Source organism: Shewanella sp. A32 (assembly GCF_029167175.1).
Lineage (GTDB): Bacteria > Pseudomonadota > Gammaproteobacteria > Enterobacterales > Shewanellaceae > Shewanella > Shewanella yunxiaonensis.
In genome coordinates, this window is the sequence record NZ_JARFTS010000010.1 from 57,672 (window position 1) to 115,342 (window position 57,671).

The following is a 57,671-nucleotide window of genomic DNA, read 5'->3' on the forward strand; positions in this document are numbered from 1 at the left end:
AAGTGGTCGCCTTGAAGTGATGCTGTTTACTGAGGCATTTGACAAATACAACCATCTGCTGGAAAAAGACCGTATTCTTATCTGTGAAGGTGAAGTGAGCTTTGATGATTTTTCTGGCGGCAATCGTATGACCGCCCGGCAAATTATCGATATGGGGGAAGCCCGTAATCATTTCGCTTCCGCAATTGAGCTCTCACTGACACAAGAAATGTTGTCCGAAGAACGCCTAACGCAACTTTATGACACGGTATCGCCGTGGCGCAACGGTAGCGTGCCGTTAGTCATCAACTACACTATGAGTGATGCCAAAGGCCGATTGCGACTGGCAGATGACTGGCGGATTAATCCCACCGACGAATTGATGCTGGCATTGGAAACCATGTTTGGTACTGACAAGGTAAGGATCCTGTTTTAGATGAAACTCTCGGAGTCTGCGGTGATTGATGAACTGCAGCGTTTAATGGCAACGCTGCCACAATTGCCAAACGCTATTTGGTTGGGCTACAGCGGCGGCGCAGATTCCGAATATTTAGCGTATATCCTCGGGTTATTCGCGAAAAAATTTCCCGAATGGCGCTCTCGCATCCATCTGTTACACATTCACCATGGGTTAAGTCAGCATGCTGATAGCTGGGCGCAGCACTGCTGTCGCTCGGCGCAAGCTGCGGCTCTTCCTTGTCAGGTGTTACCGGTACAGCTACAGCTCGGCCCGCGTGTCAGTGTTGAAGCGGAAGCTCGCCGCGCGCGTTATCAGGTGATTGCTGAGCAGATGGCCCCGGGCGATGTGTTGTTAACTGCACATCATCAGGATGATCAACTGGAGACCGTGCTGTTGGCGCTGAAGCGTGGACAGGGACCTAAAGGGTTATCGGCTATGGGCAACTGTCAGCGTTTTATGGGCAACTGCTGGCAGTTAAGGCCGTTATTAAACTTCAGTCGGGCGCAGATTTTGGCGCGGGTAACGGCACTGTCATTGAATTATGTCCATGACGAAAGTAATGACAATATCCGTTATGACCGTAATTTTTTACGGCGAGATATTGTGCCGAAGTTAAAAATGCGCTGGCCAGAATTACCGGCCACCATTAGTCGCAGCGCTGCATTGTGTGCCGAACAGCAACAGTTGCTGGATGAGATCACGCAGGAAAAATTACAACCGCTGCTAGATTCTTGCCGCTTCACCGGAGCGCCGTTATTAGCATTAGCGGGTTTACGCCAGTTTCCTGACCGTTGGCAACGGCAATTGCTGCGAGCGTTTATTGAGCAGCAGTCATTACCCTTGCCGTCGATGGTGCAGTTGGATGAAGCACTGTTACAGCTATTACAAAGTGATGATGATGCCAAAGTGCATTTAAAATTTGGTGAGCTGGAGTTGCGTCGCGCCTATGGTCATATTTATGCGATGACGGCATTGCCCGCATTACCTGCATCACAGCCGCTCACCGCTTCTGAGCAACTGGCATTGCAGCAGGGGACTTTGCAACTGCCACTGTCTGCACCGCTGCGGCAGCTAAATTGCAGCCTCACCGATACCGGACCTAGACTGGCGCTTTACGCATTGGTATTACCCTTATCACTGAGTTATGCGCTGCCAGGCAGCCTGCGTTGTCATCCACATTACCGGGACAAAGCGCGGGAGCTGAAAAAAATATGGCAGGAAGCGCAGGTGCCATACTGGTTACGCCCACGGATCCCGGCGTTGACTTCCGCTGATGGCACCTTGCTGGCGATGGCCGGATTGTTCGTCGACAAACAGCTACTGGCAGCCGAGCAGCAGCCGGGCATCGCGCTTTCTCTCAGTTAGTCACGGCTCACTTCTGATGGCGTTATGGCATATCTGGTAACTGCGGGAATACCACTACGCATGCCAGTTGCTTTTGGCGGCCATAACGCATGACTTGTAACAGCTCACCGTCACTGATTGGCACATAAGTGGACCCGATGGCATCGCGAGCCTTCTCCACATTGGGGTCGTGGAAAAAGAAAAACTGGCTATTACAGCCACTGAGCACAATCCAATGCGGGCCTTTTTCACCACTGAAACGATAGCTGCTCACCATCAGTAGCACGGCTGCCCCCTGCGCTAAAAATTTGCGTAACTCAGCAGGTGAGGGCGCGCGCGCCTGCGCACTGACGCCTCGAGCTTGCAACTGTTGGCAGAAATCCTCATGGACCAGTTGGATCACCGCTTTTTTATTGCGATCTCTTACCCCATCGATGAACGGCACGGATTCTGAGCGACTGAAGAGTTTGACGCCAAAGCCACGCCGCAGGGCTGAGAGTGCCAAGCCATGCGCAGAACAGCCACCATGGCCACTGGTCATAAAGATCGTGGTGGCTTCACGCCACAGTCGCAGTTCTTCAATCCGGCTGGGGACTGCATCAGATTTTAATGCAGCCAAGGCCATTAGCAGACTGGCAGGTCCGCAGCTGAAAGCTGTGGTCTGAGCATATAATGGCATCGGTAATATTGTGCTGGGCCCTGGTGGATCTAGCCGTTTATGCATACGTACGCCATCGGCTAGGTCATCATAGTAATGTACCAGTGCTTTCAACACTTTATAGCCTAATTTTTCGTACAGTCGGCGCGCTCCGATATTGTCATTGCGCACCTCCAGGCGTAACGTAATATAGCCTCTGTGAATAGCTTCCTGTTCACACCGGGACATCAATTGTTTTGCGAGTCCCTGTCCACGCCACTTGGCGTCAATAGCTAGAGAATACAACCTTGCCAGGTTGGTTCCTCGGTGAAACAACAACAGGGCATAACCTGCGAGCTGTCCTTCGTCCATGGCTACAAATAGCCGGGCGTGGGTTGATTGAATAAAGCGTTTCATTTGGCGGTGACTAATGCGGTCACCGCTGAAGGCGGAGAGTTCCAGTTGATCGAGCGCTGAAAGTTCGGCCTGTGTAGCGGCACGTATTTCCATGATGTTCAGGTAGAAGACAAACTTCTGATATTTAATCCCCAACTAATTTGGGAGGCAACAATTATTTATGGCACAACTGCTTATCGTAACTGACGACGCCAGTGATTGGCGACCGTATCTGCCCAGTGACAGTATGGTGACAGTAAACGACTATCTTAATATGGGGGCGTTTACTGACAACAACAGTGTGCAGGTACTAAATTTGTGCCGCAGTTACGACTATCTCACTACTGGGTATTACTGTTCTCTGATGGCCGAAGCTCGAGGACATCGGGTGATCCCCTCTGTGATGACGATTAACGATCTGTCACAGGACCGATTTTTCAGTTTGCCTCAATCGGGACTGGACCGACTCTCGCCGGAACAGACTCGTCTGCGATTTAAACTGTATTTTGGACAGAGTGAGCGCGAGGAACTGGAACGGATTGGACACAAAATTTTTGAACGCTTTAACGTACCTGTGCTGGATGTCGAATTAGTTAAAGGGGGCGATAAATGGCAAGTCAGTCATATCGCCCCCTTTCCATTTCAACAACTAACCGATTCAGAACAGGATCTGTTTGCTAATTACCTGGAAGCTTTTTCCCGTAAAGTATGGCGTGCACCTAAACGCAAAAAATCTTATCGGTACGAGATGGCCATGTTGGTGGATGAAAATGAAAAGATGCCACCTTCCAACAACGGTGCCATTAAACGCTTTATCAAAGCGGCAAATCGTATCGGTATGGATATGCAGTTATTGGGACGCCGAGATATGAGTCGTTTGAGCGAGTTTGACGGCTTGTTTATTCGGGCGACCACTAACATCAGCAATTTCACCTACCGTTTTGCCAAAAATGCCGAGCAAATGGGACTGGTGGTCATGGATGACCCGGAATCCATCATGAAGTGTACCAACAAGGTATTTTTGACAGAACTGTTGCTGAACCACAAGATTTCAGTACCTAAGAGCTTGATCCTTAACGAATCGGATCCAAATTGGGAAGAAACTTTGTTGGAGGAGATAGGGTTGCCAGCGGTACTTAAGGTTCCGGATGGTGCATTTTCTCTGGGGGTGGTTAAGGTTAAGGATATTGATAGCTTACGCGCAGAAGCCAAGCGTATTTTTCAACACAGTACCTTGATCCTGGCGCAGGAATATTTGCCTACACCTTTCGACTGGCGTATCGGTATTCTCAATCGTCAGCCGATATATGCTTGCCGTTATTACATGAGTCGTGGCCACTGGCAGATTTACGAACACCACAAAAACGGTAAGTTCACCAGTGGTAGTTATGATGCGCAGGATCTTAAAACAGTGCCGTCACAGGTAGTGGATGCGGCACTGAAATCGGCGAATCTCATTGGCTCTGGGTTCTACGGCGTGGATTTGAAAGAAGTTGATGGTCAACCATATGTGATTGAAATAAATGACAATCCAAGTATTGATCATGGGATTGAAGATCTGTTCTATGGCGACCTGTTGTACGATCGCATCATGACTGAATTCTTACGACGAATACAGTTGCGAGGATTGTAACCTGCATAAAAAGGCGCCATTTGGCGCCTTTTTAGCGAAGACAGTTATCAATCTGCGATAGCGTAACCATTGCGGCCGGCACTCTTGGCCCGATAGAGCGCCGCGTCAGCTTTATTGAACAACTGGTCCTGATTCAATAACGGTTGCCAGTTGCCGATACCCATGCTGCAACCCACGTTATGTTGGTTGAAAATAGCCTCTGTTTGCATGTGTTGTAGTACTCGGCCGGCAATGCTGACGGCCGCAGAGGCGTCACCTTCTACCAGAACCGCAAATTCATCCCCGCCTAGGCGGAAGGGTTGATCACAGCGACGGATACAACGGTGCACAATTTCCCCAAAGCGCACCAGTGCCTGATCACCATAATGATGGCCTTTGTTATCATTGAGCTGTTTAAAGTTATCCAGATCCATTAACAGCAAGCTGACCTGATTATGATTACGCTGCGCACGTGCAAGCACTGTGCGAAATGCCTGACCAAAGAAATGGCGATTGCCGAGTCCGGTTAAGGCGTCGAACATCGCCTGTGATGCCATTTTCTGATACCGGGCGGCATTGAATAGCGGTTGGGGTAACAGCGCTTCGACTTGCTGAAGCAGCAGCGAATCTCCCAGGCTCAACGGCATGGGCAAGCAGTATTCAAGTTGAGCGATGTCATCACCTAACTGGATCTCATGGGTCAGTTTTATGCCTTTCATCCGGCCCCATCGCAGTTCGATATCACCACATTTGCAATAGATGCCATATAGCGGCAAGTCTCGTTGCAAATGTTTGCCGTAACAGGCAAACACTGTCCGTGGGTCAAGACTACTGTGAAGTTTCTGCAACAGTTGCAGTGGCTCAAATGGTTCAGAAACATGGCGAGAATCATCACGCCAATGTTCCGCAGAACCACTGAATCCGCTGAGTCCGCGGATATTACTGATATAGTCCAAATGGAATACTCCACTACTGCCGGTATCGTTATTCTGGCATTAGCAAAATATGTGCCTATTTTAAACGTCTTGTAACCATCGGATTTTAATAAAAGGGGCTTTTGGCAAGCTGTGCAATGTCGAAAATTTGACACTAAAACTGCAGCTGCCAATCGCGGCGTAAACGCGACTGACAGAAAAACATCATCTAGTGTTTCTCGAAACGAAACGGCAATTAGCGGGCAATATTGAAAAAGGCTTTGATCTCGTCCATCTGGGTCATGGCATCATTGAACCCCAGTTCAATCAGGGTTCCGGTATAGGCTTTTTCGAACAGCAAATATGACACGATACTGGACTCTGACTGACTGTTAATGCCGATAAGTCCCAGGAGTCGCCTGATGGCAAACGGTATCTCCATGTAAAAACGTTTGGCAATTTCACTCAGGTCTTCACTGGGCTTAATGACTAATGTATCAATGTTTCTCAGACTCAGCAGTTCACGACTGGTGGGTGGGATCAATGATAGCGTACCGTTAACGCGGGTCAGACGTTCCAGATCGCTATTTAACGTATCAGAAAATATGGTATCCAGCAGATGACCTGCAACCGTAGCGGTTTTTGGATGATATTCCAGATCTTTCGGTTGTTGTTTATGCGGGCTTTCCAGGTTAATTACCATAATCCGACTGGCCCCCAGGTGAATGGGGCAGGAAAGCGGTGCCAACTGATGCACAGAACCATCGCCGTAGTACCATTTTCCTAAACGAATAGAGGGAAATACTAACGGTATTGCGGAACTGGCCATCAGATGTTCAGTGTTAAGCCTTGTGCGTACGCCGCTTCGGCGAGCTCTGCGCCAATCATCTAATTCGCTCTTGGCCTGAAAAAAACTGACGGATTGGGAGTTGTTGTAACACGAGGTGTCAATGCTGATAGCCGTTAAATGACCATTTTCAATATTACGGTCTATCCGCTCAAAATTAATCAGCTCGTTCAGTAAATCTCGTAATGGGGCATTATCCAACAGACTGCCGGCATCGGTGTTGGCCAGATCTGTTTGCATTCCCTTTAAGAACATCGCGCTGAGATGTTGCAACACGCCGGGAATGGAGGATTTATAAATCCGACTGGTATCCAGATGGCGCCAGATCCATTCGAGTTTTTTTACTCCCAGGTGGAAACAAGAGGCATGGGTTGCCATCGCGGTACCATTGATGGCACCGGCGGAGGTGCCACAAATGACATCAAAAGGGATACCGTGATTACGTGGATACAGTTGTGCCAGCGCTTTAAGCACGCCAACTTGATAGGCGGCTCTGGCACCGCCACCCCCTAACATCAATGCACAGCTTTCCTTGACTGCCATTCCCCTTCACCTAAATGACTGCAACGCGTTTTTAAGAGTTATCAGTGTAACTATAGCGCGGAAGCTTTTGAAGATGTGGACGGATCACATAAAAAAGCCAACCTTTTTAGTTGGTTGGCCTTATGTTTTAGGCATTTAATTGCTTCAAAAATGCCGTTATCTGGGCTCGTATCCCGGGAGCGTCCAATTGCAGTTCTTCAACGATCTCCTGCGGACTGCCATGTTTGATAAATTCATCAGGCAAGCCCAACTGTAACACCGGTTTACGCAGCTGCTTTTTCGCGAGGAATTCCAGCACACCGCTACCGGCACCACCGATAATGGCATTTTCTTCGAGAGTAACCAGCACTTCGTGAGTTTCAGCCAACTGTGTAAGCAAGGCTTCATCTAACGGTTTCACGAAGCGCATATCCGCAACCGTAGCATCCATTTCTTCTGCCACTTCCAGCGCAGCAGCCAACGGTGTCCCAAAGCTAATAATAGCTAGCTGCTGCCCCTGACGCTTAAGCACGCCTTTACCAATGGGCAGCGCTGTCATCTGTTCTTCCTGATGGGCACCGGTGGCACTGCCACGAGGATATCGCACCGCTGCCGGTCCATCTTGATAACAGTATCCGGTATACAGCATTTGCCGGCATTCGTTTTCATCGGAAGGTGCCATGATCACCATATTGGGAACACAACGCAGGAAGCTCATGTCAAAAGCACCCTGATGGGTTGGACCATCTGCACCGACAATGCCACCGCGATCAATAGCGAACAACACCGGCAGTTTCTGCAGGGCCACATCGTGAATAACCTGATCGTAGGCGCGCTGTAGGAAAGTGGAGTAAATTGCAACAACAGGTTTGTAGCCTTCAGCGGCAAATCCGGCACCTAAGGTTACGGCATGTTGTTCGGCAATCGCCGCATCAAAATACTGTTCCGGGAATTTCTGAGAAAACTCCACCATCCCAGAACCTTCACGCATGGCTGGAGTAATGCCAACCACTTTGTCGTCTTTTGCGGCAATATCACACAGCCATTTGCCGAACACTTCAGAGAAGGTGGGTAAGCCAGGTTTGGTGGCTGGTTTGCGGAATTGGCTCGGATCGAACTTAGGCACGGCATGCCAGCCAATAGGATCTTTTTCCGCTGGCTCATAGCCTTTGCCTTTTTTGGTCATAATGTGCAGCAGTTGCGGCCCGCCCAGATTGCGCATGTTACGCAGGGTTTCCACTAGTGCATTCACATCGTGACCATCAATAGGGCCGATATAATTAAAACCGAGCTCTTCAAACAAGGTGCCCGGAACCATCATACCCTTAAGATGTTCCTCCGTCCGGCGAGCCATCTCCTTGATAACCGGCATTCCCTGCAGCACTTTTTTACTGCCTTCACGAATACTGGAATAGAAGCGGCCTGACATCAGTTGGGCAAAGTGTTTATTCAGTGCACCTACGTTTTCGGAGATAGACATCTCGTTATCGTTAAGTACCACTAACATATCTTTGTGCAGATCGCCGGCGTGATTCATGGCTTCAAACACCATCCCACCAGTCATGGCTCCGTCACCGATAACCGCGACAACGCGGCGGCCTGCCTGTTCTTTATCTGCAGCAATTGCCATTGCCAGCGCCGCCGAGATTGAGGTACTGGAGTGACCGACACTGAAGGTGTCATAGTCACTTTCGCCGCGCCATGGGAATGGATGCAGTCCACCTTTTTGGCGAATGGTGTGCATCTGATCGCGACGTCCAGTGAGGATTTTATGCGGATATGCCTGATGGCCGACGTCCCACACCAATCGGTCAAACGGCGTGTTATACACATAATGAAGTGCTACGGTAAGTTCCACTGTGCCTAATCCAGAAGCAAAATGGCCGCTGGATTGCCCTACGGATTGCAGCAAAAAAGCCCTGAGTTCGTCGGCAAGTTGCGGCAATAATGCCTGTGGCAACTGGCGCAACTCTTCGGGTGTATTGGCTTGGGCCAATACCGGAAATTGAGTGATATCCAGACTCATAAGGAGCTACTTTTGTCTCTTTTATACTCGCCGCTCAATAATATAGCGAGCGAATTCAGCAATTAGTCGGCTATTGTAGGGCAAATTCCCCAAGGCTGATAGTGCCTCTTTTAGTAGCGCTTCAGCCGTTGCTTTTGCCCCAGCTAATCCCAATAATTTAGGGTATGTACTCTTGTTGGAACGGGTATCGGAACCTTGTGGTTTGCCCAGTTCTTCGGTACTGGATGTGATATCCAGAATGTCATCTTGGACTTGAAATGCCAGTCCGATGGCATCAGCATAGGCCAATAGTTGCTGACGCTGTTGTGCATCTACGTTGGCAGCAATAACAGCTAATTGCACTGCACAGCGAATTAAGGCACCTGTTTTTAGACGGTGTAAGCGGGTCAGCTCACTCAGCGGGATTTCTTTATCTGTCGCCGCCAAATCCAGTGCTTGCCCGCCACACATGCCGAGATAGCCTGAGGCGTTGGCCAATGCCTTAATCATGAGGAGTTGCTGCTGGGCGCTGAAATCGCCAGTTTCTTGGCTGATCAGTTCGAACGCCAATGTCTGCAACGCATCCCCGGCGAGAATGGCTGTTGCCTCGTCAAATGCGACATGAACTGTTGGCTGGCCGCGCCGCAATTCATCATTGTCCATGGCGGGCAAATCATCGTGAATCAACGAATAGGCGTGGATACATTCAATGGCTGCGGCGCAATTATCTAAGCGCTCGGCAGCAACACCTAACATCTCTCCCACGGAATAGACCAAAAACGGGCGAACTCGTTTACCACCCAACAAGACACCGTAACGCATCGCTTCTTGTAATCGTGGTTCACTGACCGGCAGCGCGTCAAAAATTGCAGTAAGATGCTGATTAATACGTTGTTGGCAGCGATTGATGGCATCAGTTAACAATTACTCTTCCTCGACATCAAATGGACTCAGTGGCGCTTGTGCATCATCGGATAATAAGATGGCAACCTTTTGCTGCGCTTGCTCTAACTTATTTTGGCTACTGCGGACCAGATTAATTCCACGTTCAAATTGCTTGAGCGCATCATCCAGCGACACTTCACCCTGTTCGAGCTCAGTCACTATCTGTTCAAGTTGATTCAGGGATTCTTCAAAACTGAGATTCTCAGGTTTTTTAGCCACGTTGTTTTCCTTGGATTAACACTGCGGACAGAGTATACCAGCGATCCTCTTGCGGAATCGAGGCAGGGTCTGCAAAGGGGTCAGGTTAGGACTGGCGGCAGTTTTATCGGTTGACACGTTATAGCAGCGCTGGCGTAGGGTCAAATGCCAGCGCTGGTAATTTGCTCAAAAGCACGCTTTGCGACAAAAATATTTTCGCCCCGGAATAAAATCCCTCTAAACTTGCCTAAGTTTGGTCCGATAAACAGAAATAGAAGCCGTTGAAAAGCGTGACATTCCCTTTCCGTGGCTGTGTTTGGACAAGCGACAGCCAGTTTTCCGGATTTTGCATCATGATATCCTGCTGGTCGATGGGTGAGCGGATGGGACGACAGTACAGACTCGAGGAGCAACAGTGGATTTAGCAACCCTGATAGGCATTATTGGCGCATTTGGTGTGATGTTCTGGGCCATGGTCAGCGCTGGCGGTATTTCCGTTTACATTGACGTTCCTTCGGTATTAATTGTGTTCGTTGGCTCTATCTTTGTGGTGATGATGAAGTTCAATCTCAAGCAATATCTCGGTGCGATGAAGATTGCCGCCAAAGCCTTTATCTTCAAATTGGATAATCCAGAAGATCTAATTGAACAGTCGGTCACTATGGCAGATGCTGCCCGTAAAGGCGGTTTCCTGGCATTAGAAGAAGCCCAGATCTCTAATACCTTTATGCAGAAAGCTGTCGACATGCTGGTGGATGGGCATGATGGCGATGTTGTGCGAGAAGCGCTGGAAAAGGACATTGCACTGACCGAAGAGCGGCATAAATCCGGCATCGCTATCTTTAAGGCGTTTGGGGATGTTGGCCCGGCGATGGGGATGATTGGTACCTTAGTGGGGTTGGTGGCGATGTTGTCTAACATGGATGACCCTAAGTCAATCGGTCCCGCAATGGCTGTAGCCTTGCTGACCACCTTGTATGGTTCGCTGATGGCGAACCTGCTGGCACTGCCGATAGCTGACAAACTGGCGTTGCGTATGAGCGAAGAAATGCTTAATCGCAACCTGATTATGGATGCGGTATTGGCCATTCAGGATGGTCAGAACCCTCGCGTCATCGAGAGCTTCCTGAAAAACTATCTGGCTGAGAAGAAACGTAAGATAGAAACCACGAGCGGGGAATAGCGTCATGGCGAAGCAAAAGTGTCCTGACTGTCCACCCGCAGCACCGCCTTGGCTGGCAACCTTTTCTGATCTGATGTCATTGCTGATGTGCTTCTTTGTGCTGTTGCTGTCTTTTTCCGAGATGGACGTGCTTAAATTTAAGCAAATCGCTGGTTCAATGAAATATGCCTTTGGTGTCCAGAACAAAGTTGAAGTCAAGGATATTCCCAAGGGCACGTCGGTGATTGCGCTGGAGTTCCGCCCCGGGCGTCCGGATCCGTCACCGATAGAAGTGATTAACCAGCAAACTAATGAAATGACGCAGCCGACGTTGACCTTCCAGGCGGGTGACGATGAAAGCGCCGGTGGTATTCAGAAGCAGCGCGGTGACCAGCGTGGTGGTGAGTCAACGGCAACGGCACAGGAACAAGCCGAGGCCAAACGTACTCAAGAGTATGAAGCCACGCAAAAGCAGGTTAACGATCAAGCGAAAAAAATGGCAGAAAAGCTCAACAAGGAAATCGTTGATGGTGCCATCGAAATTGAGTCTTTGGGACAACAGATCATCATTCGCATCCGGGAAAAAGGCTCTTTTGCCTCCGGTTCAGGTTTTTTGCAGCCACAATTTAAACCGGTGATCCGGGCGATTGGTGAGTTACTGAAAGATGTGCCTGGCATAGTGACGGTATCCGGTAATACCGATGATATCCAGATCAGCAACGAGCTCTATCAGTCGAACTGGGATCTGTCAGCGCAAAGAGCCTTAGCGGTCGCGCACGAACTTATTCGGGTGAAAGGGTTTGATCCTGAACGCATGAAAGTGGAGGGCCTCGCTGATACCAATCCACTGGTGCCGAATGACAGTGCTGAACATCGTGCCCGTAATCGTCGGGTAGAGATTGCAATTGAACAAGGCAAAGCCAAGTTATCGGATGAACTTCAGGTCACGCCCAATCAAGCCCAATAGCAGTAACAACCAACCGGCACTTGGGCCGGTTGGTTGTTACTGGAAGACTTTTCCCGCGATGCTGGGACTGTTCCTGTCACTTTGCTATAATCCCGCGATTGCGTTTTTGACCTCGTTTTATGCTGCGGAAAATCCATGAAGTTTATCGTTAAGCTGTACCCCGAAATCATGATGAAGAGCAAGCCAGTACGTTTGCGCTTCACTAAAATGCTGGAATCTAATATCCGGAATGTACTGAAAAAAGTTGATGAAGGTGTCACTGTGGTAAGACAGTGGGACCGCATCATGGTCGGGGTACCACAGGACAAACCAGAACTGCTGGACAGTGTTGGCGAACGCCTGACTTGTATCCCAGGGATCGCGACTGTTGCGCGTGTAAATGAATACACCTTCGAAACAGTACACGATATCTATCTGCATACCTTGAAAGCCTTTGGCGATGACCTGGCAGGTAAGACCTTCTGTGTCCGGGTTAAGCGTAGCGGACATCATGATTTCACCTCTATTGACGTGGAAAAATATGTTGGCGGTGGACTGAATCAGCATACAGAAGCTGCCGGTGTAAAACTCAAGAACCCGGAGATCACTGTTAATCTGGAGATTAACAACGATAAGCTGTATCTGGTGGAGAAAAAAGTATCGGGTCTTGGTGGCTTCCCGATGGCGACTCAGGAAGATGTGTTGTCATTGATCTCTGGTGGTTTCGATTCCGGGGTGTCCAGCTTCCAGTTTATTAAGAAAGGGGCTCGTACCCATTACTGCTTTTTCAATCTCGGTGGTGCGCAGCATGAAATCGGCGTGAAGCAGGTGGCGCATCATTTGTGGCAAACCTATGGTGAATCCCATAGAGTTAAATTTGTCACCATTCCTTTTGAACCGGTAGTGGCAGAAATTTTGGAACGTATTGATAACGGCCTGATGGGGGTTATCTTGAAACGTTGCATGATGCGTGCGGCGAGTCGGGTGGCTGAACGCATGGGAATTCAAGCGTTAGTGACAGGCGAAAGTCTGGGGCAGGTGTCCAGTCAGACCCTGACTAACCTCAATGTGATTGACCGTTGTACCGATACCTTGATCCTGCGGCCACTTATTACCATGGATAAGCAAGATATCATCAATGAAAGCCGCAAAATTGGCACTGAAGACTTTGCTAAATCGATGCCAGAATATTGTGGTGTTATTTCTCAGCGGCCAACGGTAAAAGCAGTATTGGCAAAAGTAGAAGCTGAAGAACTTAAATTTTCTCCGGACATGCTGGATAAAGTCCTGGAAGCTGCGGAAGTGATTGATATCCGGGAGATACCAAAAACAATGGATACCAAAGTAACCGAAACAGAAACTGTCTCCAGCGTCGGCGCTGAGCAGGTGGTGCTGGATATCCGCGCCCCTGAAGAGGAAGAACGTCATCCATTGGCGGTGGCGGGCGCTGAGGTGCTTCATATTCCATTCTTTAAGTTATCCAGTGCATTTGCGGAGCTCGATAGCAGCAAGACTTACCTGCTTTATTGTGACCGCGGGGTAATGAGTAAACTGCAAGCCTTGTATTTATTGGAACAGGGCTATGACAATGTGAAGGTTTATCGACCTTAATTCGCTGTTCTGCAAACTGGCCGCATCAAGTGATGCGGCTTTTTTGTCGGCAATTCGGGGCCATAAAGTTGCTGAACTGTGCAGTTTCGGTGAATCCAGATAAAAATACTGGCACTCTCACATGATTAAATGTAACAATCTGGATTAGAAAAACTAATTAAAAATTTGGAATGGATGCTCATGTCAAAGCGACTTCCCCCGCTCAATGCCGTTAAAGCGTTTGAAGCTGCTGCTCGTCATCTCAGTTTTACCCGCGCAGCTGAGGAACTGTTTGTGACACAAGCGGCGGTTAGCCATCAGATTAAAGCATTGGAAGATTTTCTGGGGCTGAAATTGTTCCGCCGTAAGAATCGTTCGTTGTTGCTGACGGAAGAGGGACAGAGTTATTTTCTCGAAATCAAAGACATTTTTGGGCAATTAGCTGATGCCACCGACCGATTATTAGCGCGCAGTGCTATTGGCTCATTAACGGTCAGTATGCCGCCCAGTTTCGCGATTCAGTGGCTGGTACCCCGCTTGGCAAAATTCAGCGAGAAAAATCCGGATATTGATGTACGTATCAAGGCCGTTGACAGCGCCACTGATTCATTAGCCGATGATGTTGATGTCGCTATCTATTACGGTCAGGGTAATTGGCCGGGATTGCGCTCAGATAAATTGCGTAACGAAGTGTTGATCCCTGTGTGTTCGCCATTGTTACTCAAAGGTCCTAAGCCGTTAGAGAAACCCTCAGATCTGAAATTTCATACATTACTGCATGATATGAGTCGCCATGATTGGCAGGCTTGGTTCCGGCAATGTGGCGTCACGGACGTTAATGTAAATCAAGGGCCTATTTTCAGTCATTCTTCTCTGGTGTTGCAGGCCGCAGCTCATGGTCAGGGCGTGGCGCTGGGTTACAGCGTGCTAGCAAGACCGGACATCCTGGCCGGGCGGTTGGTATGTCCTTTCCAAGAAGTGTTGGTCAGCAAAGATGCTTACTATCTGGTGTGTCAGCAAAAACATGCTGAGCTTGGAAAAATAGTGGCGTTCCGGGAGTGGATGCTGGATATGTTTGCCGAGGAGTCCCGCAGTGAATTGTTACCCGGATAATTGGCGGGTAGATAAGGGCAATGCTGACAGCAACACTGTGGTGCTATTCGCCCATGGTGCTGGGACAGATATGGACAGCGAATTTATGGCGGCTATTGCTCAAGGTCTTGCCGCAAATGGCCCAGATGTTGTCCGGTTTAATTTCCCCTATATGGCAAAGTGCCGTCTTGATGGCAAACGGCGCCCACCAGATCGCGCACCGGCGTTACTGGAGAATTTCCGACAACAATTGCGATTAGTCACAGAACTATTTGCACCTGACCAGATAATACTGATGGGTAAGTCTATGGGCGGACGTATGGCAATCATGTTGGCCTCAGAAGATTTGCTGGCCGAGGTGCGCGGTGTAATCTGCTTGGGTTATCCATTTTTGCCTAAAGGTAAATTGTTGCCGCGATTGGAGCCACTGCAGCAATGTCGGCTACCATTAATGATTTTTCAGGGAGAACGCGATAGTTTTGGTGGTAAAGTCCAAATACCACAATGGCATTTGCCAACTTCGTTAAATCTCAATTTTGTTGATGATGGCGACCACAGCTTTGTTCCGCGAAAAGCTGCTGCTACCTCATTAGCAATGAATTATGCCAAAGTGATCGATGGATCACTGTCGTTTATCAGGAGTTTGTTATGAAAAAAGGCCTGTTTATGTTGGCCTCCAGCAGTGGTTTTTTAGCTGTGGCACTCGGGGCGTTTGCGGCTCATGGTCTGAAAGCGGTGACCACTCCAGAGCTGATTAAAATCTTTGATGTCGGCGTGGAATATCAGTTTTATCATACCTTTGCGCTGATCGCTGTGGCACTTGCCGGTAACTGGGTGAAATCGCCGTTGCTCGACTGGGCAGCGTGGTTATTTATCGCGGGTATCCTGCTGTTTTCGGGGTCGCTGTACCTGTATGCACTTACCGGGGTAAAGGTGCTCGGTATTATCACGCCAATGGGTGGTTTCTGTTTCTTAGTTGGTTGGGCGCTGTTAGCTTCCTCGATGTGGCGGCATCGTACAGACGATCTGTAATTGCCGAGTTCTGGTATACTTGGCGACTTTGCCAAATGGCTGGTTACAGGATTATCAATGAACAATCTGTTTTTGTTCTGTCGTGCAGGTTATGAAAAAGAGTGCGCGGCAGAAATTCAGGATCGCGCTGCCGAGTTGGGTGTCGCCGGATATGTCAAAGCAGCGGCTAACAATGCTTATGTTGTTTTTCAATGCTTTGCAGAAGGTGATGCGGATAAGCTCGGGCGTGAGTTACCGTTGGATACCTTGATTTTTGCCAGACAGATGTTCGTTTGTAGTGAACTACTGCAAGATTTGCCTGCGGACGACCGGGTATCGCCTATTGTGCAGGCGTTGTCTTCCATTGAAAAAGGCGGTGAACTCAGAGTTGAAACCCCTGATACCAACGAAGCCAAAGAACTGCTGACTTTCTGCCGTAAATTTACCGTCCCGCTGCGTGCCGCCTTAAAAAAGCAGGAGATACTCCTGGCCAGTGAAAACCAGCGACGGCCTATAGTGCATGTATGTTTTTTAGGCTCGGATAGCGCCTATGCCGGTTATTCCTATAGCAATAACAGCTCGCCATTTTTTATGGGGATCCCGCGCTTAAAGTTCCCTTCTGCCGCACCCAGTCGGTCTACCCTTAAGTTGGACGAAGCTTTCAATTATTTTATTGCGCCGCATGAGCAGGAAACGCGGTTACACAGTGGTATGAATGCTGTAGATCTTGGCGCCTGTCCCGGTGGTTGGACTTATCAGCTGGTACGCCGAGGTATGTTCGTTTCTGCAGTGGATAATGGGCCAATGGCTGACAGTCTGATGCAGACCGGGCAGGTGACTCATTACCGTGAAGACGGTTTCCGCTTTGAACCTAAGCGCAAGAATATCTATTGGCTGGTATGCGACATGGTGGAACAGCCGTCGCGGGTTGCTGAGTTAATGGAACACTGGGCTATCAATGGTTGGTTCCACGAGGCCATCTTTAACCTGAAACTGCCGATGAAAAGTCGCTATAAAGAAGTCAGTACGATTTTGCAGCGGATGGCGGAAGTACTGCAGGAAAATGGCTTTAATCGATTCCAAATACGCTGCAAACACTTATACCATGACCGCGATGAAGTGACCGTGCATCTGTATTTACGTCCTGGTAGTCACATTTAAGCGGCAAAATTAGCGGGAGCTAGCGGTAATGCCACTCCCGCTCTAGATATTCCATTTGCGATTTAGGCACCAGATTTTCCAATACTGCGGGCGGCAGCGGGTATTGCTGACAAATCCATTCGATATTGCAGTCCACAAAGCCTAAAAATTCACGGGTAACCATCAAACTGTATACTGCTTCGGTCAGTTGTTGATGATGCCATGCTTCTGTATGGCGTCTAAATTGATGGGCTTTATCTGACTGATAGGCTTCTAAAGCAGCCGTGAGGCGACGACCGGCTTTCCCGAGAGCGGTGGATTGCTCCTTGGCGATTTCCTTTTCGAGAACCGTCTGTTTGCTGCCGCGGAGCTGAGCAAGACTGGCTTTAAACACGTTGACTCCCTAAATTCGCGATTGCTACTTTTATCTTGAGCGCCAGCGCCGGTGAGATCAAGTCTACGTGACAAATCTGCATAACAAAAAGGGGACTAAGAAGCCCCCTTGTTAACTATAATTGCGGGTTACAGACGATCCAGTACCGCTTGTGTAAAATCAGTGGTGCCATGGCTGCCACCTAAATCACGGGTAGTGCGATCACCTTCTGCAATGACTGCAGAAACGGCGTTGCGGATCTGCGCTGCCTTATCCGACATTCCCAGATATTCCAGCATCTGTACTGAAGCCAAAATGACTGAGGTGGGGTTAGCAAGGTTTTTCCCGGCGATATCAGGAGCACTGCCATGTACAGCTTCAAAAATAGCGGCATTTTTACCGATATTGGCCCCAGGGGCCATGCCCAGACCACCTACTAAGCCCGCACACAGATCAGAGAGAATGTCACCAAACAGGTTAGTGGTAACAATCACATCGAAGTTCTCAGGGTTCATCACCAGCTTCATACAGGTGGCGTCAACAATCATCTCCTCTGTGATGATATCCGGATAACGCTGACTGATTTCACGGGCAGTTTTCAGGAACAGGCCAGAAGTCGACTTCATGATATTGGCTTTATGCACGATGGTGACTTTTTTCCGGCCTTCTTTGCGTGCCAGTTCATAAGCAAAGGTAGTGATCTGTTCCGCGCCCTGACGGGTAATGATGCTGGTGGCTTCAGCGGTTGAGCCATCTTCAGACACTTTCTGCCCATAACCCGAATACATCCCTTCGGTGTTCTCACGTACAGTGATGATGTCGATGTTTTCATAGCGTGCCTGGGTGCCTTTAAATGAAAGCACGGGACGCACATTGGCATAAAGACTAAATTTTTTACGCAGAGTAACGTTGATGGAGGTAAAGCCTTCGCCGACAGGAGTGGTTAGCGGACCTTTAAGCGTGATACGGTTTTTTTCGATTAAATCCAGCGTGCGCTGTGGCAGCAATTCACCGTACTTTTCCAAGGCTGCGAGGCCAGCATCGGCAAATTCATATTCAAAATCGCATCCTGCTTTATCTAAAATCTGTATAGCTGACTCAATAATACTTGGACCGATCCCGTCGCCGGGGATCACGGTTATGGTTCTTTTTGGCATGGAGAATCCTTCCACGGGTTAGCGTATAGACGAAAGTACAACCGCATGATGAACACGGATTGTGTCAGAAAATTCTGTGATATAGATCTCCTTTATTCTAAACACTTTTAAACACTTTTCACAGGGAATTAGTGAGCAAAACAGCGCCTTTTTATGTAGGCTAAACGTTACAAAATTTTTTACTTGGTGGCCAATGTTTGGCGATGTTACGCCGCCTTGACTGCCATCCTTTAGCGTATGGGGACGACATTGAAGTTTTCTACTATTGCTTCATTGCTGTTGACTGCTGGCCTGTCGTTGGCCGCACAGGCAAAGAATAATCTTACGTTGGAAGATGTGATGCACTTCCAGTCGATAACTGAACAAGTATTGGATCCGCAAGGTCGGATCTTAGCGTACAGCACCGCCCCGGACCGCGGTGATAGCCAGGGTTTTGTTAAACGGTTAGCGGATGGACAACAGTATCTGGTTGCGGGTGGTTCAGAGCCATCGGTCAGCAATGATGGTCGATATAGCGTGTTTACTGTTAAACCATCGTTGTTATCTACAGAACAAGCCTCCGCCAAAGCGCGCAAGAAGTTAAAAGCGGGGCTGGCGCTGATAGATAACCAGAGCGGTGAGATTCAGCATTTTGAGCGGGTTAAGTCCCATGCCTTTTCCGAGAATGGCAAGTACCTCGCCTTATGGTTCGATGAAGCTGAGACCAAAGAGGCCAAAACCGACACCGAAGATAAAACCCATAGTGCAACCGTAAGTGCTAAAGAGGCATTGTCGCCAAAGAAAACTGCGAAGGATGATGCCGGAACGCAATTTACCGTGGTTAATCTTGACAGCGGCAAATCACTGCAATTTGACTATATCACTGACTGGCGTTTTTCCTACGACAGCCGTTATCTGACATTGGCTCAGAACGATAGCGCCACAGCACTACATAAACTGCTGCTGGTGCGACTTGACAGTTTTAACCAGGCGGAACTGGTGAGCAGCAAAACCGAACAGATAGGTGCGGTCGCGCTGAGCCGAGATGCCAAGCATCTGGCGTATACTGCAGGCAACGCATTGGTTGTGGCTGCCGAACGGCCTTATCGTTTAGCACTGTATAGCCTTGATACCGGCAAATTTTCAACAGTTCAGGAAGCGACTAAAGATACTGATGGCTGGCTACTGAACCGCTATAGCCAATTGCAGTTCTCTGCCGATGGTCAGCGGCTGTTTTTCGGACGGGTACCGCAGATCAGTCAGCAATTTCATCTACCTAAAGTTGAAAACGAAGCGGATCTTTACAACGAGCAACTAATCACTGAGCAACGCGGGCTCAATATCTGGCACGGCGATGATCCGCTGATCAAGCCTAACGAAATCAAACAATATCCCAAAGAACTGAAGCGCACTTATCTGGCGGTGTTACATGTACAATCGGGCAGTGTGGTGCAACTGGCCGATACGCAAGTGCCAGATGTGACATTATCTGAGCATAAGCGCTTTTTGCTGGCGAGTTCGGATATTCCCTATCGCAAGATGATTACCTGGGCGGGCTTTTACCGAGATTTTTATCTGGTGGATATGAATACTGGCCACAAAACAATGGTGCTGACGCAGCAACCCAGTGACAGTGAACCAAGATATTCGCCAAACGGCCAATATCTTGCCTGGTATCAACAAGGTCAGATCTTCCTATATGACATTGCAGAAGGTCGCAAACTATCGCTAACGGCTAGCATTAAAACCCCATTTGCCAATGAAGATCATGATTATCCTTCAGTCGCTCCAGGTTACGGATTTGGCCCCTGGCTGGCAGATGACTCTGCCATTCTGGTGTACGACAAATATGATATCTGGCAGTTTGATACCACCAGCCATAACGGTTTCATGTTAACGGATGGCGAAGGCCGTAAGCAGCACATCAGTTTTCGTGTTGAAGCGACCCCGCAACCGGATAAGGCCTTCCAACCGACAATTGCTGACGGTGCGGCGATATTGCTGCAGGGTTACAGCGAACGTACCAAAGCTGATGCTTTTTATCGCGCCCAGATTGCTAAGGCTGGCGTTACATCACTGCTGAATGCGCCAGCAAAACTGCAAGTGCTCGCTCGGGCCAATAACGCCCATAAGATGGTGTTTAGTCAACAGCGTTATGATCTGTTCCCGGATCTTTATACCGCAGATGTGCTGGAACCGGCCAAGGCCATAAGGCAAACCGAGCTGGATCAGCAGCGGCAGAACTTGCCTTGGGGTAAAGCGGAATTGGTGCATTGGCGCGATGGTGATGGTCGTCTGCTGGATGGCGTGGTAATCAAGCCACCTCATTATCAGAAGGGAAAGCGTTACCCGGTGATGGTTTACTACTACCGCTTTATGAGCGATCGCTTGTTTGCCTTCCCGGATATGAAAATCAATCACCGCCCCAATTTTGCCTGGTATAGCGCAGATGATTATGTGATTTTCCTGCCCGATATTCGCTTTGAAATTGGCTACCCCGGTAGCAGCTCTGTTAAAGCCTTGACCGCTGGCGTACAAAAGCTGATTGAACTGGGAATTGCTGATCCTGATGCTATCGGTTTACAGGGCCATTCCTGGAGTGGTTATCAGACCGCATTTGATATCACGCAAACGAATATTTTCAAAGCTGCCGTGGCGGGAGCACCGGTAAGCAACATGACCAGTGCCTACAGTGGCATCCGGTTAGGCACCGGGCTTGCCCGTCAGTTCCAATACGAAGCCGGGCAGAGCCGTATTGGCGAAAGTTTGATGCAGGCACCGCAGAAATATATCGAAAACTCGCCGGTATTTTACGTTGACCGAATTCATACCCCATTGTTAATCATGTTCGGTGATCGCGATGACGCGGTACCTTGGGAGCAGGGGATTGAGCTGTATCTGGCGATGCGCCGTGCGGGTAAAGAAGTGATTATGCTGCAGTATAATGATGAACCTCATCATTTGAAGAAGTATCCCAATAAGCTGGATTACACCATCAGAATGAAGCAGTTTTTCGATCATTATCTGAAAGGGCGGCAGGCGCCTGAATGGATGATGCACGGCGAACCCTATCGGGAACCGGCGAAAGAAGAGTGAAAAAAGGGGCGGTTGCCCCTTTTTCTTATCAAATTTAAACCACTTCCTATGGAAGTGGTGAGCGTTTACTTTGACAACTGTTGGCTGCCGTTATTAGTGGCTTCGCTGTGGCCGTTTATGAGCGCATTGTTATCTGTATCTGTCGCTGATTTTAGATATTGCTGATAGGTGTCTTCACCCCATGCAATTAAACGATCATTGCGAAACAGCAGCGGTGTACATTCATCCTTGGTGGTTGCACCATCGGGTTTAGTCTGATGTGTTCTATAAAACAGGATGTTGAGTGCTTGACCTTGGCTGAGTTTGGCTTCGCTAAAATCAGGACGTCCCATCATGGTGATAATTTCTTCGCCAGATTGTCCCAATTTTATTTCGGTGAGTTTTTCTTGATTATACGCCTGACGATCTTCCCAACTCATATCGTCTGGATTAGGTTCGTACACCAGCACAATCACCGCAACAAATGCCATATACGCCAAAAACAGGGTACCAATAACCACCGGGATTTTACTTTTCATTCGTTATCCTTAAAGCTATTAGTTAAATATTAACATATTGATATTAATGGTAATAATTTTAGCTGTTCTGCGGGGCCCAACGATACTGACTCAGATTGAGATGAAGCTCTAAATCGGTACGCAGCTTTGCCAGGCGATAACTCAGACGCGCCATATCGTAACCTGAGCGTAATTTTTCTGCTTGCTTCTGACCCAGCTTATCCAAGGCATTATAGATATTGGCCAATGAACGAAAACTTTTCAGCAGTTCGGCAGCGGATTTCGGACCAATGCCCGGAATGCCCGGGATACGGTTACCACTATCGCCGCTCAGCGCCATGAAATCCAACAGTTGATGGCGCCCAATACCGAGTTTTTGTTCCAGAGCCTCAATATCCAGCCAGCTGTTAGCAAAGTGATCCCACTGTTGCACACCTTTGAACTGTAGTTGACTGAAACCTTTATCCGTAGACACAATAATTGCCTCGCCATCATACTGACAGATTTTATAGGCGAGTGTCGCTATCACATCATCGGCTTCAGCTTCAGCGTTTACCGAGTGCATATTCGCTGTCGCCAGCAGCTGTTTTAGCTGAGGCAAGTAATCCGCCAGCATTACTGGCATGGGTTTTCGTCCCTTTTTGTAGTCAGGGTAGAGTTGTTTACGCCAGGATTCCTGTTCTCCATCCCAGACGATAGCAAGATGGCTTGGTTGGTGATGTCGACATAATTTCTGGCAAGCATTGAGTGTCCGCTGTGCTAAGCCGGCCAGATCCTGTTCATCTGGCTGCGCCGCATAAAGGCGGCGCACCAGATTCATGCCATCAATGATCAGTAGTCGATTCACTGGCAGACCTTGTAACAGGGAACGTAGGTACTTCCGGGCAACTTCATGCGACCCTGCTGCACAAATGCCGCCAGCAATTTATCAATCATCGACATCAAGGTTTTGTCGCCCTTGAGACAAAACGGTCCTTGTTGTTCGATGCTCATAATGGTGTCGCGCTTAACATTGCCGGCAACAATACCAGAAAACGCTTTGCGCAGGTTTGCCGCTAGACGGGCTTTGTCTAGTTGGAAGTGTAAATCCAGCTGTTCCATCGCTGCGTGTGTAGGCACAAAGGGAAGCTGGAAATCCGCATCAATCTTCAGGCCCCACTGATATTGGTAGGCATCACCGGTTGTTTTACGGTGTTCCCTGACCTCGTCCATCCCATAACGCATTTTGCGAGCGGCGGCCGCCGGATCATCAATGATGATCTGATAACGGCTCTGTGCTTCCTTACCGAGTGTGGCACCGATAAAGGCGTCAATTTCCGCAAAATATTCGGCGCTGCCAGCTGGGCCGGTCAACACTAAGGGGAACGGAATGTCTTTATTCTGTTCATGCAAGAGAATACCCAGCAGGTACAACAGTTCCTCTGCAGTTCCCGGACCGCCAGGAAATATCAAGATGCCATGCCCCATCCGCACAAAGGCTTCCAGACGTTTTTCAATATCCGGCATGATCACTAATTCATTAACGATTTGGTTTGGTGGCTCGGCAGCGATAATTCCGGGTTCGGTGATACCGATATAACGGGCGTCGTGGATCCGTTGCTTCGCGTGACCGATGGCTGCGCCTTTCATCGGCCCTTTCATGGCACCTGGGCCGCAACCGGTGCAGATATCCAGTTTTCTAAGCCCGAGCTGATAGCCAACTTCTTTGGTGTATTTATATTCATACTCACTGATGCTGTGGCCACCCCAACACACAACGACATTGGGCTCATGCGCAGGGGAGATGACGCGGGCATTACGCAGAATATCGAACACCACATTGGTGATGTGATCCGGATTGCTGAAATCCAGATGAGTGACATGACTGTATTTGTTACTGACGTAAATAATATCGCGTAAAACGGCAAACAGATGTTCCTGGATCCCCACAATAATTTGGTCATCGACGAAGGCACAGGCCGGAGGGTTGTGCAGTTCCAGTTTTACCCCGCGTTCACGCCGGACCACATTGATTTCAAAATCATCGAATTGCTTGAACAATGCCCGGGCATCATCTGTTTCTGAACCGGAGGCCAGCACTGCCAACGAACAGTTGCGATATAACTGATACAGTTCGCTTTGTGAGCTCTGTTTGAGTAGTTCTACTTCCAGTTGCGACAGCTGATCCATGCTGCCTCTGGGGTTTACTTTGACAATCATCATGACTCCTACACCGGGATGTCATCATGAAGATTAATCGATAATGACGCGATCCCGGCTTTCGTGTTTGGCTTTATAGAGCGCTGCATCGGCACGTTCAAAGGTGTCGAGAATGTGCTCGCCGTTGAGCACTTGCGCTGCGCCGATTGATAATGTAACTGTAATGCGCTGATTTTTAAATTTAAACGGAATATTTTTAATTTTCTCACGAACCCGATTCAAAAGTTGTGCGATGTCATTTGCCGATACATCAGGGATCAGCAGGACAAATTCTTCACCGCCATAGCGGGCGACAAATTCAGTATCGCGCAGCGAGTTTTTCAATGCCATCGCAATGACCTGAAGGGTTTTATCACCGGTACTATGGCCAAAACTGTCGTTGATCTGTTTGAAATGGTCGATGTCAGCTACGGCAACCCACAGAGTACTGTTATTGTGTTGGAAGCGGCGGAACTCCTGGTCCATGCGTTCATCCAGCGCCGCGCGGTTAGGTAACTGAGTGAGGCTATCCAGTTGATTAATTTTTTGCTGTTCACACAGCCGTTCTCGATAAGATAAGGTCTCAGCTGAAAGATCTGCCAACTCTTTGCGTAGAGTATTCACCGATTTTTGGAGCAACGCCATTTCACGCTGTTCTAGGGCTTCCTTTCGCGCCAGACGGTTCTGGATTTCAGCGAGATGTTCTGTGACTTTCTGCTTCAGCTGTGAAATCTCATCGATTTCATTGAGGCTGTTCAGGACATTATTGACCTGATTGTTAATTTCACCGTTAAGCTGCTGTTTCAGTTGCTGGCTGTGTTGAGTCTGACTAAACGACTCACTCACGATATCCCGTACGGATGTCAGCGCGTCATTGAGTGTCTGCAGAAACTCCTGTGAGGTGGCTTTTTCTCGGGCAATGTTTTCTAACAACAATCGGAGAATGGTCTGATAAGCTTCAAGCAGCGTTTCAACCTGCAACGAATCTGACGCCAGAATATCCTTCAGCCGTAACACCTGTTCCCGCTGCGCCTTAGGAAACTCAATATCCGATATCAGCTGTGCCAGCTCATAGGATAGCTGTCTGTGTATTGGCAGAATAATTAAGGGTTCATCTTGAACATTCTGCAGCAGTGCTTGTTCGTAATAGCTGATCAGTTGCTCAACTTTGGGAATGTAGTCCCATAACGAGTGGAATGGCTTGCTGAGTTCCTGACGAAAGATACTGATTTCACGCGACAGTTTTTCTGGAATGTGTTTAATGCGCAGCAGCTCACGACTGAAATTAGTGAGGCCAGAGCGCCCTTGTTCCAGCTTACCCATCACATGGTGATATTGGCTTTTCAGCAGTCGCTCAATTTCAGGAAGTTCAGGCAACACCTCATCCAGATGCTCGAAGTTGCCCATATTGACGCGTAGCTTAGCGAGCTTGTTATCAAGCTCGAGATTCTGACCTTTGCAGGCCAGACTCATTTGGGTAATAAACTGGGTCAGCGCTATTAGTTTGCTGTTGCGATCATCATTGATTTCTTCTAATGCCACTTTGGTGGCCTGTAATTTTTGTTTCAACAGACCTATTTGTGACATTTCAGAACTATCGTCATTCATTCCTGTTGAGTTCCCTAGGCATCGGAAATTCTGCGTGTTTAGCGAGCGTCAAAATATAGACGCTTTGCTCATCGCTAATGTTATAGCAAATGCTTGTGTCTGCAAATGATCTAATATATTTGCCTCTTTAGTTTTGACAGCTAGATCAAATAACGTCGCGATAGTCTGATGTTGCGCTCATCAACGGTTCGGGCCATTGGATGTCGCTCTTGTTTCCATTGGTTTCCACTCGGATAAAACCACGTTCGATACTTTTCTGTAGTTGCAGGTAGAGTGGATTGGAAAAAATACCGGACGGGGTAAAGTCCAATGCCGATAAACTGACGTAGTGATTTTGATGTCGCGGCAAGCTCAGACTGCCTGCGAGCGCTAATTGCAGTGTTTCAAATAAAATAACGGGAGGTAACTGAATATCCGTATCTGGGAGTAACGGCAGCCCAAGAAACCCCAAATTGTAGTTTAGCGGCTGCCCATTCCAGCTGAGTTCTTGCAGTCGCTGCATGATCTCTTTGGCACTGGTGGCTTCAGCAAAAGTCAGTGCAAACAGGCCTGGTCGAATACTGTAAACATTCGCTTGAGCCAGATGCCGTAATTTATGAAGCAGACTGTGTTGTTTATTGCAGGTTTGGTGATGACCATACCTCAGATCATGGTCGAAATCGCTGGCAATACCGAGTAAGGCGATTGCATGGCAATTGCCTTGTTGAAGTTGCTGACAGAAGCCGCGATAGCCGGGTAAGGCGGTCACTGGTTCCAAGACGCTTAACGCCAGTAACTCCTGCAGCTGCCGTTGACTGTGGTATCGGCGTCGTAGCAGATACAAGCAATAGCTACCGCTAATAATCAATAGAATTAGCACCGTGATGATAAAATAGTCACGGGTATTTAGCATCTCACGCTGTTGCCGCATCTGTTGTTGCATTTCTGTCAGTTTCAACAACAATTGCTGTTCGTTAAGTTCGCTGACGTTGTTGTTTTCTTGTCGGCTTTTTTGCTGTTCCAACAGTGTTTGCTTCAAGGAAATAATTTTATCTTGCAAGCCAATGACTGCTTGCTCCTCTCCTTTGGCTTTTAAGGCGTTGACTTGATATTCCAAGGCTTCGGCTAATTCACTATTAAGTTTCAGCTTTTGGGCTAATACTTCGGCATTACGAGCATGTTCCAGAACCAGATCCCAAGTGTTACTGGCGCTGGCAACTTGTGCGATGAGCAGTTCATTATAGATAAGATAGTGATCACTTTTGCGGTCGCGAAATATTTTGTTAGCCTGGTATAAGTAATCCAGCGCGTTTTGGGTATTTCCTAATTTGAAATACGCTTCACCAAGATTATGGAAGTTAAGCCCTTGCGCGGTAAAATTCTGTAGCCGGGCATCAATCTGTTGGGCATTTAAGTAGTAATCAATGGCTTTGTTCCATTTCCCCTGGTTAGCATAGATGGTGGCAATGACCGTCATACTGTTGGATAGATAAATGTCCAATTTCAACGCTTTAAATGAATCAATGGCCTGATAAATATAATTGAGTGCGTCGTCCCATTGCTGAAGATCCCGGTACAGCTTGGCGAGATTAAACTGCAAGATTGCTTTTTGATAAGGCTTATTGATTTTTGCCGCAATGCGGTAGGCTTCGGTGTAGTGCTCTAACGCGCGGTTCAACTGGCCTTGATCGCGAAAATATTTACCCAGTTTGGTTTCCGCTTCAGCAATCAGATAGTCATCACGTAGGCGATAGGCAATATCTTTCAATTGTGTGAGATTGTTTAAGGCCGCCTGTGATTTCTTGGTCATTAAATTAACGATGCCTAGGTCTTCATAAATCACATATTTCAGCAGCATCGCTCGCTGATCATTGTCATCAGCAATTAATGATAACGCATCATTATTCGATTGAATGGTGGCGTTATAGTCCTGATTAACCACGCCTTGAAATCGACCTTCAAGATTCAATAATGCGGCATTTTCATCGTCGCCTTGCACCACCTTTTGCAACATATCGATCAGGTGTTTCGCATCTGATTGTTTACTGCTTTTATGAATTTGAATATTCAGATTCAAGCGTGCTAACAACACCATATTAAAAATCATTTGCTCGGGACTGAGCTGTAATGCTTTTGCCTGAGCGGTTAACTCTTCTCGGCTATTAAGCTGTAAATTGGTTGGAATTTCAGCGGCGATTTTTTCGTAAAGCGCGTGTGGTGATTCTCTAAATGCAACTTCTGCCTCATGGGAGTCGTCAGCAAAAACATTTGATATCCAACAACTTAAAAAAAGCACTAATGCAGTCGTCCAGAAACGCATGTCACTTCGCCTCAAAGTGAAAGGAATATTTTAATTGTTAGTTTTTATGTGGAACTACTGAGTCAGCCTTTATCCGTTGTTATAATCGACGACTTATATACCAACAATAACCTATATACCAACAATAATTAAGGAAGGAATTACGAGTGAAAATCAGCGGTTTGTCAATGCTGTCGTTAACCTCGTTACTGACATTGGGGATCTGGTCTCATGCGATTGCTGAGGTGCATTATCAGATAGATTTATCCACGCCGGAACATCATATGGCGAAAGTGCGCGCGGTGTTTCCGCAAACCCGTGCCGGTGACTTTACGGTAAATCTGCCGGTTTGGCGTACCGGGCGTTACGAAGTGTTGCCTTTAGCTGATGGTGTGCGCTTGTTTGAAGCGCGGGATGCGACTGGAAAGTTATTACCCTGGCAACGAACGGCAACCGGTGAATGGCAGGTGACATTGGCTCAACCGACGAATGTCACCATTTCCTATCAGTTGTACGCAAATGAGCTCGGCAAGCGAGTGCGCCATATCGATGCAACACATGCATTTTTGGATGCCAGTGGCGTATTTATGTATAGCCCCGAGTTCCGTCAGCAACCGCTGACAGTTGCGTTGAAAGTCCCGGAGAACTGGAACAGCTATTCAGGCTTAACTCGTGTTGCTAAGCAGCAGTTTACCGCAGCGAATTATGATGTATTAGTCGATTCACCGATTGAAACCGGGATTAGTCAACAACGCAGTTTTGCTGCCGATGGTAAACATTATCAATTGGTGATTTGGGGCGAGGGCAATTATAACCCGGAGCAGATTGTCAGTGATTTGCAAAAGGTAACCGCAGCATCTCAGACTATCTGGGATGGATATCCCTTCGATAATTATCTGTTTATGGTCCATGCGACTAATGGTGCGCGTGGGGCGACAGAGCATATCAATTCTACTGTCATTCAAACGCCGCGTTTTAATTTTCGCGAGCGCAAAGATTACCTGCGGTTCATTAGTACTGCCGCTCACGAATTTATCCATACCTGGAACGTCAAGGCTTATCGTCCGGCGGGTTTGGTGCCTTACCGTTATCAACAGGAAAATATGACGCCTTTGCTATGGATGGCAGAAGGTTCCACCAGTTATTTCCAGAATCAGTTGTTACTGCGAGCTGGCGTTATGACAGCGCAAGAGTTTCTGGAAGATCTGGCAAAGCGCATTGACGCGAATCAGCATAATCCTGGGCGGGGAATTCAATCGGTCGCAGCTTCCAGTCTTAATCAGTGGACCAGCACTGGTGGCGATTATGCGACTAATAACAGTGTGAATATCTATGCTGAAGGCTATATGGCGTCACTGGCATTGGATTTTTCACTGCTGCAAGAGACCCATCTAAACGCCTCTTATCGTGATGTCCATAAGCGCTTGTATCGGGAGTTTCGACTCCCTAAAGGTTACAGCGTGAATGATGTGCAATTGATACTGAAGCAGCTCTCCGGCCGAGATTACCATGACTGGTGGCAACAACATGTCGATTCGCCGATGACTCTGGATTTTCCGTCATTGTTGGCGCATGCAGGATTACAACTCAACTACGGAAAAGACAGCAAGGTAGAACCTTATCTTGGTATCACTTTAGGGGATGGATTACAGCTTAGTCGAGTTGCCAAGGACAGTCCTGCATGGCAGGCAGGCGTTGGCGCCGGTGATGAATTGGTTGCTGTTAATGGGCTTAAGGTCACTGCTGATGGGTTCAATAAGCGAATTAATGACTTTAAAGTCGGTGATACGATTACGCTGACCTTGTTCAGTAACGATACTTTAGTGACGCGTCAGGTTGTTCTCGGGGCACAACCCTCAGGAAAACTGCAACTGCAGTCGTTAAAAAAAGTCTCTCATAACCAAAAAGCCTTTTTCAAAGCCTGGCTAGGCATTGACTGGCCGTTTGATGATAAAGGCAATTTCAAATCGCTAAGCTGATATCTCGGCGTGATTCCACCATTAAAAAGGCGCCAATAGCGCCTTTTTAATGGTGGATACTGCGTAACCGTTACGTCAGAGCGCCGCGTCGTCCAGACCGCCCAGCGCATTTACCAAGGCTAAAACCAGGGCCAGCACTTCTCCGCTCATTAACGCAAAATCAGCATCTGCTTTAGCGGCAGGATCTTCTCCGGCAACATCATCTGTCTGCGCCCGGAATTCTTCGGCAAATTTCAGCCGCTTGACACTGGCATCTGCCTGCAACACGAATGCAATAGACTGCTCAAAGTGCAAGGCTAACTTGTGTACCTGCTTACCGGTTTCCAGGTGGGCGAGAACTTCCTCTTCAGCCAGATCCTGTTGTTTGAATCTGACAATGCCACCTTCTTCGGTGGCCGCTTTCAGTTCGGCTTCGTCCTGAATATCAAAAGGTGCGGGAGCATGACCCTGCTTCAGCCATTCGGTTAACTGCAATTCAATCGGAGTTTTCACTGTTACCGGTACCACTGGCAGTGAGCCCAGTGCTTTGCGCAATAGTGCCAATAGTTCTTCCGCTTTATTGGCGCTGGAACTATCTACCAGCAGCAGTTGCTGCTCAGGTAACAATAATGCATGGATTTGGCTGCGGCGCGAAAAAGCTCGAGGCAACAGCGTACTGGTAATGTCTTCTTTCAGTGCTTCTTTTTCTTTCTTAGTGATTTTACGATTTTCTTCGTTTTCCAGTTTGCTGACCTGTTCATCAAGGGCTTCTCTGATCACCTGAGATGGCAGGATCTTTTCTTCTTTGGTCGCACAAATCAGATGCCGGTTATTGGCACTATGCACTAAGTTCTGTCCAAGTTTCCCCAGGGCATTGCTGAACCCGAACTTGCTGATGTCCTGACTTGAGCAGGGCGTAAATGGGTAACCCGCTAATGCTTGCTCCAGTGATTCTGGAGTAACGGTAAACGGCTTATTGAAACGATAAAGCGTGAGATTTTTAAACCACATGACAACAGCTCTGAGAAAAATAAAGCCGCAGTGTAAGCCAACATTTGCTGGCGGTAAACCTTAGCGGTAGCACAAGTTTTAGTCAATAAAACAGATTTAATCAAAATGTCACAAAGCCGCTGATTTCCTTGGAAGTCGCGGCAATTATGGGTTTGATGGGGATCAGAAATACTGCGAAATTGACTGTCACATAGACGCGAAAAAAATGAAATAAATCTGCAACAAGGCCACTGCACACTTGCGCTCGTTCCAAACCAATAACCCAGACGAGAGAACGTCGAAAGGAAAGAATGATGAACGCATTTTGCAAAACCCTACTCGCTACTGCTATCGCTACCGCTTCCATTGCTTCTGCTCAAGCAGCTGATCCGTTGACAGTTTATGGTAAGTTGAATGTGACTGTTCAAAACAATGACGAAAGCGGTGCTGATTCGGTGACTTCTGTTCAAAGTAACGCCTCTCGTTTTGGCGTTAAAGGTGATTACGACCTGGGTAATTCACTGACAGCTTTCTACACCGTTGAATATGAAGTAGCGACAGACAGTTCTTCTAGCACTAACTTTAAAGCCCGTAACCAATTTGTGGGGGTGAAGGGCGATTTTGGTGCGATCTCTGTTGGCCGTAACGATACTTTAATGAAGGGTTCTCAGGGACATGTTGATCAGTTTAATGATTTAATTGGTGACCTTAAATATCTGTTTAAGGGGGATAACCGTATGGCTCAAACCGTAACTTATCTGAGCCCGGCAATGGGCGAAGTGCGTTTCGGCGCGACTTATGTTGCCGATGCCGATGCTTCTCAAAACGGCGACAACGGTTTTTCATCTGCGCTGATGTATGGTGATGCCAGTCTTAAGAGAACTGCCGTTTACGCAGCAATCGCTTATGACTCAAAAGTCAGTGGCTATGACGTGTTGCGTGCAACTATGCAAGCCAAAATGGGCGACTTCAAACTGGGTGGTATGTACCAGCAGCAGGAAAAATCTGAGGGTGATAGCAACAGCATTAATGGTTATTTAGTAAGTGCTGCATATGATGTTAATGCTGTGACTCTGAAAGCTCAGTATCAGGATATGGACGATACTGGTAGCGGCTGGTCAGTTGGCGCTGATTACAAACTGGCTAAACCTACCAAGTTATTTGCTTTCTACACTAGCCGCTCAATGGATGTGAATACCGATCGTGATAACTACATTGGTATCGGTCTGGAACACAAGTTCTAAGACTTAGGTATAGAATATTTAAATGAAAGCCAGTCATGTGACTGGCTTTTTGCTGGTTGTAAAACCTGTATGACACTTACGCTACTGTAGTTTTGGATCTACGCTGAGATCCCCAATAAAACTGCCGAGCTGATGGCTTTTATGACACAATAGTGGCAGTTTATGTTGAGTTGTGACTGCGTTTCATAATTTTGTCACAAAACTGACCAATAATAGCTACGTGTTAATTCACTGACAGAAACGCTTATGACTGCAAGGATTTTGATTGTCGAAGATGAGCTGGCCATTCGTGAAATGCTCACCTTTGTGATGGAACAACATGGCTTTGTTGCCAGCAGTGCAGAGGATTTCGATTCTGCCATGGCACAGCTACAGGAACCCTATCCAGATCTGATCCTGCTGGATTGGATGTTTCCGGGAGGCAGTGGCATCCAATTCGCCAAGTCTCTCAAGCAAGATGAATTTACCCGCACTATTCCCATTATTATGCTCACCGCCAGAGGCGAAGAGGAAGATAAAGTCAAAGGACTGGAAGTCGGGGCCGATGACTATATTACCAAGCCGTTTTCACCCAAAGAGCTGGTGGCGCGCATTAAAGCCGTATTACGGCGCGCTGCTCCGACGCGATTAGAAGACATGATTGAGGTGCAGGGGCTGACATTGGATCCCGTCAGTCACCGGGTTTCTGTGGGCGAGTCTGTACTGGATATGGGACCGACAGAGTTTCGATTGCTGCACTTTTTTATGACTCACCCCGAACGTGTTTATAGCCGCGAACAGTTGTTAGACAATGTTTGGGGCACCAACGTTTATGTAGAAGATCGCACCGTCGATGTGCATATTCGCCGTTTGCGTAAAGCCATCGAGCCTTCAGGTCATGATCGGTTGATTCAGACCGTACGTGGCGCAGGTTATCGCTTCTCGACCCGTAGCTGACCATTCTGAGATGGGCACATCGCGTTTTTTGCGCTATCTTGTGCCCCATCTGGCTGAATTCAGGGCCTTCTTTTATGTTTGACGCTTATTCCGGATATCGGCTGTTCTCGCGACTCGTGCTGTATCTGTTGAGTTGTCTGTTGCTTGGATTGGTCTTTGGCCATGTGCTAGAAGTGCTTTGCCTCGGCGCCTTTCTGATGTTGGCCTGGCACTATCGACAGCTGATGCGTCTTAACTATTGGTTGTGGAAAGATCGCCGCTTAACCCCCCCTCAGGGCAGTGGCAGTTGGGAAGGCGTATTCAACGGTATTTACCGTCTGCAGGGAAAAAATCGTAAACGTATTAGTCAGTTAGCTGGATTGCTGGGGCGCTTTCGACAAGGTGCCGAGGCATTGCCGGATGCGGCGGTAGTGCTGGATTCGAGTCTCAATATTCTCTGGTGTAACAAGCTTGCCCAACTGATGTTAGGGTTGGTGTGGCCGCAGGATAATGGGCAACGGGTTGATAATCTGATCCGCCATCCGGATTTTTCTTCTTACCTCAAGAAAGGCCATTTCCAAGAACCTCTTGAACTTCCTTCTCCTGTTTCTGAAAAACGCTTACTGGAACTGCGGTTGATGGCGTATGGCGATCGACAACTGTTATTAATTGCCAGAGATATCACCCGCGTCAGGCAGCTGGAAGGCATGCGTAAGGATTTTGTGGCTAACGTTTCTCATGAATTGAAAACGCCACTCACGGTGTTGCAGGGTTATCTGGAAATGATGGAAAGCATGGCGGATGCGAAAGACCCTAATCTCAAAGCATTGCAGTTGATGCAACAGCAAACTGGCCGTATGCAGTCGATGGTAGAGCAACTGCTAATGTTGTCGCGAATTGAAGACGCCGCTGAAATCAATCTGGAAAATGTGGTTGATATGAATAAGATGTTGGCGGTATTGCGGACTGAGGCTGAAGCTTTGTCCCGTGGTCGCTATCAGCTGACGTTTGAATTTGACGGCCAACTAGATGTGCACGGCAATGAGTTGCAATTGCGCAGTGCTTGTTCAAACCTGATCTCTAATGCCATTCGCTACACAGAGCCTGGCGGCACAATTGTCATCAGTTGGAAGAAGGTGGCTACCGGCGCCATGTTCAGTGTGAAAGATTCTGGGATCGGTATTCCACCGCAGCATATCGCACGTTTGACTGAACGGTTTTACCGCGTTGATAGCGCCCGTTCGCGTCAGACTGGCGGTTCAGGTTTAGGATTAGCCATTGTGAAGCATGCGTTGAGCCATCACCACAGTGAGTTGCTGGTGATGAGTGAACCCGGCAAGGGCAGTACCTTCAGTTTTGTTATTCCGCAGCATTTGCTGGCACTCTCACCAAAATAAACCAAAATTATTAGAGTTAGCAATCTAGTTTAATTTCTTTCTTATTGAATCTATTAAATTATTTATATTTCAGTGATGATGCTGGTTGTCATGTAACTGTCATCAAAAAGTCATAGACTGTTCACCGAGTCAATCAATACTGACACCCAATAATTGTGTTGCTACTGCACTGGAGCGAAACATGAAACTGAAACAGCTTGTAGGCGCGATGACCCTGACCGCCGGTTTGTTCTCTGCGGCCGCCATCGCGGCAGTAGATCCGTCCTTAGCGGATTATGAGAAAACCAGCGGTGTATCCGGAAATTTCTCGTCCGTAGGCTCGGATACCCTGGCGAATATGATGACCTTGTGGGCGGAAGAGTTTAAGCAGATGTATCCTAATGTGAACGTGCAAATTCAAGCCGCCGGCTCGTCCACCGCACCACCAGCGTTAACCGAAGGAACTTCTCAGTTTGGCCCCATGAGCCGTTCAATGAAGCCCAATGAAGAAGAAGCTTTTGAAAAACATTATGGCTATAAACCAACTCGGATCCGTGTAGCGATTGATGCTTTGGCTGTGTTTGTCCATAAGGACAATCCCATCAAGGGCTTAAGTCTGGAACAGGTCGATGGCATCTTTTCGTCAACCCACAAATGTGGCTCTGGCGATTTGACCCGGTGGGGGGATGTTGGCTTACAAGGCAACTGGGCTACTAAAGATATTCAGCTTTATGGTCGTAACTCGGTTTCCGGTACCTACGGTTTCTTTAAAGAACACGCTTTATGTAAAGGGGATTTCAAACCCAGTGTAAATGAGCAGCCAGGCAGTGCGTCCGTGGTGCAATCGGTATCGCAGTCATTAAATGCGGTTGGTTATTCTGGGATCGGTTATAAGACGGCGGGGGTGAAAGCCGTCGCAATCTCTAAAAAAGGTGATGACTATATTGCTGCTACCGCTGAGAATGCTGCCACAGGCACCTATCCGCTATCACGTTATTTGTATGTTTACGTGAATAAGCATCCAAATCAGGAATTGCCCCCAATGCAGCGTGAATTCATTCGCTACATTTTGTCCAAACAGGGGCAGCAAGTTGTTGAAAAAGATGGTTATGTGGCGCTGCCCAAAAGCGTGATAGAAAAAGATCTCGCCAAGGCCGGCATCAAATTGTGATGTTGTTTTGCAGATAAAACCCGCAATCGCGGGTTTTATCTTTTACGACTCAGCATCATTCATGGCAAACAACTTAGCGGCACGTGCCTGCATAAATTCGATGAAGAGCCTCACTTTCAACGGTTGTTGCCCACGCTGATGGTATAACAGCGAGATCCGCCGCTTCTCACCGCGCCATTCCGGTAACAATACCTGCAAAGTTCCCTGTTGCAACTGCTGCTTCACAAATAACTCGGGGCCATAAAGGATCCCGCCGCCAAGCTCGGCGGCGCGTATTGCACCATTGAGATCTGTCAGGGTTAAATTGGCTGGTCCATCGTAATAAAATGCATCACCGTCGGCATGTCGTAACGTCCAGTTGAAAAAAGGCCAAGCCTTAATAATCTTATGTCGGTGTAGTTGTTGCGGGTGTTGCAGTGCCGGGGCTTTTCTTAAGTATCCAGGCGATGCCACCATACGATAGTCCAGTACGCCCAATGAGCAGGAGATCCAGGAGGAGTCCGGTTGCGTACCTCCTACAATTGCCACATCTATCGCTTTGTCTACCAGATCAAACTCTTCATTACTTTGCGCAATATGTAACTGTATCTCTGGGTATTGCTCGCAAAACTCAGTGAGCGTGCCAATCAGTAAATTGGCGATGATTGAGATAGGCGCGGCAAGTCTGAGCGTGCCTTCCGGTTTTTCCGGACTGCCGCTATGGCTCAAGGCATCAAATTGTGAGACAACTTCCTGGTATTTTTGAAATAGTGCCAGGCCCTCTTCAGTCAGACGCAATTTACGCGTACTGCGCATCAACAACTGCCGATTAAGCTGTTCTTCCAGACGTGCGAGTTTGCGGCTCACCGTCGCAACCGGCATGTCTAACTGCCGAGCCGCCGCAGAAAAACTGCCAGCATTCACGAGATGCACGAACAGGTAGATCAACTGGAGTTCGGGGGATGGCGCTGGCATTTTATCCTCAATGATTACGTTCACTACCTTTGTATAATAACGGATAGCTATCGCTGTGTGATAGCGACGGCCTGCAATCTGTCATTAACGTTTATTCACAAAAGGTACAACTGGCGACGAGGGAGAATTATTGAACAGCTATTTACTGTATAAAAAATCAGTATATACTGTTCATTAATACAGTGCTTTGGGGATATTTTATGCTTTGCCAACTCAGCATCAACAATTTTGCCATTGTGCGTTTTCTTGAGCTGGATTTCCGTGCCGGAATGACCAGTATTACCGGTGAAACCGGTGCTGGTAAATCGATTGCTATCGATGCCCTTGGTTTGTGTCTGGGGAATCGCGCCGACGCCGGCTGTGTCAGACCTGGCGCCGAGAAGGTCGAAGTCAGTGCCCGCTTTTCGTTATTGGACGTTCCCTTAGCCAAACGATGGTTGGAGGATAACGACCTCGAATTGGATGATGAGTGTATTTTGCGGCGTACCATCGGCAGCGATGGTCGTTCGCGGGCATATATTAACGGTAACCCAGTGCCGTTGGCACAGTTAAAAGCGCTTGGACCGTTGTTGGTGGGCATCCATGGTCAACATGCTCATCACGCATTACTCAAAACCGAGCAGCAACTGATACTGTTAGATAGCTATGCTAACCATCGATTACTGCTTGACGCGGTAAGTGCGGCATATCAGCGGTTTCGTACTAACGAACAGCAGTTGCTGGAATTACAACGTTCTCAACAAGAACGTATTTCTCGTAAGCAGTTACTCAGTTATCAGGTTGAGGAGCTGAACGAATTCGGGTTGGCAGAACAGGAATTTGCCGAACTGGAGCAGGAACATAAAAAGCTGGCTAATGGCTCAGCATTGATGGAAGCCTGTCAGAACGCTATTTATCTGTTAAGTGATGGTGAAGAAAGTAATGTCGACTCATTGCTTAATAAAGCCATCAGTGTGGCTGCTGAAGTCGAAACTGTCGATCCTCAATTAGCTTCTGTTAGCAATATGCTGAATGATGCTTTAATCCAGGTGCAGGAAAGCTGCAGTGAGTTACAACGATATCTGGATAAGCTGGAGTTGGATCCAGAAGTTTTTATACAGATAGAAGAGCGCCTGTCAAAAGCGATGTTGCTTAGCCGCAAACATCACGTGCAACCGTCAGCACTGTATCAACATCATCAGGAATTACTGCAAGAATTAGCCTCGCTGGATTCTGATGAGTCTCGGTTGCAAGAGATGGAACAGCAACTTTCCGCCAGTCGCGATAATTATATGGCTCAGGCACAGAAACTGAGCCAAAGTCGCCAACGTTACGGCAAAGAGTTGGAAAAGCTGGTCACCGAATCTATCCGTGAGCTGAATATGCCCAAAGCCAAGTTTGTCATCGCTGTCGAGTTCAATGAGCAGCTGATGACCTTGCATGGCAGTGACAATGTGGAGTTTCGTGTGAGTACCAACCCTGGGCAGCCGCTGGAGAATATGGCGAAGGTGGCATCTGGCGGTGAATTGTCGCGTATCGGGCTTGGAATTCAAGTGATCACCGCCCGTAAAGTCGCAACGCCTACGCTGATTTTTGATGAAGTGGATGTGGGGATTTCTGGCCCTACTGCCGCAGTGGTTGGCCGAATGTTGCGGTCACTCGGGGAGTCAACTCAGGTGTTATGTGTCACGCATTTACCGCAGGTGGCGGGCAATGGGCATCAGCACATGTATGTGGCGAAACAAAGTAAGGGTGGCATGACAGAAACCTCAATGGTGCCCTTGGATCATGAGCAACGGATCCAGGAACTGGCACGGCTGCTGGGGGGCGACATTATTACAGACAACACGCTTGCCAATGCGCGTGAATTACTGAATGCCTGATGGCGGTAATTAGGGTAAACGCTGAATAAAGGGCCGGATGGTCGCCGGCCTTGTCAAGCAACTTTCCCATAGCTCAGTTAAGCGTGATGCCGATATTTGATACTCCGGCAGCTACAATCTCTTTGCGCAATTCTTTAATAAACTCGGCATTGAGCTGCGGCTGCTCTTCAATAATTGCCAGCAATGATTCTTGCAACTCTCGCTCTTCCTGCATGACTTCGTGGGCAAAGACGAAATCTTCCAGTTGCTGTTCTGTAAGCGCCTCTGGCGCAATTGCTTCAATATAATTGGCAACGGTAGACGATGACAGTTTGGAAATATTAATAATGTCATCTTCAATTTTGCTTTCAAGGGCACCTAATAACGACGACAGCGCGACCACTGCATCAAGTGCTGGATACACACCATAGACATCGAAATTTTCTGGTTCCGGAGTGTTTTCTTCCAGTTTTGCTAACTGTAACTCTATGTTTAATTTTAGTTTATTGTCGTATAACGATTGCCATAACAGCTGCAATAGCGTATCAAGCACTGCCGGGTTACCAAATTGGCATACATCGGAAAATAGCTGATAGTTTGGTAACATGCGCTGGCACAGTGCAATGGCAAACAATTTTTTCTGCGGCAGACTTAGTGCTTTAAGCCGTTTGAAAAATCCCGCTTTTACATTCATGGGTTCAATCCGTTACAAGAGATGAGAGTAACTTTTGGGCCGCAGATTCTACCTTAGTCAGCTCATCAAGTAACTCAAGAATTTCCGGCTCCATATCGCTTAGTGCCGCACCATGTTTCAATGCGGACTCTACTGTTTCACACAACTGCTGCAAGGTAGGCACACCAGAATAGCAACATGCCCCATGTAATTTGTGGACAATACTCAGAAGTCGTGGTTGTTGCTGTTGCTCTAATGCCGATTCAATATCAGCGCGAGTGTCAGGAATAGTATTGACCATCATTTGCAACATTTCTTGGGCTAGTGCCGGTTTATCATTGGCCTGTGAGATACAAAGAGCCCAATTCAAGGTTCGATGATCAATCGGTACGATTTTAGGTTGTGAGTGCCAGCGGTTAAGAATAGCTTTTAAGGCAATTTCATCTATCGGTTTAGGTAGGTAGCCATCCATACCCCCGCTAAGAATACGTTCTCGCTCTTCATTTATGGCGTGTGCGGTGACCGCGATAATCGGCGTATTTTGATTGAGACTATCTTCGCGGATGGCCGCAGTAGCCGTAAGACCATCGATTCCCGGCATCTGGATATCCATAAAAATCACGTCGAAAGCCGTTTGCCGGGCAGCCTCGACTGCCAGTTGACCATTTTCCGCCGTTTGTACCTCGGTAACCAATTCCTGTAGCAGGGTGTCAATCAGTTTGAGGTTGGCGGGATTATCATCGACCGCCAACACTTTCATCGCTAATTGGGTGGATTCCTGCGCCGTGGTCGGAAGCATGATAGCTTCGGGTGCTATCTGCAATTCCAGCATATTTCTTACCAACGCATGTTCACCCACTGGGTTGCGGAGCACTGTGTCTGCCAATGGTCTGATAATTGTATTCAATAATTGCTGATCATGAGAGTCAGATAAGGCAATCAGCACCTTAGTGCATTTGCGAGAACTTTTTAACATCTGCTTGAGTGTCGCTTTATCGGTAAACTCATCGCAGGCTAACAACATAAAATCAAACGCGGGTTGCTTCGTCAGCAACTGTTTAAGTTGGGCATCGCTATTTACCTGTTCAACTTTCATATGCCAATATTGCAGCCGTCGCTGCAATACCGCGGCAGACAGCGTCCGTGGTTCAAACAGCATGACGCTTTTGCCAGAGAGTTGTTGCAGCGGCAGATGTTCACCCAAGGGATAGGGGCTCTGCGACAGGGGCAGGGTAAACCAGAAGGTGGAGCCTTTGCCCGGGCGGGAAGTAAAACCAATCTGCCCCCCCATCTGATTAATAAGGCGTTTTGTAATAATCAGGCCTAAGCCGGTGCCGCCGTAGCGACGGGAAATCGAAGAGTCTGCCTGACCAAATGCCTGGAATAATAACTCCTGTTGCTCAGCTTCGATGCCGATACCCGTGTCTGAAACTTCGCAGTGCAGCTCGACACGGTCATCTTGCAAGCTGTTGACATCGACCTTCAGCAACACACTGCCTTTCTCGGTAAATTTGATGGCATTACCCACGAGGTTCGTGATGATTTGGCTGACGCGCATGGCATCGCCACTCACGGTATCAGGAACTTCTGGCATCACATCAACGACCAGTTCCAACTGCTTTTCATGTGCCTGAGTCGACAGCAACATCACGGTTTCTTCCAGATTTTCCCGCAGTGAAAATGGCATATTTTCCAGCACCATTTTACCGGCTTCCAGTTTGGAAAAATCCAGAATGTCATTGATGATGCTTAGCAGGTTACTGGCACTACGCTCAATGGTGCGGATGTAGTCGAGCTGACTTGCGTGCAAGGGGGTTTTTAACAACTGTCTGGCAAAGCCAATAACACCGTTAAGCGGCGTGCGTAATTCATGCGACATGTTGGCCAAGAATTCCGATTTGATGCGACTGGCTTCCAATGCTCTTTTCTTGGCCAAGTCCAACTCTACGTTCTGGATTTCAATCTGCTCCAGTGTTTCCCGCAGATCTGATGTCGCCTGATCGATATTTTGTTGCATCTCATCATGGTACTCAGACAATGAACCGGCCATGGCGTTGATCCCGCGTTTTAGCAGATCCAGCTCACCAATCAAATTACCACCGACCCGGGTATCCAGTTTACCTTCGCGGATTTTCGCCACGACCCGTACCATTTCGGTAATGGGTTGCGTCACGTTTTTTACCAAGCGGAAAGTGAACAATAAATTCAGCTGAACGCCAATCAATACGATGATAAATGCCGCTAATGCCGCACGATGTTGCTCCAGCAGTGCCCGTTCTTTATTTAACAACATCGCGACATAGCCAACCGGCTTGTCGGCCTGAGAGACTCCGGGAACGTCATCCAGTGTCAGTAAATTACCACTGGCATAGATCGGGGTTCTGACCACCAGACTATCACCCATCTGCTCAAATTGGGTTTGGGTCAGTGTGGAAATATCCTGCGGATAACGCATCAACTCAAAGTCTTTGTGATAGTGGGAGGTGACAAACAGTTGGTTGTCAGCATTAAAAATGGCGATGGATTGTACGAGTGTCGATTTGTTAAGTTGTGCCGCGGCGAGGAGTCTTTTGGCCGCTTCGCGGTTATTACTCATCAAACTGGCCTCACCAGCGATGGCCAGTGGCTCAATGATATTACTCCCCTGGTCGCGCAGCGTATCTTCCAATTCATAGAAGCGATTTATGGTAAAATACGCGCCCAGCAGAATACCCACCAAAATTGTCGGTGCCAACGCCAGCACCAGTACCCAGGAGCGCAGGCTGTATTTGGTCATGTAGTTGGGGCTTTTCATCGACAAGGGCGTATTCCGCAATAGAGTTAAAACGTTACTAGACTGCCAGATTAGGCGTTACTTTTACCAGTATTTTTATTGTCCAAGAGAGCTTCATGGCACAATTTTTCAAAGCAAAACCAAAAACATCGGCGTTAATGCCGAAAAAGATCCAGGTAACTGCTAGTACCCTGGATCATCTTGGCGCGGGGGTCGCGCAGCTTGATGGCAAGGTGTTATTCGTGCCTGGGCTGTTGGCCGGGGAAGTGGCCGAAGTCAAAGTGACCGAGGATAAAAAGCAATATGCTCGCGCGCAGCTGATAAAAGTACAACAGGCCTCTGAGCAGCGCTGTCAGCCACTCTGTCATTACTACGGTAGTTGTGGTGGGTGTGATTTACAGCATTTGCAGATTGAGGCGCAACGTCGGTACAAACAACAAGTCCTGACTGAATTATTCGAAAAGTTCTCTGGTATCGACGTGTTGCCCGAAATTGAAGTGCTTAGTGGTGAGCCTGTGGCATATCGTCGTAAAGCGCGTTTAGCAACCTGGTTTGACAAGACTAGCAAGCGTTTTTTCATGGGCTTCCGTGCGCGAGAAAGTAGCAAGGTCGTCGCTGTGAATGAATGTCCGGTATTGGCTCCCGCGCTGTCAGCACTGATAAAACCCTTGGCGTCGTCATTGGCACAGTTACAGGGAATTACCAGTCTTGGGCACGTGGAATTGATCGCAGCTGACAGTGGCATTTTGGTCGTTCTGCGGGTGACAAAGCCATTATCAGACAAAGACCGGCAGCGCTTATTGGCATTAGCACAGAAACTCGATTGCCAACTGGTATTGCAAGGTGAGGATGGCGCGTATGACTACCTGCATGGTGCCCAGCCATTTTATCGATTTACTCTGGCCAGCCAGCCGCTGACACTGCATTTTAACCCGGGTAACTTCATTCAGGTAAACGGCGGAGTGAATCAACTGATGATCGCCAAGGCGTTAGAGTGGCTAGCCCCAAAAACGGGTGAACACATTCTCGACTTATTCTGTGGTATGGGAAATTTCAGCCTGCCTATTGCGGCAACTGGTGCCAAGGTCACCGGGGTTGAAGGGGTGTCATCGCTGGTTGAACAGGCTCAAACTAACGCCATCGCTGCCGGACTGAGCAATGCGGAATTTTATTGCGCGGATTTGAATGGCGATTTACGTGGACAACCTTGGCTGACTCAAGTCGATAAGTTATTGCTGGATCCTAGTCGTGCCGGTGCCTGGGAGTTGTTGGCGTGCCTGCCAAAGTTGCAACCGGCATCATTGGTTTATGTATCATGTAATCCCGCCAATCTGGCGCGGGATAGTGTCAGATTAGTAGAACAAGGTTATCAGCTAGATAAACTGGTGCTCTTGGATATGTTTCCTCAGACGCATCATATTGAGGCCATGGCACTCTTTTCGCACAAATAAACGCCAGCTTTACGCGAGATTTTCCAAAAAGCGACATAAGGGATTTGACTTCCCGCAAGCAATACCCAAGATAGAGAGTCTTGACGCGTCTGTTTATCAGACCCAAAAAAGGAAGCAAAGATGGTATCTGTTCGCGAAGCGCATTTTCAGGATCCGGACTTTACGTTGGACGAGTGGGTCAAACGCCACGTCGCTCAGCCCGAGGAAGCTCAGAAGCTACTGGTGTTATTCCAGCAGCTTGAAAGCTTGCCGCTCGGTAAGTGCCGTATTCCGCAGGCGGAGCTACAGGCCAAATCCCGCGAATTAATTGAGATCCTGGCGCCGCTGAATATGGATATCGACACCTTGTTGGCGTCAGCACTGTTCGTCTATTTTGAAGCCGGACTGCTAAATGAAGAATATTTGCAGGAAAAGTGTTCGTCAGGATTAGCTGCATTAGTGCGCAGCGTGAAGACCATGGATGCCATTGGTTATTTGCAGCTGAATCAGGATAGCCGTGCGGCCGAGCCGCAAATCGATAACATCCGTAAAATGTTGTTGGCGATGGTGGAAGATGTACGCGCGGTGGTTATCAAATTGGCCGAACGAGTATTTCTGTTGCGACAGGTCAAGGGGTCAGATGAAGAAACCCGGGTGTTGCTTGCCAGAGAGATTGCTGATATTTACGCGCCGCTGGCAAACCGCCTGGGGATTGGTCAACTGAAATGGGAGTTGGAAGATCTTTCCTTTCGTTACCTGCATCCCGATACCTACAAAGAAATTGCCCGGCAGTTAGACGGTAAACGGCTTGACCGTGAAGTCTATATCGAGAATTTCGTCGATCAACTACAACAAAAGCTGGATGAAGAGCAAATCCGCGCCAAAGTGTATGGACGCCCCAAGCATATTTACTCAATTTGGCGAAAGATGCGCGGTAAACACCTAAAATTTGACGAGTTATTTGATGTGCGTGCAGTGCGGGTCGTCACCGAACGATTGCAGGACTGCTATGGCGCGCTGGGGGTGGTGCACACGCTGTGGCATCACATTCCCCGTGAATTTGATGATTACATTGCTAACCCCAAGCCTAATGGCTATCAGTCAATTCATACTGTGGTTGTCGGGCCGGAAGGTAAAACCGTCGAGATCCAGATCCGTACCCAGCAGATGCATGAAGACGCCGAACTGGGGGTCGCTGCTCACTGGAAATACAAAGAAGGTACTGCGGGTAAACAAACCGGTTACGAAGAGAAGATCAATTGGCTGCGTAAGATCCTGCAGTGGCAGGAAGATGTGGCTGAAAGTGGTAATCTGGTGGAAGAGATCCGTTCTCAGGTGTTTGAAGATCGGGTGTATGTGTTTACCCCGACCGGTGAAGTCGTCGACTTGCCTGGGGGGTCTACCGTACTCGACTTTGCCTACTATATTCATTCGCAGATTGGTCACCGCTGTATCGGTGCCAAGGTCGATGGCCGTATCGTCCCCTTTACTTATCAGGTGCAAACAGGGGAGCGGGTCGAGATTATTACCTCTAAAACCCCCAATCCCAAGCGCGACTGGCTTAACCCCAACTTGGGTTACATCAAAACTTCGCGTGCGCGAAGCAAGATCCTGCATTGGCTGAAGCAGCAGGACCGTGATAAAAATCTGGCCGCAGGCAGAGAAATGCTGGAGGCGGAATTATCACGCATTGGCCTTAATCTTAAGGATGCCAATATCGCTGTTGAGCGTTTCAATGTGGGCAATATGGACGACCTATTGGCGGCCATAGGTGGCGGTGATGTGCGTTTAAACCAAGTGGTGAACTATGTTCAGGGGCAGTTCCGTCAGGAACAACCTTCTGAAGAAGACGCCATTGAAGAACTGGTGAAAAAGGGCGGTCAGAAAGCCAGCAGTGGTAGCAAAGATCGTATTGAAGTGAATGGCGTCGGTAACCTTATGAGTCATCTGGCCCGGTGCTGTCAGCCTGTTCCCGGTGATGAGATCTTTGGTTTTATCACAAAAGGTCGTGGCATCTCGGTACATAGAGCTGACTGCGAACAAGTGAAAGAGTTGATGCGAGCGCATCCGGAGCGTTTAGTGGATGTGGTCTGGGGTGAAAACTACTCCGGCGGCTATAAAGTCCGATTGCGGGTATTGGCTAATGACCGCACCGGTCTGTTGCGGGATTTAACTTCGGTGTTAGCGGCTGAAAAGTCGAATGTGCTGGCGATGAACACCTCATCTGACGTGAAAACCCAGACCGCTACCATAGAGTTAGAGATGGAACTCTATAATGTGGAAGGTTTGTCGCGCGTGATTTCAAAACTGAATCTGGTCGATGGTGTTCTGGAAGCGCGCCGTTTGTAGTCGGTCGTGATATGAGTGATAGGTATAGACAGCTGTGAGTAATCCCGATATTGAACGCCTGTTGGCAATTATGGAAAAACTCCGCGACCCTCAGCAGGGCTGTCCTTGGGACAAGGAACAGACGTTTACGTCGATCATTCCATTCACTCTGGAAGAAGCCTATGAAGTCGCCGATGCTATTGAGCGTGAAGACTGGGCGGAGTTACCGGCAGAACTGGGCGATTTACTGTTTCAGATAGTGTTTTATTCGCAGCTTGGCAAAGAGCAGCAACAGTTCGATTTTAGCACAGTAGTCTCTCGTATCTGCGACAAACTGGTGCAGCGCCATCCCCATGTATTTGCCGATGCGGATATTAAAGATTTGCATGATAACTGGGAAAAACTTAAAGCGGGTGAGCGGCAGGCAAGACAGCTGAATTCCATACTTGATGACATTCCGAACGCATTACCTGCGCTCACTCGGGCAGCAAAAATCCAGAAGCGGGTAGCGCGAGTCGGTTTTGATTGGGGCGAATTATCGCCGGTAGTCGACAAGGTGCGAGAAGAGTTGGATGAAGTGATTGTCGAAGCACAAACTTCACCGCAAATACCACAGAAAGTGCAGGAAGAAGTTGGTGATCTGCTGTTTGCCGCAGTGAATCTTGCACGGCATCTGGGGGTGAATCCGGAAGAAGCACTGCGGCAGGCTAATCACAAATTTGAACGCCGTTTTCGTGGGGTAGAGCAACGGGTTCATGAGTCTGGAAAAGCGTTCGAAGAACATTCTTTAATGTCATTGGACCAGTACTGGGAGCAGGTGAAACAGCAGGAGCGTAGCTAATCTGCCGCCTTTTATTTAAATATTCAGGTAAATTTCTGCCTCTGTTGGTTTGGTAAATCCAGCCGTCTTTGATATACTGTCGCCCCGTCCAGGCGCTTCATCCAAGCGCTGAATTCTCACTCTTTTTCTCAGGTTCAGCATGACTACAAGGTATATCTTCGTAACCGGTGGTGTGGTTTCATCACTTGGCAAAGGCATTGCAGCAGCATCTTTGGCTGCAATATTAGAGGCGCGGGGCCTCAATGTGACCATCATGAAGTTGGATCCTTACATCAACGTTGATCCGGGAACCATGAGTCCTATCCAGCACGGCGAAGTCTTTGTGACAGAAGACGGTGCGGAAACCGATCTGGATTTGGGCCACTATGAACGTTTTATTCGCACGAAAATGGGCCGCCGGAATAACTTTACTACCGGCCGTATTTACGAAGAAGTGCTGCGTAAGGAACGCCGTGGTGACTATCTGGGCGCGACTATTCAGGTGATCCCCCATATCACCAATGCGATTAAGGAAAAAGTGCTGGAAGGCGGTGAAGGTCACGACGTAGCCATTGTTGAAATTGGTGGTACTGTTGGTGATATCGAGTCTTTGCCATTCCTCGAATCTATTCGTCAGTTGGGGGTTGAGCTGGGCCGCGAGCGCAGCATGTTCATGCACCTGACTTTAGTGCCATTTATTGGCCCTGCTCAGGAAGTGAAAACCAAACCGACACAGCACTCAGTTAAAGAACTGCGTTCTATCGGTATTGCGCCTGATATTCTGGTGTGCCGAGGCGACCGGGCAATTCCGGCGACTGAGCGCGCTAAAATTTCCCTGTTCTGTAACGTCGAAGAAAAAGCGGTTATTTCACTGCGCGACGTTGATTCTATCTATAAAATTCCGGCGCTGTTGCGTTCTCAGGGATTGGATGAACTGGTCGTTAAACGCTTTGGCCTCCAATGTCAGGAAGCCGATCTTTCTGAATGGGAAAACGTGATTTATCAGGAAGCCAACCCGAATGCCGAAGTGACCATCGGCATGGTGGGTAAATACACTGAGTTGCCTGATGCGTATAAATCCGTTAACGAAGCCTTGAAACATGCCGGGATTAAGACTCGCGTCTCAGTGCATATTAAATACATTGATTCTCAGACTGTCGAAGCGAAGGGCGTAGAAGTACTGGAAGGGCTTGATGGTATTCTGGTCCCAGGTGGTTTCGGTTCTCGTGGTATTGAGGGCAAGATCATGGCTGCTCAATACGCCCGTGAACATAAGCTGCCTTATTTCGGTATTTGTTTGGGTATGCAGGTGGCACTGATTGAGTTTGCTCGTCACGTTGCTGGCATGGAAGGTGCCCACTCTACTGAATTTGAACCCAAAACACCTTACCCAGTGGTTGGTCTTATTACCGAATGGATTGATGAAGAAGGCCATGTTGAACACCGCAGCGAAAACTCAGATCTGGGCGGTACTATGCGACTGGGGGCTCAGTTGTGTCATTTGATACCAGGCACCAAAGCTGCAGCGGCTTATGGCAGTGAAAATTGCGTTGAACGTCATCGCCATCGCTATGAAGTGAATAACACCTATGTTCCTAGACTTGAACAGGCGGGGTTGGTGTTCAGTGGTTTATCTTCAGATCGTAAATTGGTTGAGATGATTGAATTGCCGGATCACCCTTGGTTTGTCGCCGGGCAGTTCCATCCGGAATTTACTTCAACACCGCGTGATGGTCATCCGCTGTTTGAAGGGTTTGTTGCGGCAGCCAGCGCCTATCAAAAAAGCAAATTAGGCTAAAACATACAAGCCGGTGCGAGTGAATTGCACCGGCTTTTTTATTTAATCCTGCGATGCCTCATCAAGCGTCCGAGAATGTCGTATGATGAGACATTGCGGCAGTATCAAAAGCCCTGTACCCATGTCATGGGGATGCTATATGGGTATGGGTTTTATCTTTTAATCTTTATCTCTGAACTGAGGATATTATGGCTAAGATCGTTAAAGTCATTGGTCGCGAAATCATGGATTCGCGCGGTAACCCCACTGTAGAAGCTGAAGTGCATCTGGAAGGTGGATTTATCGGTATGGCGGCAGCGCCATCAGGCGCCTCTACCGGTAGCCGTGAAGCATTGGAACTGCGTGATGGTGACAAAAGCCGTTATTTAGGCAAAGGCGTTCTGAAAGCTGTGGCTAACATTAACGGCCCGATCTGTGATGCACTGTTGGGCAAAGATGCTACAGCCCAAGCTGAGATTGACAACATCATGATTGCACTGGACGGTACCGAAAACAAAGATAAACTCGGTGCTAACGCAATTCTGGCCGTATCATTGGCTGCCGCCAAAGCTGCCGCAGCCTTCAAGGGGATGCCATTGTATGCCCACATCGCCGAGCTGAATGGTACACCCGGTCAGTACAGCATGCCGGTGCCGATGATGAATATTCTCAACGGTGGTGAACATGCTGATAATAACGTCGATATTCAAGAGTTTATGGTTCAGCCTGTAGGTGCAAAAAATTTCCGTGAAGCATTGCGCATGGGTTCTGAAATTTTCCATAATCTGAAGAAAGTCCTGAAAGCCAAAGGATTGAATACTGCCGTTGGTGATGAAGGTGGTTTTGCGCCGAACCTGTCATCTAACGCTGATGCCTTGGCTGTTATCAAAGAAGCGATTGCGGCAGCCGGTTATAATCTGGGTACTGACGTGACTTTGGCTCTGGACTGTGCGGCGTCAGAGTTTTACAAAGATGGTAAGTACGATCTCGCCGGTGAAGGCAAAGTGTTTACCGCCAAAGAATTCTCAGATTTCCTTAAATCACTGACAGAACAATATCCGATCGTGTCTATTGAAGACGGTCTTGATGAGTCTGACTGGGAAGGTTGGGCGTATCTGACCAAGATCCTCGGTGACAAAATTCAGTTGGTGGGTGATGATCTGTTTGTGACCAACACTAAAATCCTGGCTCGCGGTATCGAACAGGGTATCGGTAACTCCATTCTTATCAAGTTCAACCAGATTGGCTCACTGACTGAGACCCTGGCTGCGATTCGCATGGCAAAAGCGGCTGGTTACACGGCTGTGATTTCTCACCGCAGCGGCGAAACTGAAGATGCTACTATTGCGGATCTTGCGGTAGGTACTGCTGCTGGACAGATTAAGACTGGCTCTCTGTGCCGTTCAGATCGTATTGCCAAGTACAACCAACTGTTACGTATCGAAGAACAGTTAGGCGAAAAGGCACCTTTTTGGGGGCGGTCAGCGATTAAAGGTCAGGCATAAGCCTGCTTTTTAGCGACACAGATATAAACTGATGCAAAAAGGCCGCCACTTGGTGGCCTTTTTTGTTGTACTATCTGTCGCAGAACGTTTTATCAGAAATGGTTGCACGCGACTTATGAAACCTTTGCTCTTGTTAGGATGCCTGTTGCTTGGTCTGATGCAGTATCGCTTATGGTGGGGCGAAAATAGCCTCACTGAGTATTATCATTTGGATCATCAGATTGCCGAGCAGCAACAGAATAACGATGAACTGGATGCCAGAAACCAGGCGTTAAAAGAGGAAATTTCTGATTTGCGCAGTGGCAAAGAAGCTATTGAAGAACGTGCGCGCAATGAACTGGGACTCATTAAAAAGGGTGAAACTTTTTATCGGGTAGTTGGTGGCGATCAACGTTCAATGACCGTGTCTAGTAACTGATATATCATGCTGTTCGTCGTCTATATTTCTTAAATGCAGGGCACCATGAAACAATCTGAAACGCAGTTTGATAATGAAGCATATGCGTCTCAATCCGTAGTGGCTATCGTTCCGGCAGCAGGTATTGGCAGTCGTATGGGCGCCAATCGCCCCAAACAATATTTGCCGTTGTTGGATAGCTGCATTCTTGGCATTACGTTGCAACTATTGTTGGACCACCCTGATATTGCACGGGTAGTGGTGGCATTACATTCACAGGATCAATTCTTTTCAACATTATCACAAGCTCAACACCCAAAACTTCATACCGTTGAGGGGGGACTTGAGCGCGCGAATTCGGTTCTGGCCGCATTACAAAATGTCCATGAGACCAATGCCTGGGCTTTGGTACACGACGCCGCAAGACCATGTTTGACTCATCAGGATATCGATAGGCTGTTGGCGGCACGGCAACAATTTCCTCAAGGTGCCATTTTGGCAGCGCCAGTGCGCGATACCATGAAGCGAGCCTCTGCTGATGGTTGTGTAGCGTCCACGGTATCTCGCGAAGCACTTTGGCATGCGCTCACACCCCAGTTATTTCCTGCGCAAGAACTACAACGGAATCTCGCAGCAGCGATTGCAGCCGGTATTCAGGTGACGGATGAAGCTTCGGCTATGGAGTGGGCGGGGGTTCATCCCGGGCTGGTAACCGGCCGGAGTGACAATATTAAGATAACGCATCCGGATGACCTGCCATTGGCAACGTTATATCTGCGTCATCAGCGAGAGCAGCGTTAAGTCCGGAGCAACTGGAGTAATTGATGAAGATACGTATCGGACATGGTTTTGATGTCCATAAATTCGGCGGTGTTCAACCGTTGATCCTCGGCGGTGTTACTGTGCCTTACGAAACGGGTTTGGTTGCACATTCGGATGGTGATGTGGTGCTGCATGCCGTAGCAGATGCGTTGTTGGGGGCGATGGCTCTCGGGGATATAGGACACCATTTCCCTGATACAGATCCTCAGTTTAAAGGGGCTGACAGTCGGGTGTTGCTGCGTCATTGTTTTGAGCTCGTTAGGCAGCGCGGTTTTTGCCTGGGCAATCTTGATGTCACCATTATTGCGCAAGCGCCTAAAATGGCACCGCACATCGACGCGATGAGAATGGTACTGGCGGTCGATTTACAGGCAGAGCTAGATGCGATTAATGTTAAAGCGACTACTACTGAAAAACTTGGGTTTACTGGTCGCAAAGAAGGTATTGCGGTCGAAGCGGTAGTACTGCTGCAATCAGCTGCAGAGGAGCATGTCGCGTGGTAGAACTCCATTATCTATATGGAAAGCCTCATAGTTGTGGGAATCTGCGAACCTACAACGAAGATTTTTTAGTACAGGAATTGCTGCCATTTGCACCAACTGGTGAAGGCGAACATCACTTACTGCATATTCGAAAGAGCGGGTTAAATACCGCTGCGGTAGCGGAAATGCTGGCTAAATTTGCTGGTGTACATCCTAAAGAAGTGACCTTTGCTGGTCAGAAAGATAAAAATGCAGTCACAGAACAATGGTTTGGTATACGCATTCCGGGAAAAGAAACGCCTGATTGGCAACAATTGAATGCCGGCAATTTGCAAGTGTTAGCCAGTCATCGTCATAGCAAAAAACTGAGAATTGGTGCATTGACCGGTAATCGGTTTACGCTGATTTTAAGAGAACTCAGTGATCCTGATGACGTCCAAAAGCGTTTACAGCAGATCCGTGAACATGGTGTGCCTAACTATTTTGGAGAGCAGCGATTCGGTCATCAAGGGGGCAATATCACTAAAGCTCGCGAAATGTTGGCCGGGAGAAAAGTTAAAGACCGTAATAAACGTTCACTCTATCTGTCAGCGTTGCGATCTATGCTGTTTAACGCCGTGACCTCCACCAGATTATCGCAGCATTCTCAAGCATTGTTGGCTGGCGATTGTGTGATGCTGGCTGGAAGCAACAGTTTTTTTGTGGCAGAACAGTGGGATGAAGTCCTTAAACGACGTTTAGCGGAGCAGGATATTCAACTGTCGGCACCATTATGGGGGCGAGGTACACCGTTGTGTACTGGCGATGCCTTAGCATTTGAAAGTCGTGTCCTGGAAGCCTATGCCGATGATCTTAAGGGGCTAGAAGATGTGGGGTTATCTCAGGAGCGGCGACCATTATTTCTGTGTCCGCAAGCGATGAGTTGGTCTTTGATCCCGGAAGGCTTGAAAGTTAGCTTTGTATTACCCGCGGGGGCTTATGCCACCTCGGTATTGCGCGAAGTGCTGGATTATACCGATGTTGCAGAAATGCGCTGGCAACAGGCCGTTGCCGAAAAAGAAGCAAATCAGGGCGGGTAAGCGACGATGAAGATTCTGGTCAGTAATGATGATGGTGTCATGGCTCCAGGGATTAAAGTGCTGACAGAGACACTGTCGCAGGTTGCTTCGGTGCAAACTGTCGCGCCAGATCGTAACTGCTCTGGTGCAAGTAATTCGTTGACCTTGACTAATCCTTTAAGGATTAATAAGTTAGATAACGGTTATATCTCGGTTAACGGTACCCCCACAGATTGCGTGCATTTAGCCATACGTGAACTCTGTAATGGCGAGCCTGATATGGTGGTATCCGGTATTAATGCTGGCGCGAACATGGGTGATGATACCTTATACTCAGGTACGGTGGCGGCTGCTATGGAAGGGCGTTTTCTGGGTTTACCAGCAGTAGCAGTATCTTTAGCGGGGCGGGCATTAACGCATTACGGTACTGCCGCCGCATACACGCTGAAAATTATTGAAGGGCTGAAACGCTTTCCAATCGCCTCCGATCAGATCCTCAATATTAATGTGCCGGACTTACCTATGGATCAGATCCAGGGGATCAGAGTTACCCGACTGGGAACGCGACACAAAGCGGAGGATATGGTGCGAACTACCGATCCTCATGGGCGTGAGATATTCTGGCTTGGCCCTCCTGGAATAGAACTGGATGTGGGCGACGATACCGATTTTTATGCTGTGGCGCAGGGCTTTGTATCTATTACGCCGTTAACAGTAGATTTGACCGCCTATCGTCAGCTATCACAACTGCAACAGTGGATTGAGAAACTATGAGTCGCGCAGCATCTGCATCTGCGGCATTACAGTTAACCCGAAAATTAAGCGAGGCGGGTATCACTCACCCCGCAGTGCTACAGGCGTTGGCAGCAACTCCTCGGGAGATGTTTGTCGATGGTGCACTGGCGCATAAGGCTTATGAGAATACCGCTTTACCAATAGGTTCTGGGCAGACCATTTCTCAGCCCTATATCGTTGGACGTATGACCGAACAGGTGTTAGCGGTCAATCCGACAAAGGTGTTGGAAATTGGCACCGGGTCAGGTTATCAAGCCGCAATTCTGGCGCAACTAGTTCCGCAGTTATACACGGTTGAACGCATTAAAAGTCTTCAAATACAGGCCAGACAGCGACTGAAACGGTTAGATCTGCACAACGTATCGTTTAAATATGGTGACGGGTGGCAAGGTTGGGTCAATCGTGCACCATTTGATGCAATTGTGGTTACTGCCGCTGCTGCTGAGATCCCAGAAGCCTTATTGCAACAGTTAGCGGATGGCGGTGTTCTGATAGTGCCTGTGGGGGAAGATAATCAGCAATTGCTGAGAATTATCCGGCAGGGAGAAAAATATACATCCAGCGTGATTGAAGCGGTTCGATTTGTGCCATTAGTCAGTGGGGCTTTGGCATAAATTTCGTCAAGCGATTAGAGAGGAATGGAGTGTCCCAGGAAGAACGTCATAGCGCTTTTCAAATATTGTGCCGAAGGCTCTGCTATGGCGTGGTAATCGTTGCCGCGATATTGTCCGTTTCAGCGTGTAGCTTCCAGTCTTATCATCCCGCTCCCGTTTATTCGGTTAGCGGATCCCGCCCGATTATTGCAAAGGGCTATCTCAACTCAGCTAAAACTTACAAAGTGAATAAAGGTGATACTCTGTATTCAATCGCTTGGGCAGCGGATAAAGATTATCAAGAGTTGGCCAAGATAAATCGTCTAGACAGTGCTTACACCATTTACCCTGGGCAGATACTTCACCTGAACCCCATTTCATCAAATAAAAAAGCACATAATTTGAGCAATTACTCCAAACGTAAGAATGAAAAATATGGAGAAAAAATTAATAAAAAACAAAATGATAAATTAAAAAATGCAACAGTTCAGTCAGTGCGACCGGCATCACAAAAAACACTTGATTCCGATCACAAGTCTGCGTACTCTGTAACCACTAGTAAACAAGATGTTAACGGAATTATCCACAGTTCAGGTGCCATCTTACCTGACGAAGTTGGTCAATGGTTGTGGCCAGCGAACGGGAATGTGGTAGCAACTTTTTCTAGTACCGAGCAAGGCAATAGAGGGATAAAGATTGCCGGTAACCGTGGCGATATTATAAAAGCCGCTGCAGATGGTCGGGTTGTCTATGCGGGTAATGCTTTACGAGGATATGGGAATCTCGTCATTATCAAGCACAGTGATGATTATCTTAGTGCGTACGCCCATACCGATAAAATCTTAGTTAAGGAACAGCAAAACGTGTCCGCAGGACAGACTATTGCCACGATGGGAAGTACAGGTACCGACCAAGTAATGTTGCATTTTGAAATTCGTTACCATGGTCAATCTGTTAACCCACTAAAATATTTACCCAAACGTTGATGGTTTGGCGCCACTTTGGCATTGGAGGAAAACGCCAGATGTAGATTGTTTATCCAAATTTTGGGAGAGCACATTATGAGCCGAAATAATACCAACGCTTCCGTGCAAGAATTTGAAGATTTTTCAGTTGAGATGGATTTACAGCAGGCTGATGCCTTAGCAGAGCGCGTACAGGATGATCTGCAAAAGAATTTAGATGCCACTCAGCTGTATTTAAGTGAAATCGGTTTTTCCCCCTTATTAACTGCCGAAGAGGAAGTTTATTTTTCGCGCAAAGCTCTCCGCGGTTGTGAAAAATCGCGCAACCGAATGATTGAAAGCAATCTACGATTGGTAGTAAAAATTGCCCGTCGTTATAACAATCGCGGGTTAGCACTGCTTGATCTGATCGAGGAAGGTAATCTCGGCCTCATTCGGGCCGTAGAAAAATTTGACCCAGAACGAGGCTTCCGTTTCTCTACATATGCTACATGGTGGATCCGTCAAACTATTGAACGGGCCATTATGAATCAGACCCGTACTATTCGCTTACCTATTCATGTTGTAAAAGAACTTAACGTTTATCTGCGTACCGCCCGGGAACTAGCACACAAGTTGGACCATGAGCCTACTGCGGAAGAGATCGCGTCAAAGTTAGAACTGCCAAGTGCAGACGTTAGTCGCATGCTTAAGCTTAATGAAAAAATTACGTCGGTGGATACACCCATCGGTGGTGATAATGAAAAAGCTTTATTGGATGTGTTGCCTGACGATGATAGCTATACACCAGATGCGCAGGTACAGGATGAGGATATCTCTAAATCTGTGGTGAAATGGCTGAATGAACTAAGCACCAAACAGCGGGAAGTGTTAGCGCGCCGTTTTGGTCTGCTGGGATATGAGCCAGCAACGCTGGAGGATGTCGGCGCTGAAATTGGTCTGACTCGAGAACGAGTCAGACAGATCCAGGTGGAAGCGTTAAAACGTCTGCGTGATATGATTTCAGGGCAAGGGTTGTCAGTAGAAGCCCTGTTTAAAATGTAATTCAGTCGCTGTTTGGATTAAAAAGCGCACATAAACGTGCGCTTTTTTGTGTCAGTTACTGTTATTCAGCTAAGGAGATGTTTAGTGCTGTTTCGCTAATGTTTGCAGTTTGTATAACAAATCCAGTGCCGATTTTGGCGTCAGTTCATCAAGGTTGAGTCGCTTAAGCGTTAGTTCCACTTCTGAAATTTCATTTTCAAATGGCAGGCTGGATTGCAGCGGTGTAACGGCACCTTGGTGCTGGTGGCTGTCTCTCGCTTCCAACTCTTTCAATTTCATTTTGGCAGCTTTGATCACCGTCGTCGGTACGCCAGCCAGCGCCGCTACCTGTAACCCATAACTTTTACTGGCCGCGCCTTCCTGTACGGCATGCATAAACACAATGGTGTCGGCATGTTCCATGGCATCCAGGTGCACATTTATGACCTGTGGTAATAACTCAGATAGCTGCGTTAATTCGAAATAGTGGGTGGCAAACAGCGTTAAGGCTCCTAATTGACGAGCCAGGTATTCTGCGGCTGCCCAGGCCAATGACATCCCATCATAGGTTGAAGTACCTCGACCAATTTCATCCATCAGTACCAAACTATTGGCCGTGGCATTGTGCAGAATATTTGCCGTTTCTGTCATCTCAACCATAAAGGTAGAGCGGCCTGAAGCCAGATCATCAGAGGCCCCAATTCGCGTAAAAATTCTGTCAACCGGGCCAATCGTGGCGTGCGCTGCTGGGACAAAACTGCCGATGTGGGCCATCAGTGTGATCAAGGCTACCTGACGCATATAGGTGGATTTACCGCCCATATTGGGACCGGTCACAATGAGCATTCGTCGGTTTGGATTTAGGACAACCGGATTCGCGATAAAAGGCGATTGACTCACTCTTTCGACCACAGGATGTCGCCCTTCGTCGATATCAATACCGGTGCTGTCAGTCAGGTTAGGCTGGCAGTAACCAAAGGATTCAGCCCGTTCAGCAAAATTACTCAACACATCCAGTTCTGATGCTGCCACCGCGAAGCACTGTAGTGCATAAAGTTTGGGTAGCAGAAGGTCGAACAGTTCGTCCCATAACTGTTTTTCCAGTGCTAAGGCTTTGCCCTGACTCGAAAGCACTTTCTCCTCATACTCTTTTAACTCAGGAATAATATAGCGTTCGGTATTTTTCAGCGTCTGACGACGTTGGTAACTCAAAGGAACCTGTGCCGATTGTCCGCGGGATACTTCAATGTAATAACCATGTACCCGATTAAACCCAACTTTTAATGTTGCAATACCAGTTCGTTCTTTTTCTCGTACTTCCAACTGCTGTAAATAATCGGACGCGCCGTCGCTCAAGCTTCGCCACTCATCAAGTTCAGCGTTATAGCCTTCGCGAATGACACCTCCATCACGAATTAGTACGGGCGGATTATCAATGATGGCGCGCTGTAACAGTGACAATTCCTCAGGAAATTCGCTGATCTGCTCGCTGAGGTAACGCAGGTGTGGTTGCTTCATCGTACTGAGTTGTTGTTGGATCTCAGGAAGCAGTTCTAAGGCCTGACGCAAACGCGCTAGATCCCGCGGTCTGGCATTACGGATCGCTAAACGGGCGACAATTCGTTCAACGTCTCCCAGCGATTTCAACACGTCGTGCAGCTGTTCATACTGTCCGCAAGACAGCAATTCCGCCACTGCATTATGCCGTGCTTCAATCAATGTGCGACTGCGTAGTGGTTGATGGATCCAGCGTTGCAGCATACGGCTACCCATTGGCGTTGCGGTGGCATCCAATACCGACGCAAGGGTATTTTC

At 48.1% G+C, this 57,671-nt stretch carries 49 protein-coding genes (2 of these 49 cut by a window edge); 30 read left to right on the forward strand and 19 right to left on the reverse strand.

The genetic code is table 11. The annotated features are described in order from the left end of the window. On the forward strand, positions 1-415 hold the 3' end of the coding sequence (gene dnaE / locus PY479_RS09495) for a DNA polymerase III subunit alpha (RefSeq protein WP_275483603.1). 3,059 nt of this gene lie to the left of the window's left edge; only the last 415 of its 3,474 coding nucleotides appear in the window; its start codon lies off the left edge, out of view; its stop codon occupies positions 413-415. Next, entirely contained in the window at positions 416-1,804 is a 1,389-nt protein-coding gene (gene tilS, locus PY479_RS09500; protein ID WP_275483604.1) for a tRNA lysidine(34) synthetase TilS, read from the forward strand. 22 nt (positions 1,805-1,826) lie between these two features. Here tilS and PY479_RS09505 read toward each other — a convergent pair whose 3' ends face one another. After that, complete coding sequence (locus PY479_RS09505; RefSeq protein ID WP_275483605.1) at positions 1,827-2,930, reverse strand: GNAT family N-acetyltransferase/peptidase C39 family protein; 1,104 nt, start codon at positions 2,928-2,930, stop codon at positions 1,827-1,829. A gap of 67 nt (positions 2,931-2,997) precedes the next feature. Here PY479_RS09505 and PY479_RS09510 point away from each other — a divergent pair, with 67 nt between their 5' ends. Then, on the forward strand, positions 2,998-4,449 hold the full coding sequence (locus tag PY479_RS09510) for a RimK family protein (RefSeq protein ID WP_275483606.1): 1,452 nt from the start codon (positions 2,998-3,000) through the stop codon (positions 4,447-4,449). Positions 4,450-4,496: 47 nt separating this feature from the next. Here the strand turns inward: PY479_RS09510 and PY479_RS09515 are convergent, their stop codons facing one another. From PY479_RS09515 to xseB, 5 genes are all read right to left on the reverse strand, one after another. Continuing rightward, positions 4,497-5,384, reverse strand: coding sequence for a GGDEF domain-containing protein (locus PY479_RS09515; RefSeq protein ID WP_275483607.1), 888 nt, complete (start codon positions 5,382-5,384; stop codon positions 4,497-4,499). A gap of 214 nt (positions 5,385-5,598) precedes the next feature. Continuing rightward, complete coding sequence (locus PY479_RS09520; protein ID WP_212593917.1) at positions 5,599-6,732, reverse strand: patatin-like phospholipase family protein; 1,134 nt, start codon at positions 6,730-6,732, stop codon at positions 5,599-5,601. Between the two features lie 127 nt (positions 6,733-6,859). Further along, positions 6,860-8,737: a 1-deoxy-D-xylulose-5-phosphate synthase gene (gene dxs, locus PY479_RS09525; RefSeq protein WP_212593916.1), complete on the reverse strand. Its 1,878-nt coding sequence runs from the start codon at positions 8,735-8,737 to the stop codon at positions 6,860-6,862. A gap of 21 nt (positions 8,738-8,758) precedes the next feature. Next, complete coding sequence (ispA, locus tag PY479_RS09530) at positions 8,759-9,640, reverse strand: (2E,6E)-farnesyl diphosphate synthase (RefSeq protein ID WP_212593915.1); 882 nt, start codon at positions 9,638-9,640, stop codon at positions 8,759-8,761. After that, positions 9,641-9,880: an exodeoxyribonuclease VII small subunit gene (gene xseB / locus PY479_RS09535; RefSeq protein WP_212593914.1), complete on the reverse strand. Its 240-nt coding sequence runs from the start codon at positions 9,878-9,880 to the stop codon at positions 9,641-9,643. It lies immediately after the preceding gene. 394 nt (positions 9,881-10,274) lie between these two features. On the opposite strand from xseB, the gene pomA reads away from it, so the two are divergent. The 7 genes from pomA to rlmM all read left to right on the forward strand — a co-directional run bounded on the left by pomA (position 10,275) and on the right by rlmM (position 16,821). Further along, the gene (gene pomA, locus PY479_RS09540) at positions 10,275-11,042 is read left to right on the forward strand and encodes a flagellar motor protein PomA (protein ID WP_275483608.1); all 768 of its coding nucleotides are present in this window, start codon (positions 10,275-10,277) and stop codon (positions 11,040-11,042) included. Positions 11,043-11,046: 4 nt separating this feature from the next. Further along, the gene (locus PY479_RS09545; protein ID WP_275483609.1) at positions 11,047-11,988 is read left to right on the forward strand and encodes a flagellar motor protein MotB; all 942 of its coding nucleotides are present in this window, start codon (positions 11,047-11,049) and stop codon (positions 11,986-11,988) included. A gap of 135 nt (positions 11,989-12,123) precedes the next feature. Continuing rightward, positions 12,124-13,578 (forward strand): tRNA uracil 4-sulfurtransferase ThiI, encoded by a 1,455-nt coding sequence (gene thiI, locus PY479_RS09550; protein WP_275483610.1) that lies wholly within the window; start codon positions 12,124-12,126, stop codon positions 13,576-13,578. A gap of 180 nt (positions 13,579-13,758) precedes the next feature. After that, positions 13,759-14,670, forward strand: coding sequence for a transcriptional regulator GcvA (locus PY479_RS09555; RefSeq protein WP_212593910.1), 912 nt, complete (start codon positions 13,759-13,761; stop codon positions 14,668-14,670). Then, positions 14,651-15,301: an alpha/beta fold hydrolase gene (locus tag PY479_RS09560; RefSeq protein ID WP_275483611.1), complete on the forward strand. Its 651-nt coding sequence runs from the start codon at positions 14,651-14,653 to the stop codon at positions 15,299-15,301. Before PY479_RS09555 ends, PY479_RS09560 begins: the two co-directional genes overlap by 20 nt. Continuing rightward, entirely contained in the window at positions 15,298-15,681 is a 384-nt protein-coding gene (locus tag PY479_RS09565; RefSeq protein WP_275483612.1) for a DUF423 domain-containing protein, read from the forward strand. Before PY479_RS09560 ends, PY479_RS09565 begins: the two co-directional genes overlap by 4 nt. Positions 15,682-15,738: 57 nt before the next feature. Beyond that, complete coding sequence (gene rlmM, locus PY479_RS09570; RefSeq protein WP_275483613.1) at positions 15,739-16,821, forward strand: 23S rRNA (cytidine(2498)-2'-O)-methyltransferase RlmM; 1,083 nt, start codon at positions 15,739-15,741, stop codon at positions 16,819-16,821. Positions 16,822-16,840: 19 nt separating this feature from the next. On the opposite strand, the gene PY479_RS09575 is transcribed toward rlmM, so the two are convergent. Together PY479_RS09575 and PY479_RS09580 are read right to left on the reverse strand one after the other, a co-directional pair. Then, on the reverse strand, positions 16,841-17,194 hold the full coding sequence (locus PY479_RS09575) for a hypothetical protein (RefSeq protein ID WP_275483614.1): 354 nt from the start codon (positions 17,192-17,194) through the stop codon (positions 16,841-16,843). Positions 17,195-17,322: 128 nt separating this feature from the next. Continuing rightward, complete coding sequence (locus PY479_RS09580) at positions 17,323-18,330, reverse strand: isocitrate dehydrogenase (RefSeq protein ID WP_275483615.1); 1,008 nt, start codon at positions 18,328-18,330, stop codon at positions 17,323-17,325. Positions 18,331-18,579: 249 nt separating this feature from the next. Between PY479_RS09580 and PY479_RS09585 the strand changes: the two genes are divergently transcribed. After that, on the forward strand, positions 18,580-21,405 hold the full coding sequence (locus tag PY479_RS09585; RefSeq protein ID WP_275483616.1) for a prolyl oligopeptidase family serine peptidase: 2,826 nt from the start codon (positions 18,580-18,582) through the stop codon (positions 21,403-21,405). Between the two features lie 65 nt (positions 21,406-21,470). Here PY479_RS09585 and PY479_RS09590 read toward each other — a convergent pair whose 3' ends face one another. The 5 genes from PY479_RS09590 to PY479_RS09610 form a co-directional block, all read right to left on the reverse strand. After that, a complete protein-coding gene (locus tag PY479_RS09590) occupies positions 21,471-21,923 on the reverse strand; it encodes a DUF3192 domain-containing protein (RefSeq protein ID WP_275483617.1) in 453 nt (150 codons plus the stop codon). A 58-nt stretch (positions 21,924-21,981) separates the two neighbouring features. Next, positions 21,982-22,749, reverse strand: a complete 768-nt coding sequence (gene xni / locus PY479_RS09595; RefSeq protein ID WP_275483618.1) for a flap endonuclease Xni — start codon at positions 22,747-22,749, stop codon at positions 21,982-21,984. Next, positions 22,746-24,101, reverse strand: a complete 1,356-nt coding sequence (gene ppnN, locus PY479_RS09600; protein WP_212596628.1) for a nucleotide 5'-monophosphate nucleosidase PpnN — start codon at positions 24,099-24,101, stop codon at positions 22,746-22,748. The genes xni and ppnN overlap by 4 nt, the downstream gene beginning before the upstream one ends. Before the next feature lie 33 nt (positions 24,102-24,134). After that, positions 24,135-25,688, reverse strand: a complete 1,554-nt coding sequence (locus PY479_RS09605) for a GGDEF domain-containing protein (protein WP_212593902.1) — start codon at positions 25,686-25,688, stop codon at positions 24,135-24,137. Positions 25,689-25,833: 145 nt separating this feature from the next. Further along, positions 25,834-27,987: a tetratricopeptide repeat protein gene (locus PY479_RS09610; RefSeq protein WP_275483619.1), complete on the reverse strand. Its 2,154-nt coding sequence runs from the start codon at positions 27,985-27,987 to the stop codon at positions 25,834-25,836. Between the two features lie 146 nt (positions 27,988-28,133). Between PY479_RS09610 and PY479_RS09615 the strand changes: the two genes are divergently transcribed. Continuing rightward, a complete protein-coding gene (locus PY479_RS09615) occupies positions 28,134-29,945 on the forward strand; it encodes a PDZ domain-containing protein (protein WP_275483620.1) in 1,812 nt (603 codons plus the stop codon). A gap of 75 nt (positions 29,946-30,020) precedes the next feature. On the opposite strand, the gene rdgC is transcribed toward PY479_RS09615, so the two are convergent. Further along, positions 30,021-30,935 carry a recombination-associated protein RdgC gene (rdgC, locus tag PY479_RS09620; protein ID WP_212593899.1) on the reverse strand — a complete coding sequence of 305 codons (915 nt, stop codon included), beginning with the start codon at positions 30,933-30,935 and terminating at the stop codon, positions 30,021-30,023. A 290-nt stretch (positions 30,936-31,225) separates the two neighbouring features. On the opposite strand from rdgC, the gene PY479_RS09625 reads away from it, so the two are divergent. From PY479_RS09625 to PY479_RS09640, 4 genes are all read left to right on the forward strand, one after another. Beyond that, entirely contained in the window at positions 31,226-32,158 is a 933-nt protein-coding gene (locus PY479_RS09625; RefSeq protein ID WP_212593898.1) for a porin, read from the forward strand. Between the two features lie 246 nt (positions 32,159-32,404). After that, on the forward strand, positions 32,405-33,094 hold the full coding sequence (gene phoB / locus PY479_RS09630) for a phosphate regulon transcriptional regulator PhoB (RefSeq protein ID WP_212593897.1): 690 nt from the start codon (positions 32,405-32,407) through the stop codon (positions 33,092-33,094). Between the two features lie 74 nt (positions 33,095-33,168). After that, positions 33,169-34,470 (forward strand): phosphate regulon sensor histidine kinase PhoR, encoded by a 1,302-nt coding sequence (gene phoR, locus PY479_RS09635; RefSeq protein ID WP_212593896.1) that lies wholly within the window; start codon positions 33,169-33,171, stop codon positions 34,468-34,470. A gap of 181 nt (positions 34,471-34,651) precedes the next feature. Then, positions 34,652-35,620, forward strand: coding sequence for a phosphate ABC transporter substrate-binding protein PstS family protein (locus tag PY479_RS09640; protein ID WP_212593895.1), 969 nt, complete (start codon positions 34,652-34,654; stop codon positions 35,618-35,620). Between the two features lie 42 nt (positions 35,621-35,662). Here the strand turns inward: PY479_RS09640 and PY479_RS09645 are convergent, their stop codons facing one another. Then, on the reverse strand, positions 35,663-36,574 hold the full coding sequence (locus PY479_RS09645) for a LysR family transcriptional regulator (RefSeq protein ID WP_212593894.1): 912 nt from the start codon (positions 36,572-36,574) through the stop codon (positions 35,663-35,665). A 200-nt stretch (positions 36,575-36,774) separates the two neighbouring features. Between PY479_RS09645 and recN the strand changes: the two genes are divergently transcribed. Then, the gene (recN, locus tag PY479_RS09650) at positions 36,775-38,436 is read left to right on the forward strand and encodes a DNA repair protein RecN (protein WP_275483621.1); all 1,662 of its coding nucleotides are present in this window, start codon (positions 36,775-36,777) and stop codon (positions 38,434-38,436) included. Between the two features lie 73 nt (positions 38,437-38,509). On the opposite strand, the gene PY479_RS09655 is transcribed toward recN, so the two are convergent. Together PY479_RS09655 and barA are read right to left on the reverse strand one after the other, a co-directional pair. After that, on the reverse strand, positions 38,510-39,109 hold the full coding sequence (locus PY479_RS09655) for a YjaG family protein (RefSeq protein ID WP_212593892.1): 600 nt from the start codon (positions 39,107-39,109) through the stop codon (positions 38,510-38,512). Between the two features lie 4 nt (positions 39,110-39,113). After that, entirely contained in the window at positions 39,114-41,882 is a 2,769-nt protein-coding gene (barA, locus tag PY479_RS09660) for a two-component sensor histidine kinase BarA (RefSeq protein ID WP_275483629.1), read from the reverse strand. Between the two features lie 95 nt (positions 41,883-41,977). Between barA and rlmD the strand changes: the two genes are divergently transcribed. From rlmD to mazG, 3 genes are all read left to right on the forward strand, one after another. Next, positions 41,978-43,312: a 23S rRNA (uracil(1939)-C(5))-methyltransferase RlmD gene (gene rlmD, locus PY479_RS09665; protein ID WP_275483622.1), complete on the forward strand. Its 1,335-nt coding sequence runs from the start codon at positions 41,978-41,980 to the stop codon at positions 43,310-43,312. Between the two features lie 120 nt (positions 43,313-43,432). Beyond that, positions 43,433-45,640, forward strand: coding sequence for a GTP diphosphokinase (gene relA, locus PY479_RS09670; RefSeq protein ID WP_275483623.1), 2,208 nt, complete (start codon positions 43,433-43,435; stop codon positions 45,638-45,640). Positions 45,641-45,674: 34 nt separating this feature from the next. After that, a complete protein-coding gene (mazG, locus tag PY479_RS09675; protein WP_212593888.1) occupies positions 45,675-46,460 on the forward strand; it encodes a nucleoside triphosphate pyrophosphohydrolase in 786 nt (261 codons plus the stop codon). A gap of 15 nt (positions 46,461-46,475) precedes the next feature. On the opposite strand, the gene PY479_RS09680 is transcribed toward mazG, so the two are convergent. After that, complete coding sequence (locus PY479_RS09680) at positions 46,476-46,715, reverse strand: hypothetical protein (protein WP_212596715.1); 240 nt, start codon at positions 46,713-46,715, stop codon at positions 46,476-46,478. Here PY479_RS09680 and PY479_RS09685 point away from each other — a divergent pair. From PY479_RS09685 to rpoS, 10 genes are all read left to right on the forward strand, one after another. Continuing rightward, positions 46,600-48,237, forward strand: coding sequence for a CTP synthase (locus tag PY479_RS09685; protein ID WP_212593887.1), 1,638 nt, complete (start codon positions 46,600-46,602; stop codon positions 48,235-48,237). The genes PY479_RS09680 and PY479_RS09685 overlap by 116 nt on opposite strands. 188 nt (positions 48,238-48,425) lie before the next feature. Next, complete coding sequence (gene eno / locus PY479_RS09690) at positions 48,426-49,721, forward strand: phosphopyruvate hydratase (protein WP_275483624.1); 1,296 nt, start codon at positions 48,426-48,428, stop codon at positions 49,719-49,721. A 115-nt stretch (positions 49,722-49,836) separates the two neighbouring features. Continuing rightward, positions 49,837-50,139, forward strand: a complete 303-nt coding sequence (gene ftsB, locus PY479_RS09695; protein ID WP_212593885.1) for a cell division protein FtsB — start codon at positions 49,837-49,839, stop codon at positions 50,137-50,139. Between the two features lie 45 nt (positions 50,140-50,184). Continuing rightward, positions 50,185-50,919: a 2-C-methyl-D-erythritol 4-phosphate cytidylyltransferase gene (gene ispD, locus PY479_RS09700; RefSeq protein WP_228730323.1), complete on the forward strand. Its 735-nt coding sequence runs from the start codon at positions 50,185-50,187 to the stop codon at positions 50,917-50,919. Between the two features lie 23 nt (positions 50,920-50,942). Further along, positions 50,943-51,443, forward strand: a complete 501-nt coding sequence (gene ispF / locus PY479_RS09705; protein WP_275483625.1) for a 2-C-methyl-D-erythritol 2,4-cyclodiphosphate synthase — start codon at positions 50,943-50,945, stop codon at positions 51,441-51,443. Continuing rightward, positions 51,437-52,501, forward strand: a complete 1,065-nt coding sequence (locus PY479_RS09710) for a tRNA pseudouridine(13) synthase TruD (protein ID WP_275483626.1) — start codon at positions 51,437-51,439, stop codon at positions 52,499-52,501. Before ispF ends, PY479_RS09710 begins: the two co-directional genes overlap by 7 nt. Positions 52,502-52,507: 6 nt before the next feature. Then, a complete protein-coding gene (gene surE, locus PY479_RS09715) occupies positions 52,508-53,254 on the forward strand; it encodes a 5'/3'-nucleotidase SurE (RefSeq protein ID WP_212593881.1) in 747 nt (248 codons plus the stop codon). Continuing rightward, a complete protein-coding gene (locus PY479_RS09720; protein ID WP_275483627.1) occupies positions 53,251-53,889 on the forward strand; it encodes a protein-L-isoaspartate(D-aspartate) O-methyltransferase in 639 nt (212 codons plus the stop codon). Before surE ends, PY479_RS09720 begins: the two co-directional genes overlap by 4 nt. A 65-nt stretch (positions 53,890-53,954) precedes the next feature. After that, the gene (locus tag PY479_RS09725; RefSeq protein WP_275483630.1) at positions 53,955-54,854 is read left to right on the forward strand and encodes a peptidoglycan DD-metalloendopeptidase family protein; all 900 of its coding nucleotides are present in this window, start codon (positions 53,955-53,957) and stop codon (positions 54,852-54,854) included. Positions 54,855-54,986: 132 nt separating this feature from the next. After that, entirely contained in the window at positions 54,987-55,877 is an 891-nt protein-coding gene (gene rpoS / locus PY479_RS09730; protein ID WP_228730484.1) for an RNA polymerase sigma factor RpoS, read from the forward strand. An 81-nt stretch (positions 55,878-55,958) separates the two neighbouring features. Here rpoS and mutS read toward each other — a convergent pair whose 3' ends face one another. Continuing rightward, positions 55,959-57,671 carry the 3' portion of a DNA mismatch repair protein MutS gene (gene mutS / locus PY479_RS09735; protein ID WP_275483631.1) on the reverse strand. 876 nt of this gene lie beyond the right edge of the window, so 1,713 of the gene's 2,589 nt are visible here — the last part of the coding sequence; the start codon falls outside the window, past its right edge; the stop codon is at positions 55,959-55,961.

Bases quoted from the DNA above. Each gene is read 5' to 3' on its own strand.
- tilS (WP_275483604.1), top strand. From the start codon at position 416: ATGAAACTCTCGGAGTCTGCGGTGATTGATGAACTGCAGCGTTTAATG.
- PY479_RS09505 (WP_275483605.1), bottom strand. From the start codon at position 2,930: ATGGAAATACGTGCCGCTACACAGGCCGAACTTTCAGCGCTCGATCAA.
- PY479_RS09510 (WP_275483606.1), top strand. From the start codon at position 2,998: ATGGCACAACTGCTTATCGTAACTGACGACGCCAGTGATTGGCGACCG.
- PY479_RS09520 (WP_212593917.1), bottom strand. From the start codon at position 6,732: ATGGCAGTCAAGGAAAGCTGTGCATTGATGTTAGGGGGTGGCGGTGCC.
- dxs (WP_212593916.1), bottom strand. From the start codon at position 8,737: ATGAGTCTGGATATCACTCAATTTCCGGTATTGGCCCAAGCCAATACA.
- PY479_RS09545 (WP_275483609.1), top strand. From the start codon at position 11,047: ATGGCGAAGCAAAAGTGTCCTGACTGTCCACCCGCAGCACCGCCTTGG.
- thiI (WP_275483610.1), top strand. From the start codon at position 12,124: ATGAAGTTTATCGTTAAGCTGTACCCCGAAATCATGATGAAGAGCAAG.
- PY479_RS09555 (WP_212593910.1), top strand. From the start codon at position 13,759: ATGTCAAAGCGACTTCCCCCGCTCAATGCCGTTAAAGCGTTTGAAGCT.
- PY479_RS09565 (WP_275483612.1), top strand. From the start codon at position 15,298: ATGAAAAAAGGCCTGTTTATGTTGGCCTCCAGCAGTGGTTTTTTAGCT.
- rlmM (WP_275483613.1), top strand. From the start codon at position 15,739: ATGAACAATCTGTTTTTGTTCTGTCGTGCAGGTTATGAAAAAGAGTGC.
- PY479_RS09580 (WP_275483615.1), bottom strand. From the start codon at position 18,330: ATGCCAAAAAGAACCATAACCGTGATCCCCGGCGACGGGATCGGTCCA.
- PY479_RS09590 (WP_275483617.1), bottom strand. From the start codon at position 21,923: ATGAAAAGTAAAATCCCGGTGGTTATTGGTACCCTGTTTTTGGCGTAT.
- ppnN (WP_212596628.1), bottom strand. From the start codon at position 24,101: ATGATTGTCAAAGTAAACCCCAGAGGCAGCATGGATCAGCTGTCGCAA.
- PY479_RS09605 (WP_212593902.1), bottom strand. From the start codon at position 25,688: ATGAATGACGATAGTTCTGAAATGTCACAAATAGGTCTGTTGAAACAA.
- PY479_RS09610 (WP_275483619.1), bottom strand. From the start codon at position 27,987: ATGCGTTTCTGGACGACTGCATTAGTGCTTTTTTTAAGTTGTTGGATA.
- rdgC (WP_212593899.1), bottom strand. From the start codon at position 30,935: ATGTGGTTTAAAAATCTCACGCTTTATCGTTTCAATAAGCCGTTTACC.
- PY479_RS09625 (WP_212593898.1), top strand. From the start codon at position 31,226: ATGATGAACGCATTTTGCAAAACCCTACTCGCTACTGCTATCGCTACC.
- phoB (WP_212593897.1), top strand. From the start codon at position 32,405: ATGACTGCAAGGATTTTGATTGTCGAAGATGAGCTGGCCATTCGTGAA.
- phoR (WP_212593896.1), top strand. From the start codon at position 33,169: ATGTTTGACGCTTATTCCGGATATCGGCTGTTCTCGCGACTCGTGCTG.
- PY479_RS09640 (WP_212593895.1), top strand. From the start codon at position 34,652: ATGAAACTGAAACAGCTTGTAGGCGCGATGACCCTGACCGCCGGTTTG.
- PY479_RS09645 (WP_212593894.1), bottom strand. From the start codon at position 36,574: ATGCCAGCGCCATCCCCCGAACTCCAGTTGATCTACCTGTTCGTGCAT.
- recN (WP_275483621.1), top strand. From the start codon at position 36,775: ATGCTTTGCCAACTCAGCATCAACAATTTTGCCATTGTGCGTTTTCTT.
- PY479_RS09655 (WP_212593892.1), bottom strand. From the start codon at position 39,109: ATGAATGTAAAAGCGGGATTTTTCAAACGGCTTAAAGCACTAAGTCTG.
- barA (WP_275483629.1), bottom strand. From the start codon at position 41,882: ATGAAAAGCCCCAACTACATGACCAAATACAGCCTGCGCTCCTGGGTA.
- rlmD (WP_275483622.1), top strand. From the start codon at position 41,978: ATGGCACAATTTTTCAAAGCAAAACCAAAAACATCGGCGTTAATGCCG.
- relA (WP_275483623.1), top strand. From the start codon at position 43,433: ATGGTATCTGTTCGCGAAGCGCATTTTCAGGATCCGGACTTTACGTTG.
- PY479_RS09685 (WP_212593887.1), top strand. From the start codon at position 46,600: ATGACTACAAGGTATATCTTCGTAACCGGTGGTGTGGTTTCATCACTT.
- PY479_RS09680 (WP_212596715.1), bottom strand. From the start codon at position 46,715: ATGATGGTCACATTGAGGCCCCGCGCCTCTAATATTGCAGCCAAAGAT.
- eno (WP_275483624.1), top strand. From the start codon at position 48,426: ATGGCTAAGATCGTTAAAGTCATTGGTCGCGAAATCATGGATTCGCGC.
- ftsB (WP_212593885.1), top strand. From the start codon at position 49,837: ATGAAACCTTTGCTCTTGTTAGGATGCCTGTTGCTTGGTCTGATGCAG.
- ispD (WP_228730323.1), top strand. From the start codon at position 50,185: ATGAAACAATCTGAAACGCAGTTTGATAATGAAGCATATGCGTCTCAA.
- ispF (WP_275483625.1), top strand. From the start codon at position 50,943: ATGAAGATACGTATCGGACATGGTTTTGATGTCCATAAATTCGGCGGT.
- surE (WP_212593881.1), top strand. From the start codon at position 52,508: ATGAAGATTCTGGTCAGTAATGATGATGGTGTCATGGCTCCAGGGATT.
- PY479_RS09720 (WP_275483627.1), top strand. From the start codon at position 53,251: ATGAGTCGCGCAGCATCTGCATCTGCGGCATTACAGTTAACCCGAAAA.
- rpoS (WP_228730484.1), top strand. From the start codon at position 54,987: ATGGATTTACAGCAGGCTGATGCCTTAGCAGAGCGCGTACAGGATGAT.